This window comes from Pseudomonas sp. W5-01 (genome assembly GCF_046540435.1).
Classification (GTDB): domain Bacteria; phylum Pseudomonadota; class Gammaproteobacteria; order Pseudomonadales; family Pseudomonadaceae; genus Aquipseudomonas; species Aquipseudomonas graminis_B.
On the sequence record NZ_JAXCIP010000004.1, the window covers coordinates 518132 to 575802 of the forward strand.

At 60.0% G+C, this 57671-nt stretch carries 50 protein-coding genes; 25 read left to right on the plus strand and 25 right to left on the minus strand.

What is annotated here, in order from left to right:
* Positions 1-8 precede the first annotated feature (8 nt).
* A complete protein-coding gene (locus SLW75_RS15845; RefSeq protein WP_410934893.1) occupies positions 9-986 on the plus strand; it encodes a hypothetical protein in 978 nt (325 codons plus the stop codon).
* Between the two features lie 42 nt (positions 987-1028).
* On the opposite strand, the gene SLW75_RS15850 is transcribed toward SLW75_RS15845, so the two are convergent.
* The gene (locus tag SLW75_RS15850) at positions 1029-1961 is read right to left on the minus strand and encodes a glutathione S-transferase family protein (protein ID WP_410934894.1); all 933 of its coding nucleotides are present in this window, start codon (positions 1959-1961) and stop codon (positions 1029-1031) included.
* Between the two features lie 190 nt (positions 1962-2151).
* Here SLW75_RS15850 and SLW75_RS15855 point away from each other — a divergent pair, with 190 nt between their 5' ends.
* Positions 2152-3117, plus strand: a complete 966-nt coding sequence (locus SLW75_RS15855; protein WP_065991982.1) for a hypothetical protein — start codon at positions 2152-2154, stop codon at positions 3115-3117.
* On the opposite strand, the gene SLW75_RS15860 is transcribed toward SLW75_RS15855, so the two are convergent.
* The 7 genes from SLW75_RS15860 to SLW75_RS15890 all read right to left on the minus strand — a co-directional run bounded on the left by SLW75_RS15860 (position 3104) and on the right by SLW75_RS15890 (position 9753).
* Positions 3104-3433: a GIY-YIG nuclease family protein gene (locus SLW75_RS15860; RefSeq protein ID WP_065991980.1), complete on the minus strand. Its 330-nt coding sequence runs from the start codon at positions 3431-3433 to the stop codon at positions 3104-3106. The two genes, SLW75_RS15855 and SLW75_RS15860, sit on opposite strands and share 14 nt — an antisense overlap.
* A gap of 46 nt (positions 3434-3479) precedes the next feature.
* Positions 3480-3965 carry a nuclear transport factor 2 family protein gene (locus SLW75_RS15865; protein WP_410934895.1) on the minus strand — a complete coding sequence of 162 codons (486 nt, stop codon included), beginning with the start codon at positions 3963-3965 and terminating at the stop codon, positions 3480-3482.
* A gap of 89 nt (positions 3966-4054) precedes the next feature.
* On the minus strand, positions 4055-5362 hold the full coding sequence (locus SLW75_RS15870) for a CynX/NimT family MFS transporter (protein WP_410934896.1): 1308 nt from the start codon (positions 5360-5362) through the stop codon (positions 4055-4057).
* Between the two features lie 229 nt (positions 5363-5591).
* On the minus strand, positions 5592-6356 hold the full coding sequence (locus tag SLW75_RS15875; RefSeq protein ID WP_037014923.1) for an amino acid ABC transporter ATP-binding protein: 765 nt from the start codon (positions 6354-6356) through the stop codon (positions 5592-5594).
* A gap of 10 nt (positions 6357-6366) precedes the next feature.
* Positions 6367-7464, minus strand: a complete 1098-nt coding sequence (locus tag SLW75_RS15880; protein WP_192132659.1) for an amino acid ABC transporter permease — start codon at positions 7462-7464, stop codon at positions 6367-6369.
* A 10-nt stretch (positions 7465-7474) separates the two neighbouring features.
* A complete protein-coding gene (locus tag SLW75_RS15885) occupies positions 7475-8656 on the minus strand; it encodes an amino acid ABC transporter permease (protein WP_410934897.1) in 1182 nt (393 codons plus the stop codon).
* A gap of 65 nt (positions 8657-8721) precedes the next feature.
* A complete protein-coding gene (locus SLW75_RS15890) occupies positions 8722-9753 on the minus strand; it encodes an amino acid ABC transporter substrate-binding protein (protein WP_065991973.1) in 1032 nt (343 codons plus the stop codon).
* 489 nt (positions 9754-10242) lie between these two features.
* Here SLW75_RS15890 and SLW75_RS15895 point away from each other — a divergent pair, with 489 nt between their 5' ends.
* Positions 10243-10899, plus strand: coding sequence for an alpha/beta hydrolase (locus SLW75_RS15895; RefSeq protein ID WP_410934898.1), 657 nt, complete (start codon positions 10243-10245; stop codon positions 10897-10899).
* Between the two features lie 114 nt (positions 10900-11013).
* The gene (rhlB, locus tag SLW75_RS15900; RefSeq protein ID WP_410934899.1) at positions 11014-12468 is read left to right on the plus strand and encodes an ATP-dependent RNA helicase RhlB; all 1455 of its coding nucleotides are present in this window, start codon (positions 11014-11016) and stop codon (positions 12466-12468) included.
* Between the two features lie 58 nt (positions 12469-12526).
* On the opposite strand, the gene SLW75_RS15905 is transcribed toward rhlB, so the two are convergent.
* From SLW75_RS15905 to SLW75_RS15940, 8 genes are all read right to left on the minus strand, one after another.
* Positions 12527-13186 (minus strand): DUF799 domain-containing protein, encoded by a 660-nt coding sequence (locus SLW75_RS15905; RefSeq protein WP_065991957.1) that lies wholly within the window; start codon positions 13184-13186, stop codon positions 12527-12529.
* A complete protein-coding gene (locus SLW75_RS15910) occupies positions 13183-13554 on the minus strand; it encodes a DUF4810 domain-containing protein (RefSeq protein ID WP_410928428.1) in 372 nt (123 codons plus the stop codon). The genes SLW75_RS15905 and SLW75_RS15910 overlap by 4 nt, the downstream gene beginning before the upstream one ends.
* 23 nt (positions 13555-13577) lie before the next feature.
* Entirely contained in the window at positions 13578-14228 is a 651-nt protein-coding gene (locus SLW75_RS15915; RefSeq protein WP_410934962.1) for a CsgG/HfaB family protein, read from the minus strand.
* Between the two features lie 307 nt (positions 14229-14535).
* Positions 14536-14985: a molybdopterin synthase catalytic subunit MoaE gene (gene moaE, locus SLW75_RS15920; RefSeq protein ID WP_065991953.1), complete on the minus strand. Its 450-nt coding sequence runs from the start codon at positions 14983-14985 to the stop codon at positions 14536-14538.
* 1 nt (position 14986) lies between these two features.
* On the minus strand, positions 14987-15238 hold the full coding sequence (locus tag SLW75_RS15925) for a MoaD/ThiS family protein (RefSeq protein ID WP_166650494.1): 252 nt from the start codon (positions 15236-15238) through the stop codon (positions 14987-14989).
* The gene (gene moaC, locus SLW75_RS15930; protein WP_065991948.1) at positions 15235-15720 is read right to left on the minus strand and encodes a cyclic pyranopterin monophosphate synthase MoaC; all 486 of its coding nucleotides are present in this window, start codon (positions 15718-15720) and stop codon (positions 15235-15237) included. The genes SLW75_RS15925 and moaC overlap by 4 nt, the downstream gene beginning before the upstream one ends.
* Before the next feature lie 155 nt (positions 15721-15875).
* Complete coding sequence (locus SLW75_RS15935; RefSeq protein WP_192132648.1) at positions 15876-17270, minus strand: PhoH family protein; 1395 nt, start codon at positions 17268-17270, stop codon at positions 15876-15878.
* Between the two features lie 315 nt (positions 17271-17585).
* Complete coding sequence (locus SLW75_RS15940) at positions 17586-18839, minus strand: polysaccharide deacetylase family protein (protein WP_083233238.1); 1254 nt, start codon at positions 18837-18839, stop codon at positions 17586-17588.
* Positions 18840-19022: 183 nt separating this feature from the next.
* Between SLW75_RS15940 and yaaA the strand changes: the two genes are divergently transcribed.
* The 14 genes from yaaA (at position 19023) to SLW75_RS16010 (ending at position 38073) form a co-directional block, all read left to right on the plus strand.
* Complete coding sequence (gene yaaA, locus SLW75_RS15945) at positions 19023-19802, plus strand: peroxide stress protein YaaA (protein WP_065991940.1); 780 nt, start codon at positions 19023-19025, stop codon at positions 19800-19802.
* A gap of 997 nt (positions 19803-20799) precedes the next feature.
* Entirely contained in the window at positions 20800-22116 is a 1317-nt protein-coding gene (locus SLW75_RS15950; protein ID WP_065991938.1) for a nucleotide sugar dehydrogenase, read from the plus strand.
* A gap of 129 nt (positions 22117-22245) precedes the next feature.
* Positions 22246-23727: a mannuronan synthase gene (gene alg8, locus SLW75_RS15955; protein ID WP_065991936.1), complete on the plus strand. Its 1482-nt coding sequence runs from the start codon at positions 22246-22248 to the stop codon at positions 23725-23727.
* A gap of 53 nt (positions 23728-23780) precedes the next feature.
* Positions 23781-24953, plus strand: a complete 1173-nt coding sequence (locus SLW75_RS15960; RefSeq protein ID WP_065991934.1) for an alginate biosynthesis protein Alg44 — start codon at positions 23781-23783, stop codon at positions 24951-24953.
* A 2-nt stretch (positions 24954-24955) separates the two neighbouring features.
* Positions 24956-26368 (plus strand): alginate biosynthesis TPR repeat lipoprotein AlgK, encoded by a 1413-nt coding sequence (algK, locus tag SLW75_RS15965; RefSeq protein ID WP_065991932.1) that lies wholly within the window; start codon positions 24956-24958, stop codon positions 26366-26368.
* On the plus strand, positions 26365-27870 hold the full coding sequence (locus tag SLW75_RS15970) for an alginate export family protein (RefSeq protein WP_065991930.1): 1506 nt from the start codon (positions 26365-26367) through the stop codon (positions 27868-27870). Before algK ends, SLW75_RS15970 begins: the two co-directional genes overlap by 4 nt.
* 27 nt (positions 27871-27897) lie before the next feature.
* The gene (gene algG, locus SLW75_RS15975) at positions 27898-29547 is read left to right on the plus strand and encodes a mannuronan 5-epimerase AlgG (protein ID WP_083233237.1); all 1650 of its coding nucleotides are present in this window, start codon (positions 27898-27900) and stop codon (positions 29545-29547) included.
* A gap of 13 nt (positions 29548-29560) precedes the next feature.
* Positions 29561-31000, plus strand: a complete 1440-nt coding sequence (locus SLW75_RS15980; protein ID WP_065991928.1) for an alginate O-acetyltransferase — start codon at positions 29561-29563, stop codon at positions 30998-31000.
* 7 nt (positions 31001-31007) lie between these two features.
* Positions 31008-32144: a mannuronate-specific alginate lyase gene (locus SLW75_RS15985; RefSeq protein WP_065991927.1), complete on the plus strand. Its 1137-nt coding sequence runs from the start codon at positions 31008-31010 to the stop codon at positions 32142-32144.
* A 185-nt stretch (positions 32145-32329) separates the two neighbouring features.
* Positions 32330-33892 (plus strand): MBOAT family O-acyltransferase, encoded by a 1563-nt coding sequence (locus tag SLW75_RS15990; protein ID WP_410934900.1) that lies wholly within the window; start codon positions 32330-32332, stop codon positions 33890-33892.
* Between the two features lie 10 nt (positions 33893-33902).
* Complete coding sequence (locus tag SLW75_RS15995) at positions 33903-35078, plus strand: alginate O-acetyltransferase (protein ID WP_065991925.1); 1176 nt, start codon at positions 33903-33905, stop codon at positions 35076-35078.
* Between the two features lie 33 nt (positions 35079-35111).
* Entirely contained in the window at positions 35112-35768 is a 657-nt protein-coding gene (locus tag SLW75_RS16000) for an alginate O-acetyltransferase AlgF (protein WP_065993158.1), read from the plus strand.
* 205 nt (positions 35769-35973) lie between these two features.
* The gene (locus SLW75_RS16005) at positions 35974-37428 is read left to right on the plus strand and encodes a mannose-1-phosphate guanylyltransferase/mannose-6-phosphate isomerase (protein ID WP_065991920.1); all 1455 of its coding nucleotides are present in this window, start codon (positions 35974-35976) and stop codon (positions 37426-37428) included.
* Between the two features lie 252 nt (positions 37429-37680).
* Entirely contained in the window at positions 37681-38073 is a 393-nt protein-coding gene (locus tag SLW75_RS16010; RefSeq protein ID WP_410934901.1) for a hypothetical protein, read from the plus strand.
* A 466-nt stretch (positions 38074-38539) separates the two neighbouring features.
* Here SLW75_RS16010 and SLW75_RS16015 read toward each other — a convergent pair whose 3' ends face one another.
* A complete protein-coding gene (locus tag SLW75_RS16015; protein ID WP_410934902.1) occupies positions 38540-41212 on the minus strand; it encodes an RHS repeat domain-containing protein in 2673 nt (890 codons plus the stop codon).
* 286 nt (positions 41213-41498) lie between these two features.
* On the opposite strand from SLW75_RS16015, the gene SLW75_RS16020 reads away from it, so the two are divergent.
* Together SLW75_RS16020 and SLW75_RS16025 are read left to right on the plus strand one after the other, a co-directional pair.
* A complete protein-coding gene (locus SLW75_RS16020) occupies positions 41499-41963 on the plus strand; it encodes a multidrug transporter (protein WP_065991909.1) in 465 nt (154 codons plus the stop codon).
* Between the two features lie 33 nt (positions 41964-41996).
* Complete coding sequence (locus SLW75_RS16025) at positions 41997-42821, plus strand: SDR family oxidoreductase (RefSeq protein ID WP_410934903.1); 825 nt, start codon at positions 41997-41999, stop codon at positions 42819-42821.
* A gap of 196 nt (positions 42822-43017) precedes the next feature.
* Here SLW75_RS16025 and SLW75_RS16030 read toward each other — a convergent pair whose 3' ends face one another.
* Genes SLW75_RS16030 through SLW75_RS16045 form a run of 4 tightly spaced genes read right to left on the minus strand, consistent with a single transcriptional unit; the run spans position 43018 to position 47828 of the window.
* Entirely contained in the window at positions 43018-43890 is an 873-nt protein-coding gene (locus tag SLW75_RS16030; RefSeq protein ID WP_410928421.1) for an efflux RND transporter periplasmic adaptor subunit, read from the minus strand.
* A gap of 15 nt (positions 43891-43905) precedes the next feature.
* Positions 43906-44106 (minus strand): DUF1656 domain-containing protein, encoded by a 201-nt coding sequence (locus tag SLW75_RS16035; RefSeq protein ID WP_065991906.1) that lies wholly within the window; start codon positions 44104-44106, stop codon positions 43906-43908.
* Positions 44096-46294, minus strand: coding sequence for an FUSC family protein (locus tag SLW75_RS16040; protein ID WP_410934904.1), 2199 nt, complete (start codon positions 46292-46294; stop codon positions 44096-44098). Before SLW75_RS16040 ends, SLW75_RS16035 begins: the two co-directional genes overlap by 11 nt.
* Positions 46295-46316: 22 nt before the next feature.
* On the minus strand, positions 46317-47828 hold the full coding sequence (locus SLW75_RS16045; protein WP_410934905.1) for an efflux transporter outer membrane subunit: 1512 nt from the start codon (positions 47826-47828) through the stop codon (positions 46317-46319).
* Positions 47829-48009: 181 nt separating this feature from the next.
* On the opposite strand from SLW75_RS16045, the gene SLW75_RS16050 reads away from it, so the two are divergent.
* The gene (locus tag SLW75_RS16050) at positions 48010-48957 is read left to right on the plus strand and encodes a LysR family transcriptional regulator (protein ID WP_133772022.1); all 948 of its coding nucleotides are present in this window, start codon (positions 48010-48012) and stop codon (positions 48955-48957) included.
* A gap of 105 nt (positions 48958-49062) precedes the next feature.
* Entirely contained in the window at positions 49063-50037 is a 975-nt protein-coding gene (locus SLW75_RS16055; protein ID WP_410928418.1) for a 2-hydroxyacid dehydrogenase, read from the plus strand.
* Positions 50038-50097: 60 nt separating this feature from the next.
* On the opposite strand, the gene SLW75_RS16060 is transcribed toward SLW75_RS16055, so the two are convergent.
* On the minus strand, positions 50098-50997 hold the full coding sequence (locus tag SLW75_RS16060; RefSeq protein ID WP_065991895.1) for a DMT family transporter: 900 nt from the start codon (positions 50995-50997) through the stop codon (positions 50098-50100).
* A gap of 133 nt (positions 50998-51130) precedes the next feature.
* On the opposite strand from SLW75_RS16060, the gene SLW75_RS16065 reads away from it, so the two are divergent.
* The gene (locus SLW75_RS16065) at positions 51131-52009 is read left to right on the plus strand and encodes a helix-turn-helix domain-containing protein (protein ID WP_410934906.1); all 879 of its coding nucleotides are present in this window, start codon (positions 51131-51133) and stop codon (positions 52007-52009) included.
* Here SLW75_RS16065 and SLW75_RS16070 read toward each other — a convergent pair.
* From SLW75_RS16070 to SLW75_RS16080, 3 genes are read right to left on the minus strand one after another with little or no spacing between them, the layout of a single operon-like run.
* On the minus strand, positions 52006-54387 hold the full coding sequence (locus SLW75_RS16070; protein ID WP_410934907.1) for a TonB-dependent siderophore receptor: 2382 nt from the start codon (positions 54385-54387) through the stop codon (positions 52006-52008). The genes SLW75_RS16065 and SLW75_RS16070 overlap by 4 nt on opposite strands.
* A 48-nt stretch (positions 54388-54435) precedes the next feature.
* On the minus strand, positions 54436-55419 hold the full coding sequence (locus tag SLW75_RS16075; RefSeq protein ID WP_410934908.1) for a FecR family protein: 984 nt from the start codon (positions 55417-55419) through the stop codon (positions 54436-54438).
* Positions 55416-56021: an RNA polymerase sigma factor gene (locus SLW75_RS16080; protein WP_410934909.1), complete on the minus strand. Its 606-nt coding sequence runs from the start codon at positions 56019-56021 to the stop codon at positions 55416-55418. The genes SLW75_RS16075 and SLW75_RS16080 overlap by 4 nt, the downstream gene beginning before the upstream one ends.
* Before the next feature lie 293 nt (positions 56022-56314).
* On the opposite strand from SLW75_RS16080, the gene SLW75_RS16085 reads away from it, so the two are divergent.
* Together SLW75_RS16085 and SLW75_RS16090 are read left to right on the plus strand one after the other, a co-directional pair.
* On the plus strand, positions 56315-56737 hold the full coding sequence (locus SLW75_RS16085; RefSeq protein ID WP_065991892.1) for an HPF/RaiA family ribosome-associated protein: 423 nt from the start codon (positions 56315-56317) through the stop codon (positions 56735-56737).
* A 540-nt stretch (positions 56738-57277) separates the two neighbouring features.
* Positions 57278-57607: a DUF3509 domain-containing protein gene (locus SLW75_RS16090; RefSeq protein ID WP_410934910.1), complete on the plus strand. Its 330-nt coding sequence runs from the start codon at positions 57278-57280 to the stop codon at positions 57605-57607.
* Positions 57608-57671: the final 64 nt, after the last annotated feature.

A 57671-nucleotide genomic window follows, 5' to 3' on the forward strand; every position in this document is an offset into this window, starting at 1 on the left:
TTCCGGCCATGATCCGTCAATTAACAAGTCGCTATATGTTAATGCTCACGCTGATACTGAGCGCTTGCTCCAATCAGCCCCTTCCCCCGATGGAGCCACCACCGCCTGCGCCATCAACAACACAGGCGCCGGCCTATGCTCCCCGCGCACAGTTGCAGAAACCCGAGCAAGTTCTCGCCGACGTCAATAAAAACTACAAAGAAACCATCACGGATTGCCGTGAGTACGGTACCAACAAACCACGCGGTCATTATTATTGCAGCGGCGTAACGTTGCGGACCGTGGACGACGGTAATTTCAATCCCTGGATGTACAGCTCAAACGCCCTGGCGATAGGCGCGACTTCTTATTCATGGCTACGCAGAGGCGTGATTCAGACCCGGTTGTACCATCCTGCAGGGTTTATCCTGCGCAACCGCATTGATGCCATTGCATACGGTCTGCCGGGGCTGGAATCCGGCTTTATCTGTCTGTATCCCTATGACGCGTCGACGTCGACCGCCAACGGCCATAAGGGCTGCGGCTACCGGGGCAAGCAGTACCCGCCCAGCGCACCAGCGAAGCCTGACGATGATAATTCTGCTTACGCGTGGGGTTCTTGCGAAGGGATGAACATCACCACCGCAACCCAATGGGATCAACATTTTCAAAGCGTTGGCCTGCAGACATACAGGCAGTGTTCCTGGAACATCGACAGTCAGCACGGCTGGAACAACATGATTGCCTCCAGAGACGACTTCCCTCAGCTCCAGTCGATCTGGAACGAAATACTGCTCAACAATTTAGGCGATGGCGGGCAGATGCCAAAGTACATCGCCGCCTATTTTTATGACGTGAGCAAGGCGGGAGGGCTGGCCGCCGCCCGAAACTTTCAGGTGAAGATGAATAACGCCGGCTACAACGTGCCAATCCTGCGGCTGAACTTCGCCAATGCCGGCGGGGATATCTTCAGCTACAGCGCTGCGGACCAGGCCGTTGCGCAGTAGCTGAAACACCCCGGCTCATGAATGACGAGCCGGGATCTGTTTTCAGGCGGCTTTGATTTGAAAACCAACGCGCGGGAAGTGCACATGCACGGTACCCGCGCGTTCGTCTTCACGACGCAGGATGATCTCTTCGCGCCCGCTGAACACCAACTCTCCCGCCACCGCGTCAACGCCGTAATCCACGGCAGACACGGTGACCTGCTGGCCGACGGTAAAACCGTTGGGATCGGTGAACGCTTCGTTGGGCACCGGCGCCGGGGTCGCCCCGCGCGCGATTTCAACGGCATCGCTAGAACTCAACTCGCTCGGTGCACCATGGCCGAATCCAATAACGCGCTCGTACCAGCCCAACACCGCCGGATAGGCGTCCACGAGCGGGGATGTGACAGGCGTTTGCTTCAGGAACCACAGGGTGTGGGCCACCGAGAAATCGGCAATCGAGGGCGCGCCCAAGAGGAAATCACCGTTGCGCTCCAGCTGGGTTTCCAGACGCGCCATCAGCGTCGGCCATTGATGCTGCGCCACTTCCAGCGGCACGCGATTGGCGCTGCCGCCATCGAACAGCGTGGCGCGGTCGGCAACGAATGCCTTCACGGCCTCAGGCGGGACTTTGGCGAAACGCACAGCGAGGGAGGCCGGTTGAAACACCAGGCTGACAGCGTGCAGGAACAGCACCGAATCCGCCCAGGCCGCGAGGCTGGCCGCCGTGAACTCCTGACCTTCGGGATAAAAGGTCGGCGAAGACTTTTCCTGCTCAAGCCGGCGCGCGATCAACGCGGTGTCGCAGTAGATATCGGCGCCCACTTGCAGAACCGGGGTTTTGCGATAGCCGCCGGTGAGGGGCATGAGGTCGGGCTTTGGCATGATCGACGGGATGTTGACCGAGCGCCATGACAGGCCTTTGAAACCCAGCATCAACCGGGCTTTTTCGGCGAACAGGGACGTCGGGTAATGGTGCAGGATAAGTTCTGACATTGCGCTCGAGGCCTCTTCTAGGGAGCGCTGAGCCTAATGCCTCTATGCGGGTGCGTCGAGTGACGACACTGCCAATTTAGACACTCGCGATAACCGTAGTCAGCGTTATCGCAAGATGATCCAAGGAACTACTCACCGATAGGACTGGAGACGCCTAGGCTTTGGTTATCACCATGGAAGGAATAACCAAATGAAAATCCTCATAACAGCCCTGATCGTCAGCTCACTGGTTACAGGCTGCCAATCCGCCACTCCGCAAAGCCCTGCACGCCTTGAGACGCACGCGTCTTATGCGGCGCAAGGAAAACAATCGTCTGAGGCTTTGGTGGCCTCTCTTAACCGCCAGTACAACGACATCAACGAGGACTGCAGAGAAATCGGCACCGATCTTCGTCGTGGTCATTACTACTGCAGTGGATTAATCGTAAGGGGGACTACAGACGGCGACTACTTGCCCTGGACACATAGTCCGAATTCGATGAATCGAGGCGCGACGTCGTTTTCCTGGATACGCCGGGACGCCCACCCTAAGTGGTCCGTGATGCGTCAAGCTGGCTTCATACTGCGCAACGCGGTAGAAGGTCATCGTCTGGGCTTGCCAGGTTACGACGCTGGCTTCATCTGCCTGTTTCCAAAAGACGCAGGTACCGGACAGAATGTGAGGCACAATGGGTGTGTACCGAGGGAACCGGGGAATGGGGTGCATCGCGTCTATCCGCAGCCTAAGGCGACCCATAAGAATAGTGAATACGCGTGGGGCTCATGCGAAAGCTTCGGCATTACTACGCTAGAAGGATGGATTGCCTATACCGGCGACATGCAGTTCTCCAGTTCGACGCAGTGTTCCTGGAATGCAGATAGCCAGAAAGGATGGCGTAACTCGATCGCCATGCAGGAACACTACCCTTTATGGGATATTGCCTGGAATGAACTACTGATGGCCACCGTGGATGATGGGTATGGCCTGAAAGACCTGATCTCTGCGGTTTTCGTCGACTCAGTCGACTCAGCTCATTACGATAGCGGCATCGAAACGGCGCGAAACTTTCAGCGAAAGCTTGTTGCCAACGGTAGCTATGCGCCGATCGTGCGCATGGACCTTAGCTCAGAGCAGCCATTTTCGTACCATCAAGAAGATCAAGTCATTGCGCGGTGAAGGATGGCTGACCGCCGCTTGGCCCACTGCAGACCAGTATTTCCTTGGCGCTTTTACGCAGCTTTTTGATCAGGCGCTCCTGCCGCAACGCGTCGCCTTTGTCGCGACAGGCCTCGACGTAAACCAGCGCCACCGCCGGGCTGGAGCTGAAGAAACGCGCGCCTTTGCCGCTCTGATGTTGAGCGAATCGGCGCTGCGGGTCATTGCTGATACCGCAGTACAAAGAACCGTTGGCCGCGCGCACCAAGTACACGAACCAGGATTTGACCGGCACGGCTTCGGGCACAGGTGCGGTGGCGATTTCGGCGTCAGACATGCAGGACCGTGGCGCATTAGCGAGGGGAGCGGATTTTAACAAAGCGTCAGCGACTGTCCTGAAAAGCCTTCAGCCCTTTCTGGCCCTGTGCACGGATGGCGTTTTGCACAAACGGCGCCCAGCCCAGCAATGCACCTCGCGTACCGAGGGCCTGACGCGCCCAGCGCCACAGATCGAACTGATCGTGGTGTTCGCAGATCTTGCCGTCGCGAAAAACAAACCGCGCCTGGATGTCGTTGACCACCGTGCGACCGGTCTGGCTGAACAGGTAGGTCGCGACCCAGTGGGCAGCGCCGGTTGTGGCATCGGCACGGACGTGATCGAACACCACCGAAAAGTCACGGGCGCGGGAAGTCAGCATGCGCCACATGTCACAGGCATCCCGCCCCCGCAGCTCGCCAAACACCGGGTCGGAAAACACCACGTCTTCGCTGTAGCACGCGGCCATCGTCTCGGCGTCCAGAAGACTGAACGCTTCGTAGAAGCGCGTGATCAGCGCACTGTTGTGTTCGCTGGTAAAGGTCTCGCTCATGGGAACGCCGTCCGTGGAAATTGAATGCCTGCACGATAAGCGGCCGCAGCGCGTTTTGCCACGGGCATTCGCAGGGGAAATGCCGACCCTCAGACTTTCTCGCTGGTGACGCCCACGTACAGGGCGCGCCCCGCGCCAAGGCCAGCGATGATCGCGGCGATGCCGATGATGCCGAAGATCCAGCCCACCGAGTCCCAGTTGCCGGTCCAGTCATGCACGACGCCCACCGCGAAAGGCCCGAGCGACGCCAGGGTGTAGCCGAAGCCCTGGGCCATGCTCGACAGGTTCGCGGCGACGTGGGAGTCGCGCGAACGCAACACGATCAGGGTCAGCGCCAGGCTGAACGTCCCGCCCTGGCCCAGCCCAAGCACGATGGCCCAGGCCCACAATTGCTCAAGCGGTGCATACAGACAGCCGAACAGACCCGCCAGGGTCAGCAGCATCACCAGCACAATCGCGACCCGCTGATCCTTGCCTCGCGTTGCGAGCCATGGCGCGGTCAGCGAGCTGACCAGTTGCACCATGATCGAACCGGACAACAGCAGCCCGGCTTCAGTGGCAGTCAGTCCGCGCCCGATGAGGATCGACGGCAGCCAGCCAAACACGATGTAGGCCAGCGACGATTGCAGCCCCATATAAAGGGTGACTTGCCAGGCCAGAGGATCGCGGCGCAAACCGCGCACCCGGTAGGCCACCTGATGCTGACCATGACGCTGACGCGTTTGCGGCCACCAGAAGATCGCGGCGAGAATCGCCGGGACGATCCAGAAGCCCAGGCCAAGCGTCCAGTCGCTGCCGTTGCCGTTACCCAGCGCCTCGCTCAACGGAACCGTTGAACCCGCCGCAACGGCAGCGCCCAGGCACAGCGCCATGGTGTACACGCCCGTCATGGCGCCGGCCTGTTTGGCGAAGTCGCGTTTGACGATGCCGGGCAGCAATACCCCGATGATACCAATGCTGGCCCCGGCCATGATGCTGCCCGCAAACAGACCGAACTCGCCGAGCGAGCTGCGCAGAACGATCCCGCACGCCAGGGTCAGCAGAATGCCGAGTACCACGCGCTCGCTGCCGAACCGTCGCGCAAGAATCGGCGCAAGCGGTGCAAACAGGCCCAGACACAACACCGGCAGCGTGGTCAGCAAGCCGGCCGTGGCCGCAGAAAGCCCCAGGCTTCGTGACACTTCGCTCAATAATGGCGCCATGCTCGACAACGCCGGACGCAGGTTCAGCGCCACCAGCACCAGCCCCAACAGCAGGAACCACGGGCGCTTCAGGACGGGGTGTAGCTGCTGAACTTGCTCGTCATCGGCTTCTGCATCAATCAGCAGCTGGTCGATGTCGTGAGGGGTCGAAGCATTGGAACGGGAACTGCTCGCCGTCGGCGCCTTGGTCGTCATGGGATTCTCGTGGGGGGCAGGAGGATGTAACAGCGCATTGCGCAAAGCAGTAATCCTGTTGGAGATCGGCAGAGAACACAAGTTTTACGGGGATTGGGTACAGTTTTGCGGTGTCGTAAGCCCACGCGCCTCAAACATGATGACGCCGCTGATCTATCTGCCAGCAATCTCCCACAAAGTAAAAAACCCGGGCACTTGGGCCCGGGCTCTTTGTGTAGCGGCGACTGACTCAGTGCAGAATCTGACTCAGGAACAGGCGCGTACGATCACTCTGCGGATTATCGAAGAAGTCGTTTGGCGCGGCTTGTTCGACGATTTCGCCTTTGTCCATGAAGATCACGCGGTTGGCCACGGTGCGGGCGAAGCCCATTTCGTGGGTCACGCAGAGCATGGTCATGCCCTCTTCCGCCAGGCCGACCATGGTGTCGAGCACTTCTTTCACCATCTCCGGGTCGAGGGCCGAAGTCGGCTCGTCGAACAGCATGATCTTCGGCTTCATGCATAGCGCGCGGGCGATCGCCACACGCTGTTGCTGACCGCCGGAGAGCTGACCCGGGTATTTGTGGGCCTGCTCCGGAATACGCACGCGCTCCAGATAATGCATGGCGATTTCTTCGGCCTTGCGCTTGGGCATCTTGCGCACCCACATCGGCGCCAGCGTGCAGTTCTGCAGGATGGTCAGGTGCGGGAACAGGTTGAAGTGCTGGAACACCATGCCGACTTCGCGACGAATCGTCTCGATCTGCTTCAAGTCCGAGGTCAACTCGGTGCCATCGACCACGATGCGACCCTGCTGGTGTTCTTCCAGACGATTGAGGCAGCGAATGGTCGTCGACTTGCCCGAACCCGACGGACCGCACAACACGATGCGCTCGCCCTGACGCACGTTCAGGTTGATGTCTTTCAACACGTGGAACTGGCCGTACCACTTGTGCACGCCTTCCATCCGGATCATGCCTTCGGCGCCCAGAGGCTTACTGATAGCTTCACTCATCACAAAACTCCTAACGCTTGTGGCCTGTGTCCAACTTACGCTCCAAATGCATGGAGTAGCGGGACATGCCGAAACAGAAGATCCAGAACACCAGGGCCGCGAACACGTAACCCTCGGTCGCCATGCCAAGCCACTTGGGGTCGGCGGCAGCTTGTTTGACGCTGTTGAGCAGGTCGAACAGGCCGATGATGATCACAAGGCTCGTGTCCTTGAACAACGCGATCACGGTGTTGACCAAACCGGGAATGACCAGCTTCAGGGCCTGCGGCAGAATCACCAGCCCCATGCGCCGCCAGTAACCGAGACCCATTGCCGCAGCCGCTTCGTACTGACCTTTCGGAATGGCCTGCATGCCGCCTCGAACCACCTCGGCCACGTACGCCGACTGGAACAGGATCACGCCGATCAGTGCGCGCAGCAGTTTGTCGAAGTTCATGCCTTCAGGCAGGAACAACGGCAGCATCACCGACGACATGAACAGCACAGTGATCAGTGGAACGCCTCGCCAGAACTCGATGAACGTCACGCACATCACGCGGATGGCCGGCATTTCGGAGCGACGCCCCAAGGCCAGCACCACACCCAGCGGCAACGCGCCGGCGATACCCACCGTGGCGATCACCAGGGTCAGCATCAAGCCGCCCCACTGGCTGGTGGCGACCTGATCCAGGCCGAACACGCCGCCATGCAGCAGAAAGTAGGCAATGATCGGGTAGATGAACAGAAACGACAGGCCGTAGATCGCCTTGCGCGGCATCACTTTGATGAACAGCGGCGCCACGCCGATGATCGCCAGCCAGACGGTCAGATCAACCCTCCAGCGCAGTGCCTGCGGGTAGTAGCCGTACATGAACTGGCCGAAGCGCTGTTCGATGAACACCCAGCAGGCGCCGGCCTTGGTGCAGTCGGCGCGCGTGGTGCCGACCCAGTTGGCATCGAAGATGGCCCAGCTCAGCAGCGGTGGAACAACCAGCCAGATCAGGTAGATCGCGAACAGGGTCAACAGCGTGTTGATCCAGCTCGAGAACAGGTTCTGGCGCATCCATGCCACCGGGCCGAAGACTTTGCTGGGCGGTGGCATGTCGGGTTTGAAAGTATGGGATGTCATGCGCGTTTCCTCACCGCTCGATCAGCGCAATGCGCTTGTTGTACCAGTTCATCAGCAGGGAAATGCTGATACTGATCGCCAGGTACACGCTCATGGTGATGGCAATGACTTCGATGGCCTGACCGGTCTGGTTGAGCACGGTACCGGCGAACAGCGAAACCATTTCCGGGTAACCGATACCGGCGGCCAGCGACGAGTTCTTCGCCAGGTTCAGGTATTGGCTGGTCAATGGCGGGATGATCACCCGCAGCGCCTGGGGGATGATGACCTTGCGCAGCGTCGGGCCTGGACGCAGGCCCAGCGAACGTGCCGCTTCGGTCTGGCCATGGCTCACGGACTTGATGCCCGAACGCACGATTTCGGCGATGAATGCCGCCGTGTAAACCGTCAGGGCCAGCGTCAGCGCCAGCAGTTCAGGGATCAACACCCAGCCGCCCACGAAGTTGAAGCCCTTCAGCTCGGGCAGTTCCCAATGCACCGGTGCACCGAAGATCAGCGCGCAGAGCGCAGGAATCACGATGAACAGCCCAAGGCCCGCCCAGAACTTGTGAAACGGCACGCCCGTGGCTTCGAAGCGCTTGTTCGCCCAGCGCGTCATGAACACGATGGCGACAATGGCCAGTACCACGCTGATCACGAACGGCCACGCCGCATCGGTGGCAATCGCGGCCGGCATGTTCAGGCCACGGCTGCTGACGAAGAACGAACCGAGAAACCCGTGGGCCGCTCGCGGACCCGGCAGGGTCAGGAACACCGCGAAGTACCAGAACAGGATCTGCAGCAGCGGCGGAATGTTACGGAAGACTTCAACGTAAACCGTTGCCAGTTTGTTGATGATCCAGTTGTTGGACAAACGCGCGACGCCGACGATGAAGCCCAGCAGGGTCGCGAGGATCACGCCGATGAACGTCACCAGCAGCGTGTTGAGCAAACCGATCAGGAAAACCCGCGCGTAGGTGTCCGACTCCGTAAACGGAATCAGGTGCTGCGCGATGCCGAAGCCGGCACTGTTTTCAAGGAAACCAAAACCTGAGGTGATACCCCGGTGTTGCAGGTTGGTCTGGGTGTTATCGAACAGATACCAACCCATCGCGACTACGGCGACAACCGTAATTATCTGAAATAGCCACGCACGCACTTTAGGGTCGCTGAGGCTGAGCCTCTGCTTGGGTGCGCTGATTTGATTTTGCATGGAGTGCCCCGGAAGAAATGCAACAAAGCGCCCGGCCGCGATTCACGCAGCCGGGCGCAGGTCAATCAACGCACTGGTGGTGCGTACTGAATGCCGCCAGCGTTCCACAGAGCGTTCTGACCGCGAGCGATCTCCAGAGGAGTGCCTGCGCCCAGGTTCTTCTCGAACATTTCGCCGTAGTTACCGACTTGCTTGACGACCTGCACGACCCAGTCTTTCTTCAGCTTCAGCTGAGTACCGTAGTCGCCGTCGGCACCCAGCAAGCGGGCCACGTCAGGGTTCTTGGTCGACTTGGCTTCGGCTTCAACGTTTTTCGAGGTGACGCCTGCTTCTTCCGCGTTCAGCAGCGCGTAGCCGACCCAGCGAACGATGGTGCTGAAGTCTTCATCGCCACGGGCGACAACCGGGCCCAGCGGTTCTTTGGAGATGGTTTCAGGCAGAACGACGTAATCCTTCGGCGAGGCCAGCTTGGAGCGCTGTGCGTAGAGCTGGGATTTGTCGGAGGTCAGTACGTCGCAACGACCGGATTCCAGCGACTTGGCACTTTCGTCGGAGGTGTCGAACGTGATCGGGGTGTACTTGAGGTTGTTGGCGCGGAAGTAGTCCGACACGTTCAGCTCAGTGGTGGTACCGGCCTGAATACAGATCGTCGCGCCGTCCAGTTCCTTGGCACTTTTCACGCCCAGCTTGCTGTTGGCCAGGAAGCCAACGCCGTCGTAATAAGTGACGAAGCCCGGGAACACCAGACCCATGCTCGCGTCGCGAGAGCTGGTCCAGGTGGTATTACGCGACAGAATGTCGATTTCGCCGGACTGCAGCGCAGTGAAACGCTCTTTGGCGTTCAGCTGGCTGAATTTGACCTTGGTCGCGTCGCCAAACACTGCGGCAGCAACAGCGCGGCAGAAGTCGGCGTCGATGCCCTGGATCTTGCCGCTTGCGTCCGGAACCGAGAAGCCTGGCAGACCGTCACTGACGCCGCACTGAATAAAGCCCTTCTTCTGAATGGCGTCCAGCTTGGCACCCGCTTGAGCGAACCCGGTCAGACCGAGCGCTGCAGCGGCGGCCACTACAGCCAGGGTGGATTTCAACATCTTCATTCGAACCTCCAGTTTGCTCTTTGTTGTGTAGGAGCCTCAGCCCCGTCGCACCCTTGTGAGGCATTCATGACCCGTGCTGGCTTGTTTTTGGGTCATGCGACGTTGAACCCGTTTACCGCCACCGGCGCCAGGCATCTGGTCATCGCGTGTTCGGCATGTGGCGAGTCCAGCAGACTGAAGCCCCATGATGTCCTTGAACCCCGAGGTTCAAAGCGAATCGTGCCGGGAATCCTGTTCGATGATTCCTTGCTGCCTCTGACGCAACACTCGGCTGTCTGCTTGATAGCCTATTAGTGTTACCGCCCGAGGTGAGCGCCTTCACTCCGCGGGTTGTGTAGCAAAGCCCGTACCACCATGCTGGCAATGTCGAATTAGCGACAGGTCAAGATCAAAACTTGTAACCTTGCGACATCTTTCAAACGCCGCCAACAGCCCGACGCACCGCCTTAAAGCGCTGCGCCGACGGCATCGCACACTAATGGAGCACACATGTCTGAACCGTTGATCCTCGAACCGGAATTGGCAGTCGATGCCTGCGTGATCTGGCTGCACGGCCTGGGGGCTGATCGCTACGATTTCCTGCCGGTGGCAGAGATGCTGCAGAAGACGCTGAAGACCACGCGCTTCGTTCTGCCGCAGGCACCGACCCGGGCCGTGACCATCAACGGTGGCTACGCAATGCCCAGCTGGTATGACATCAAGGCCATGAGCCCGGCCCGCGCCATCGACATCGGCGAGCTGGAAGGCTCGGCGCAAGACGTCATCAAGCTGATCGAACAGCAGCGCGACAGCGGCATCGACCCGGCCCGAACTTTCCTGGCCGGGTTTTCCCAAGGCGGCGCCGTGGTGTTGCACACCGCCTTCCTTCGCTGGGAAGGCCCCCTTGGCGGCGTGCTCGCGCTGTCCACGTACGCACCGACGTTCAGCGACGAAATGAGCCTGTCCGCCAGCCAGCAACGCATTCCGGCCTATTGCTTGCACGGCAGCAATGACCCGGTGGTTCTGCATGCCATGGGCCGCGCGGCTTACGAATATCTGGAAGCGCAGGGCGTCACCGTGACATGGCAGGAATACCCAATGGAGCACGAAGTGTTACCGCAGGAAATTTCCGACATAGGTGTCTGGCTCGCGGATAAGCTTCGCTAGTCCACTCATTTGATCCTTCCAATTGCGCTGCGGATTTGCTAGGACACTACGCTGCGCCGGGTTCTTGCTTTACACTCCCCGGCGTACATTCCTAAATCAATCGATGAGATCACCGTGCTCAAAGCACTTAAAAAGATGTTCGGAAAAAGCGAGGCTGAGCCGCTCGCGCCGGCTGCTCCCCTCCCCGTCCCCCAGCGCCAGACCGAAACTGTCTCGCGGGAACCGTCAGCAGCAGAAGTGCACGTGCCAACGCCCGAGCCTTTGGCAGCCGCCGCACCGGCCGCCAGAGCTGAACGCCCGCGCCGCGAACGTGCGCCCAAGCCAGTCGTGATTCCCTGGAACCTCGAAGACTTCGCCGTCGAGCCCCTGGAAGGCAAAACCCGTTTCCATGATTTCCCGCTCGCCCCCGAACTGATGCACGCCATCCAAGACCTGGGTTTCCCGTACTGCACGCCGATCCAGGCGGGCGTTCTGGGTTACACCCTCAAAGGCCGCGATGCCATCGGCCGCGCCCAGACCGGCACCGGCAAGACCGCCGCGTTCCTGATTTCCATCATCACGCAGCTGACCCAGACACCTCCGCCGAAAGAGCGCTACATGGGTGAACCCCGCGCGCTGATCATTGCGCCGACTCGCGAGCTGGTGGTGCAGATCGCCAAGGACGCCGAGGCGCTGACCAAATACACCGACCTCAACGTGATGACGTTTGTGGGCGGCATGGATTTCGACAAGCAGCTCAAACACCTCGAAGCGCGCCACTGCGACATTCTGGTCGCCACGCCAGGCCGTCTGCTGGACTTCGCCCAGCGCGGCGAAGTGCACCTGGACATGGTTGAAGTCATGGTGCTGGACGAAGCCGACCGCATGCTCGACATGGGCTTCATCCCTCAAGTGCGCTCGATCATTCGCCAGACCCCGCACAAGGGCGAGCGTCAGACGCTGCTGTTCTCTGCCACTTTCACCGACGACGTGATGAACCTGGCCAAGCAGTGGACGACAGAACCGGCGATCGTCGAGATCGAGTCGCTGAACGTCGCCAGCGATACCGTCGAGCAACACATTTATGCCGTCGCCGGCGCCGACAAATACAAGCTGCTGTTCAACCTGATCAACGACCACGGTTGGGAGCGGGTGATGGTCTTCGCCAACCGTAAGGATGAAGTGCGGCGTATCGAGGAGCGCCTCGTGCGTGACGGCATCAATGCCGCGCAGCTCTCAGGCGACGTGCCCCAGCACAAGCGCATCAAAACGCTGGAAGGTTTCCGGGAAGGCAAGATTCGCGTGCTGGTGGCCACTGACGTCGCGGGTCGAGGGATTCACATCGACGGCATCAGCCACGTGATCAACTTCACCCTGCCGGAAGTACCGGACGACTACGTACACCGCATCGGCCGGACCGGTCGTGCGGGTGCAGATGGCGTGTCGATCAGCTTCGCCGGTGAAGACGATTCGTATCAGCTGCCGTCGATCGAAGAAAAGCTGGGCCGCAAGATCAGCTGCGAAACGCCACCGACCGTGTTGCTGCGGCCAGTCGTGCGCGTGCAGCGGGCGGTTCCTGCGGCGGAGTAAGCCGCAAAAAAAAGCGCAACCCTGGAAGGGGTTGCGCTTTTTTTGTGCCTGATCGGTGTCAGTCAGTGCCGTAACGAGGCGAACGCGGGCCATATAACAGACCTGCTGGCTTGCCGGCCGAGAGCAAACGCTGGCTGGCGATACCGGCGATAGGATGGCCTGCATCGGTTGAGCTATTGATGATCTGCTTGACCGCCGCAGTGATCAGCATGCCAACCAACCCGCCGCCGCTATTGTTGCCGCCTTCATCACTGGACGCACTGGCAGTGCCGGTCCACAGCGTCGTTCCGCTGCGCAGGTCGACCAGCTTGGCGGTGGCCGCCACGATCGTTTGACTGCTGATGACCATGTAACTGGTGCCGTACTGCGTCACCTTGACGTACATCGCCGCATCCGCACCGAAGATTTCCCGCAGTTTGGCCGGGGATGTTTCCTGAATCTCGTTTGCACTGGTCAGGCCGTTCTGCTTGAACGTCTCGTCGACCAGTGCCACTGGCAAGACGTAATAGCCGGCCTCCGCGAGCGGGAACGTGACTTGGGACAGCAGGCTGTATGTCGCCTTGACGTCGGGTGACTCGTTAACCGGTGGCAGCACCAGGATCGAGCGGGGTTTGCTTTCCTTGAAGGCCGAATAATCGACGGTCTTCGGCGCTACGCAGCCGCCCAGCAGGGTGGCTGCAAGCAGGCTGGCGGCCAGCGTCAGATAACGTGCGCTCATTTGGAGGCGACTCCTGTCTTGACGTTTCTAAGCAGAAAATCCATGTAGGTCGCCGACTCGGGGAACAGCCCCTTCTCGGTCCGAAACTCCTGCACCATCTGATCATCCTTGCCCAGACTGCCGTACAACATGCCCAACTGAGCGTGGTAGCCCGGTGGCGGATTGCCGTTGGTGGAACGTATCTTCTGCAGGTCTTCCTCCAGCTTGGCGACTTGGGCCTCTTTGGATTCACCCTTGAAGTATTCGTAGACCTCGGGCTGATAGCTGCCCCACTGGTACAGGGTCTTGGGTTGTTGAGCGCAGCCGGCAAGCCACAGGCTTGCTGCCGCCATCGCGATCAACCGGAACTGACGGGTACTGTTTTGCATGTGAAACGAACTCCCTGTAGTGATCAGTTGGCAACCGGCTCCCAGCCACCGGCATCAATCGCCCGCACCATGTTGTTGACGGCTTCGCGCATGGCCAGATCCAGCACCTTGCCGTTGAGCGTCGAGTCATAGCTGGCAGTCCCGCCGAAACCGATGACCTCGCGGTTGGACAACTGATACTCGCCCGCGCCCTGAGTGGAATACACCACCTCGGACGTGCTGATGTTGACGATATTCAAGGCGACCTTGGCGTAGGCGATCTGGGACTTGCCACGACCCAGCAAACCAAACAGTTGCTGGTCTCCTACTTCTTTACGGCCAAACTCTGTGACGTCACCGGTCACCACATAATCAGCCCCACGGAGCCGCTGCGTTGTCTTTTTGATCGCCGCTTCCTGGCCGATCTCGGCCATGTTGTCGCGGTCCAGCACGTTGAAGCGATTGGTCTGCTGCATGTGGGTGATGAGAATGGTTTTGGCCTGTCCGCCAAGGCGGTCAACGCCGTCGGAAAAGATCCCGCGCATGTAGCTTGAACGGTTATCGAACTTGCCCACCGCGATCGGCGTACGTACGCCGGCGTAGGGAGTGTTGTAGCTCTCGACCTTTTCCACCGGCATCGCCCGCGAGCTCTCCGTGGCACAACCACTGACTACAACCAGCGTTGCCGCTGCCATCCCTGAAACGAACACCTGCTGCAATCGGTTCACACCCACACTCCGTATTTTCAGATTCATGTCCTTCCGTTGGCCTCAACTGCGCCTGCACAGGCACGGTTGATCGCCCGCAAGGTGCGGTGATTTGGGGCAAACGGAGGGGTTTTGACGAGATTGACGCGCAGGAACCGGAATACGGTTCCTGATAGACGAGCTCATTCCCTGAGGGATATCATAGTGATATCAATCCGGCCGCAATGCTAAGACGCCAGCTTACTGGCGTCAACCACTCTAAACAGCGCCTGTTTAACGGGCCTCTCAAACCGGCTTATTTCCAGCGATCCGCGGCCTTGTGGTCACTGTCGCGGCCCTCCACCCAACGGGCCCCTTCTGACGTGTTTTCCTTCTTCCAGAACGGCGCTCGGGTCTTCAGGTAGTCCATGACGAAGTCGCAGGCTTCGAATGCCGCCTGGCGATGGGCGCTGGCGGCTGCGACGAACACGATAGGCTCGCCCGGTTTCAATTCGCCCACCCGGTGAATCACTTCCAGCTTGAGCAGCGGCCAGCGCTGCTGCGCTTCATCGACGATCTTGAGCAGCGCTTTCTCGGTCATGCCGGGGTAGTGTTCAAGGAACATCCCTGCCACTTCAAGGCCGTCGTTGAAGTCGCGGACGTAGCCGACAAAGCTGACCACCGCACCCACGCCGACGTTGGCGTCGTGCATGGCATTCACTTCCGCGCCGGGATCGAACGCTGCGGCTTGCACTCGCACGCCCATATCAGCCTCCGGTGACGGTCGGGAAGAACGCCACCTCGTCGCCCGGCTCAACAGGCGTGTCCAGGGAGCACAGCTCCTGATTACGGGCGCACATGATGCCTTTCTCGCTGAGCACCTCCCACACACCACCGCGCTCGAGCAAATGCTGGCGCACGGCGTCGACGGTGGCGAACGCACCTTCGAGCGTCTCACTCTCGGTGCCGAGGGTTTCGCGAAAACGCGCGAAGAACTGGACTTGCACGTGAATGGTCATTGGGCGTTCACCTGCTCGTCGGCGATGAAGTGCCCGCTTTTGCCACCGAGTTTTTCGAGCAGTCGCACGTGCTCGATGGTCATGCCTCGGTCCACGGCCTTGCACATGTCGTAGATGGTCAGGGCGGCGATGCTGGCGGCGGTCAGCGCTTCCATTTCCACGCCGGTCTGGCCGGAGAGTTTGCAGCGGGCAAGGATATGCACGGTGTCAGGGCTTTCGGCGGTGAGTTCGACCTTCACGCCCGTAAGCATCAACGGGTGGCAGAGGGGAATGAGATCGCTGGTTTTCTTCGCGGCCTGAATGCCGGCGATGCGTGCGACGGCAAATACGTCACCTTTGGGGTGCCCGCCTTCGACGATCATTTGCAGGGTTTCGGGCAGCATGCGCACGCGCGCTTCGGCCACGGCTTCACGGAACGTCACGTCTTTTTCAGTGACGTCGACCATGTGGGCGCGACCTTGGGAATCGAGATGAGTGAGCACGGGATGACTCCTGAACAGGAGCGGGGATTGTAGGGAGTTAGGGCTAGAAGCCACAAGCTGCAAGCTGCAAGCTGCAAGCTGCAAGCTGCAAGCTAACGACCTTAAGCGGACGTCGGCTTGCAGCTTGAGGCTAGAAGCTTGAAGCTGATGTCACGTTACAAATGGCTCTCCGCGTATTCAGCCAGGATCGAGCGTGGAACACCTTGCAGACTGATGTGCACGCCGTTGGGGAAGTCCTTGAAACGCTCCGTCAGGTAGGTCAGCCCCGAACTGGTGGCCGACAGATAAGGGGTGTCGATCTGCGCCAGGTTGCCCAGGCAGACCACCTTTGAACCGGCGCCGGCACGGGTGATGATGGTTTTCATCTGGTGCGGCGTGAGGTTCTGGCATTCATCGATCAGGATCAGGCTCTGCTGGAAGCTTCGGCCACGAATGTAGTTGAGGGATTTGAACTGCAGCGGCACCTTGCTCAGGATGTAATCGACGCTGCCATGGGTGTTTTCATCGTCCATGTGCAACGCTTCCAGGTTGTCGGTGATCGCGCCAAGCCATGGCTCCATCTTTTCTGCTTCGGTGCCGGGCAGAAAACCGATCTCCTGGTCCAGCCCCTGCACGCTGCGGGTGGCGATGATGCGGCGATAACGCTTGCTGACCATGGTCTGCTCGATGGCAGCGGCCAGGGCGAGAATGGTCTTGCCCGAACCGGCCGCGCCGGACAGGTTGACCAGATGAATGTCCGGATCCAGCAGCGCGAACAGCGCCAGGCCCTGATAGATGTCGCGCGGCTTCAGCCCCCACGCCTCCTGGTGCAGCAGCGGCTCTTGATGCATGTCCAGCAACAGCAACTCATCAGGCTTGACGCCTTTGACCCAACCGACGAAGCCTTGCTCATCGATGATGAATTCGTTGATGTGCACAGACGGAAGCTGCTCGATCATCTGCACTTTGTGCCAGGTACGGCCGTGATCCTGGCGGGTATCGACCTTGCTCACCCGGTCCCAGAAAGAGCCGGTCATGGTGTGGTAGCCGCGGGACAGCATCGACACGTCGTCGACCAGTTGGTCGGTGCTGTAATCCTCGGCCTCGATGCCGCAGGCACGTGCCTTGAGGCGCATGTTGATGTCTTTGGTGACCAATACGATGCGCGTGTCCTTTTTCCGCGCATGCAGGTCAATCAACTGATTGATGATGATATTGTCGTTGAGGTTGTCGGGCAGCACCCGGTTGGGCTCTTGCCGCTTGTTCATGAGGATGGACAGATAGCCTTTGAAAACACCTGTACCGCGATCGATCGGTACGCCTTTTTCGACCTCCTCCGGGGTCGCTTCGCCGAGTGTCTTGTCAATCAAACGGATCGCCTGCCGACATTCGGCAGCCACCGAGTGCTTGCCCGCCTTGAGCTTGTCCAGTTCTTCGAGGACCGTCATGGGGAGTGCAACGTGGTGTTCTTCGAAATTCAGAAGCGCGTTTGGATCATGGATCAATACGTTGGTATCGAGCACGTAAAGGATTGGCTGGTTAGAGGAAGGGGTGCGTCCGTGGTCATCCATACTCGCTCACCTTTGTAGTAGCCGGGTGGCGCAACACACAGCGATGTTGCGTCACGAAAAGGCCGCCGAGGCTTTCCCCTTGAGGCAGGAGAAAATTGCGCAAAGTGGGGTCTGGAATGACGCCACCTGTGTTGCAGGGTTCGGCGGTCTGTTGTCGTAATACCGCAAAACCGATGACATAAAAACGCGTTTCAGCGCTTTTTGAAGTTTATTTTTCAGGGGGCGAATTAGGCCTTGGCGGATGGGGCAACCGCGTTTAAAGTCGGAAGTCCGGTCTGGGATAAATCCTCAGAAATTTCCGACATCTCCCCCTCTCTATTCCTTTTCTTTCGCGGCCGGCGCCGTCTGATCTGTCGCTGCTCCCGGCTGCTCGGCGGGCTCTTCTGCGGCGTCATCGTCTGGCGTGTCATCTTCCTCATCCGGCACATCTTCTTCGTCCGCCAACTGCTGCGGATAAATATGGCAATCCTCCCAGATCACACCGCTTTGCGCGGTATTGGCCATCAGCCATGGGACCGCCTGTTGCGGCTTGTCCGTGCTGTCATGAAACACCACATTGCCGCGCCGCCACAGCAGCATCAGCGTCAGCACCCGGTTGGCAGCCTGCTCGGCGCTGATGCGTCCGGTGCTGTCCTGGGAATCGATGTTCCACAGCGACACCCGCAGCTGCTGATCGCGGAAGAACGGCGCGCTGTCGGCACGACGATGCCCGTAAGGCGGACGGAACAGCGGCACGAAATTGTCCGGCAACACCTGCTGAATCAGCGCGGCCGTGCGCTGGATGGAGTCTTGCCAGTCGCGCCAATGGGCATGGGACCTGAACTCCCAGCCTTGCAGGCCGACGCATTGCTGCCGGTAGACGTTTTGCAGCGCTGGCGCTGAAGTGCTGTCGAGACGACTTTGCAGGCTTTTGCCCAGGACGAAGAACGTCGCGGTGATCTTCTGTTGGCGCATGAAGTCAGCCAGCCAGTCCGTGGCCCCATCAGCAACCGTCGGACCGCTCTCGAAATTGAGCAGGAAGGTCCGGTCCGGCATTTCTTCGCCGCTGAGTTCGTCGGAGTTATAGCGCTCGATCTCGCTGCTGGTCTGCGGGAACAGGGCGGCCATGCGCAACAGTTCGTTGAGATAACGCTGGCTGAAGGCATCGGCCGGCGCCGCCCACTGCGCATAGAAGGAATCATCGGCCACTTTGTATTCGGCGGCGCGCTGACGCAGCATCGGCACGTCGTCGACCAGCACGCAGAACGAGGCGTCGGCTTCACAGGTTTTTTCAGCGAATGTCCAGTTCTCGAACAGGCGCGTCCACAACCGTGTGCGGATCAGGTTCACCGTCGGCAGGTTGATCTGGCGCAGCCCCAGGCGCGCACTCAGCTGGGCATCGCTGAGCTTTTCGCTTTCCAGCAACTGATGGGCGAAGCTGAGAATCTGGGCGCGAGAAGCGACGTCGAACAGCTGCGGCGTTTCCAGAGCCTCCGGCCAGACTGCGCGATCCAGCATCGCGATATCCCCCGTGGCCGCCTGTGCGTTGAGCCCCAGCAAACAGGCTCCGATCAATAACAGCATGCGCAAAACGACGTGCTCCCAATCCTTGATAAAGAGGCCGAAAACCGGCGAGGCACTATAGCGGATTTGCCCAGGGCCAGATGGCCGGATTCGGGCACGGCTTCCGTAGGATTGCGCCTATCGACACCATAGCTGGAGTGAACCTCACGCAACCCCTAGAATCGCCCGACGATTAAAGGAGACCTGCCCATGCTGATGGTGATTTCCCCAGCCAAAACCCTCGATTTCGAAACGCCGCCTACCACCAAGCGCCATACCCTGCCGCAATTTCTGGATCATTCTCAGGAGCTCATCAGCCAGCTGCGCGACCTGACCCCCGCGCAGATCGGCGAGCTGATGCACCTGTCCGACAAGCTCTCGGGCCTCAATGCCGCCCGCTTCGGCAGCTGGGATCCGGCGTTCACCCCCAAAAACGCCAAACAGGCACTGCTGGCATTCAAGGGCGATGTGTATACAGGGCTCGACGCCGACACACTGAGCGGACCCGATCTGACTTACGCCCAGAAGCACCTGCGCATGTTGTCCGGGCTCTATGGATTGCTGCGCCCCCTGGACCTGATGCAACCGTATCGGCTGGAAATGGGCACAAAACTGGCGAACGCCAGGGGCAAGGATCTTTATGCATTCTGGGGCGACCGCATCAGCGAGTGGCTGAACGATGCGCTGAAAGAACAAGGCGACGACGTGCTGCTTAACCTCGCGTCGAACGAGTACTTTTCGGCGGTCAAGCGGCCGGCACTTAATGCCCGCGTGATCGAAACCGAGTTCCGCGACCAGAAAAACGGCCAGTACAAGATCATCAGCTTCTATGCCAAGAAAGCACGGGGCATGATGACCCGCTTCGTCATTTCCGAGCGCATCAGCAAGCCCAAAGACCTGGCCCAGTTCGATGCCCACGGCTATCGATACAGCAAAGAACTGTCCTCCCCGGACAAGCTCATTTTCCTGCGCGATGAGCAAGATGCCTGATTGGCACCTGCCCTTTCCTGCGACCAAATGCCTGCCCGTCTTCAACCAATGACGGGCATCGCGACGCCATTTCATCCCTACTTCAGTGCACTGCTCAGCGCACATTTCTCGTGATTTTAGTGCGAGCAGGCAAACACCATCATTCGAATGCGTCTGTCCATCCAACCGAAAGCAAACAAAAACAGTGACTCTGTTCGCAAATTCCCACACTTACTTAGTTCATAAGCTACAGTTTGCACGGACGAACGGTAGTGCTGACAGCTAATTGGCGCCAACTAACAGTCGAAAACTAACGGCTGTTTTTTTTCTCAAAAAATTAACAACTTTTTTTGCAGATTTCGGCCCGTGAATTTGAACTAGTGACACCCCACCCTGCAGGCCGGCCAAAGCCTTATAAACTAAGGCTCAAACCTTGATCGCCAGCCCGCTGGATCCCGCCAGAAAGCACCGAGTGTTACGAAAAATCTCAAAAAGAGGACGAGCGGCCCGGAACTTATGGGGATTGCCCACGCTCCTACATCCCGTAACAATTCTCGTCCCCCATGTAGGACATCTCTTACATGGCACATGGACAGATCTGGAAGTTGCTTCTCAACGAAGTTAGACCCATGGGTCAAGTGGTACGTACAAGGAGTCACGCACCAAACTAGTTGAAGTGAATTGAGCTAGCACCATTCGGGTGCCCGCAGTCGTGAATCGGGGCAGATTCATCGGGAGACGGCCAAAAGCCTTGTCCTTGATCGCCTGAGCACGACGCGCAAATCATCCGCCGGAGTGCCTGCCACATCCCAGATCGGGAACCTATATAAATATGTATGGGCTACTCGACACTTTTGATCTGTAACATTCGGGTTTACCTTTCATCCAGGTAACTCACCCTTAATTCTGCCTGTGCTTGTCACGCGACATTCATTTGCCGTGCGTACGAGTGCGCGAAAAGTTGTAAGACAGTTTTTATATTCGGCCAACTAATGGCGTAAACATTGAGGAGATTACTATGCGTATCAGCATCTTTGGTTTGGGCTATGTCGGTGCAGTCTGCGCAGGCTGCCTCTCGGCGCGTGGTCATGATGTTGTTGGCGTGGACATCTCCGCTGCCAAGATCGATCTGATCAACAAAGGCAAGTCGCCAATCGTTGAGCCAGGTCTGGGCGAGTTGCTGGAAACCGGCATCAAGACCGGCAAACTGCGTGGCACCACCGACTTCTCCGAAGCGATCCGCGACACTGACCTGTCGATGATCTGCGTTGGCACGCCAAGCAAGAAGAACGGCGATCTGGAGCTGGACTTCATTGAATCGGTCTGCCGCGAAATCGGCTTCGTACTGCGTGACAAGAGCACCCGTCACACCATCGTCGTGCGCAGCACCGTTCTGCCAGGCACCGTCGCAAACGTTGTCATCCCGATCCTCGAAGACTGCTCGGGCAAGAAAGCCGGCGTTGACTTCGGTGTCGCGGTCAACCCTGAATTCCTGCGTGAAAGCACCGCGATCGCTGACTACGACCATCCTCCGATGACCGTTATCGGCGAATTCGACAAGGCGTCCGGTGACGTTCTGCAATCCCTGTACGAAGAACTCGACGCACCGATTATCCGCAAGGACATCGCCGTTGCCGAAATGATCAAGTACACCTGCAACGTATGGCACGCGACCAAGGTCACTTTCGCCAACGAAATCGGCAACATCGCCAAGGCAGTCGGCGTCGACGGCCGCGAAGTGATGGACGTGGTCTGCCAGGACAAGGCTCTGAACCTGTCGCAGTACTACATGCGCCCAGGCTTCGCTTTCGGCGGTTCCTGCCTGCCGAAGGACGTCCGCGCCCTGACCTACCGCGCCAGCACTCTGGACGTTGAAGCACCTCTGCTCAACTCCCTGATGCGCAGCAACGTTTCCCAGGTTCAGAACGCTTTCGACATCGTTGCTGCCAGCGACACTCGCAAAGTTGCCCTGCTGGGTCTGAGCTTCAAGGCCGGTACCGATGACCTGCGCGAAAGCCCACTGGTCGAGCTGGCAGAAATGCTGATCGGTAAAGGCTACGACCTGAGCATCTTCGACAGCAACGTCGAATACGCTCGCGTTCACGGCGCCAACAAGGACTACATCGAGTCCAAGATCCCGCACGTTTCGTCCCTGCTGAACTCGGACTTCGACGCGGTCATCAACAACTCCGACGTGATCATCCTGGGTAACCGCGACGAGCGCTTCCGTGCACTCGCCAACAACGCGCCAGCCGGCAAGCGTGTGATTGACCTGGTGGGCTTCATGAAAGGCACCACCACCGAAAACGGTCAAATCGAAGGTATCTGCTGGTAACACACAGCGAGCTGCAAGCCACGAGCTGCAAGTTTCAGGCTTCATCCCTCCCGTCCCGGGCGTCAGCGCCTGCGACGGGAGGTTTGAAGCTTGCGGCTTGAGGTTGCAACTGACTTAGGGATACACACTATGCAAAGGCTGAAGCACGGCTTCCTCCAGGCCGCAGGTTGGCTGTTTTATCTAACTTTGCTGGCTGCCATTGCCATGGCGCTGCCTGCATCGCTGTTTGACTCGCACTCCAAAGATTTCATTTTCCTGATCGGTATCGTCGGCATCTGGCGCTACTCGATGGGCGCAACGCACTTCGTGCGCGGCATGATCTTCCTGTACATCGTCTACCCGCACCTGCGCCGCAAAGTGCGCAAGCTGGGCAAGGCAGCCGATCCGTCCCACGTGTTCCTGATGGTCACCAGCTTTCGTATCGATGCGCTGACCACCGCTCAGGTATACAGCTCGGTGATTCGCGAAGCCATCAACTGCGGCTTCCCGACCACCATCGTGTGCTCCCTGGTGGAAATGTCCGACGAGCTGCTGGTCAAGGCACTGTGGGCCAAGTACAACCCGCCGGAGCACGTCAAGCTCGACTTCGTGCGCATCGCCGGTACCGGCAAGCGTGATGGTCTGGCGTTCGGTTTCCGCGCCATCTCCCGCCACATGCCGGACGACCGCTCCGTGGTTGCGGTGATCGACGGCGACACCGTTCTCGCTGAAGGCGTGGTGCAGAAAACAGTTCCGTGGTTCCAGCTGTTCGGCAACGTCGGCGGCCTGACCACCAACGAATTCTGTGAAGTACGCGGCGGCTACATCATGAGCGAGTGGCACAAGCTGCGTTTCGCTCAGCGTCACATCAACATGTGCTCGATGGCGCTGTCCAAGCGCGTGCTGACCATGACCGGCCGTATGTCGGTGTTCCGCGCCACCGTGGTGACGGACCCGATGTTCATCGCTGACGTGGAAAGCGATTCGCTGCAGCACTGGCGTCTGGGCCGCTTCAAGTTCCTGACCGGCGACGACAAGTCCAGCTGGTTCAGCCTGATGCGCCTGGGCTACGACACGTTCTACGTGCCGGATGCCGCCATCAACACCGTTGAACACCCGCCGGAAAAGAGCTTCCTGAAAGCCAGCCGCAAGCTGATGTATCGCTGGTACGGCAACAACCTTCGGCAGAACTCCCGTGCGCTGGGTCTGGGCTTCGGTCGTCTTGGGGTCTTCACCAGCATCGTGCTGTTCGACCAGCGCGTATCGATGTGGACATCGATCCTCGGCCTGACCGTTGCCATGCTGGCAAGCCTCAAGTTCGGCATCGAATACCTGCTGGCGTACCTGCTGTGGATCGGTATCACCCGTCTTATCCTGACCCTGCTGCTGTCGTGCAGCGGGCACAAGATCGGGCCGGCGTATCCGATGATTCTCTATTACAACCAGATCGTCGGCGCACTGATGAAGATTTACGTCTTCTTCCGTCTCGACCGACAGTCCTGGACCCGACAGGACACAAAACTGAGCCGCGACATGGCCAGCTTCCAGGGTTGGTTCAACACCTGGTCGTCGCGGACCATGACTTTCTCGGCTGGCAGCATCTTCGTTGCCGTGCTGCTGACAATGGTCTGACCGGGCCTTTGACCGAAACAATGGATCAACTCGATTAATCAGGAATTACCACCATGAATACAGCCGTGAATGCCAATGTCGTACATGAATCCGAAGCCCAGCGTCAGCACGCACGGGTCAAGATCCCGGCCAAACTGCGACTGCTCAATGGTCAGCCGAACGCCCCGCTGGTGCGTGTCGAAGACCTTTCCGCAGGCGGTCTGAGCTTTGTCGCTCCTGCCAACCTGCGTCCAGGCGTCGGTGAAGTCATCAAGGGTCGTCTGCAGTTCCTGATCGACAACCTCGGTCTGGCAATGGACGTTGACCTGCAAGTGCGCACCATCGATTCGAGCACCGGCCGTGTCGGCTGCCAGTTCCAGAATCTGGAATCCCAGGACATCTCGACGCTGCGTCACCTGATCACTTCGCACCTGTCGGGCGACCTCATCAGCATGGGCGAAGTGCTGGCTACCCTGCAGCGCGACAACTTCACCAAGGCCCGCAAATCCAAAGACGGCGGCAGCGGCCTGAGCGCCTTCGGTCGCCTGCGCGCCGTGACCTTCAGCGTCGGTATCTTCGCTGTCGGTTTGATTGCGTTCGGCTTCGTCGCGAAATCGGTCTACGGCATGTACTTCGTCAGCCACTCCACCTCGGGCCTGGTCAGCGTCCCTAGCCTGGATGTCACCATGCCTCGTGAAGGCACCGTGACCAGCCTGGTAACGCCAAACGGCAACGTCGCCAAAGGCGCTCCGCTGGCGACTTTCAACACCAGCATGCTGGACATGTTGAAAGGCAACCTGGACCCGGACGAAATGCAGCCGGCCAAAATCGAAGAGCTGTTTGGTCGTCAACTGGCCGGCACCATGACCAGCCCGTGCGATTGCGTCGTGGCCAAGCAACTGGTCGCCGACGGTCAGTACGCAAGCAAAGGTCAGGTCATCTTCCAGATGGTCCCGCGCAACGTTGCCGCCAATGTCGATGCTCGCTTCACCTACCGTCAGTTCGCCGATGTACAGCCGGGCGCTCGCGTGACCTTCCAGGTTGCCGGCGAAGACGGCGACCACAGCGGCAAGATCGTCAGCGCCACGGCTCTGAGCCCTGCTGACCTGTCTTCCGACATCCGCGTTCAGATCCAGCCTGACGAAGCCATCAACAGCAGCCTGGCAGGTCGTCCGGTTGAAGTGGTAAGCACCCGCGGCCCGTCGCTGAACTGGTTGATCGATAAAGCCACGGCGGCAGGTTTCTAAACATGGCTAGCCCACTACGAAGCTTGTCAGCCCCTACAGTGTTGAGCCTGGCGATCGCTATCGGTTTGGGCGGCTGTGCCGGCCTGCCCGATCAGCGCCTGGCCAACGAAGCCCTGAAACGCGGCGACACCGCGATGGCGGAGCAAAACTATCGGCAACTGGCGGACCTGGGCTATAGCGATGCGCAGGTCGGCCTTGCGGACATCCAGGTGGGTACTCGCGACCCCGAGCTGATCAAGCAGGCCGAGGCGACGTATCGCGCTGCTGCCGCCACTTCGCCTCGGGCGCAATCGCGTCTGGGCAAGTTGCTGGCGGTCAAGCCGAACTCCACCGAAGCCGAGCAACGTGAAGCCGAAGGTCTGTTGAAGAAGGCCTTCGCCAATGGCGAAGCCGGCACGCTGATCCCGCTGGCGATGCTCTATCTGCAGTACCCGCACACGTTCCCGAACGTGAATGCGCAGCAGAAGATCAACGAATGGCGCGCGACCGGTTACCCGGAAGCGGGTCTGGCCCAGGTGCTGCTGTATCGCACCCAGGGCACCTACGACCAGCATCTGGCTGAAGTCGAAAGCATCTGCAAGCAAGCGTTGCGCACCACTGACGTTTGCTACACCGAGCTGGCGACGGTCTACCAGAAGCGCGGCGAAGCCGACAAACAGGCGGCGCTGATCGAGCAGATGCAAAGCGGCTACGCGATGGGCAGCGTGCCTGCCATGCGGGTCGACAGCGTCGCTCGCGTGCTGGCGGATTCGACCCTTGGCAAGCCGGACGAAAAGACCGCGCAGTCGCTGCTGGAGAAAGTTGCCCCTGGTTACCCCGCTTCCTGGGTCAGCCTGGCGCAATTGCTGTACGACTTCCCCGAGCTGGGTGACGTCAACAAGATGATGGAATACCTGGACAACGGCCGTGCTGCGGATCAACCCCGCGCCGAACTGCTGCTGGGCAAGCTGTATTACGAAGGCAAGCTGGTCTTGCCGGATGCGAAGAAAGCCGAAGAGCACCTGACCAAGGCGGCTGCGACGCAAATCTCCGCGCATTACTACCTGGGTCAGCTGTATCGCCGGGGCTATCTGGGCCATCCAGACCCGCAGAAAGCGGTCGACCAGTTGCTGACCTCCGCACGCGGCGGCCAGAACAGCGCCGACTTCGCCCTCGCGCAGTTGTTCTCGCAAGGCAAAGGTATCAAGCCTGATCCGGTCAACGCATGGGTCTTCGGCCAGCTCGCACTGGCCCAGGGCACACCGCAAGCGACGGATCTTGCGCAACAACTGAACGAACAATTGCCGCCTGAGAAGCGCGCCCAGGCGCAGAGTCTTCTCCAGCGAGAACAGCAGGTCCGCGGCACAACCGCGCAAAACGCGTTGGCCTTGCAGACACTGCAAGAAGAAAAAGACGGCGGGGACGCACCTCTATGAAGCTTAAGTTGAACCCTCTGATGGCGGCCGGATTCGGCCTGGGCTTCTCCCTGATCTGGGCCACGCCGACACTGGCCGCCCTGACCGACACTCAGAATTTCGGCATCGAAGTCAAAGCGACCGGCCAGATGGAAGACGACCGTGACCTCGGCACCCGCAGCGGTGGCGACGTCAATGGTGTCGGTCTGGATCTGCGTCCGTGGGCGTATGGCGAGTGGGGCAACTGGAGCGGTTACGCGATGGGCCAGGTCGTCACCGCGACCGACACCATCCAGACCGACCCGCTGGACCAGCAGGTCACCGACGCAAACGGCCAAAGCGCCCAGCGCTCGCGCAGCACGTCGAACAGCCGCAAAGTCGATGACAGCTACGCGGCCCTGCGTGAGTTCTGGATCGGCTACAGCGGTTTCACGCCCTACCCCGGCGAGATCCTGAAAGTCGGCCGTCAGCGTCTGCGCAATGACGATGGTCAGTGGCACGACACCAACATCGAAGCGGTGAACTGGACCTTCGACACCACCCTGCTCAAGGCGGAAGTGGGCGCCGCCCAGCGCTTCAGCGAATACCGCACCGACCTGACCGAACTGTCGGCACAGGACAAGGATCGCTCGCACCTTTATGGCGACGTGGAATACCAGTGGACGCCGGGCCAGTGGGCAGGCGTTCGTGCGCACCACAGTCATGACGGCGGCAGCCTGAAACAACAGGGCTCGGCCATCGACGACCTGGACAAGACTTCGCGTGGCGACCTGACCTGGCTGGGTCTGCAGGCCAACAGCGATGCGTACAACTACCGCAACCTGAACACCGTCAACTATTGGGGCAGCCTGACCTGGCTGACCGGCGATCGTGACCGCATCGGCACCACCTATGACGCCATTGGCGATCAGTACGTGGCCGGTGAGAAGAACAGCGAAAACGTCAACGGCTGGGCGACCGACCTGGGCCTGCGTTTCCGTCTGGATCCGATGTGGCAAGTGGGCGGCGCCTACTCCCGTGCCAGCAAGAACTACGAGCAGAACGGTCTGGAAAGCAACCGCTCGAACTGGACCGGTACCCGCTCGCGCGTGCATCGCTTCGGTGAAGCGTTCCAGGGCGAAATGGCCAACGTAGAGTCCGGCTCGCTGTTCGCTTCGTGGCAGATGCAGGACGAGTACGACGCCTCGCTGATCTACCACAAGTTCCGTCGTGTCGACGGCCATTCGGGCATAGGCGGCGCGGGTATCAACCCGGCTCAGGAAAATGTCGACTCCGATGGCGTCAGCACATTCGCCTCGCTGCCGCTTGAAGACGGCCGCAAGGACCTGGGCCAGGAAATGGACCTCGTCGTCACCAAGTACTTCAAGCAAGGCCTGCTGCCTGCTGCGGTGAGCCAGTCGTTCGACGAACCGTCGGCGCTGATTCGTCTGCGTGCAGGCGTGTTCAAACCGGGCGATGCGTATCACAGCGGTGTAGATGATTACATGCACCGCGCCATCGTCGACGTCATCTGGCGCTTCTGATGCAAGCCGCGATAGGAGTGCAATGAGATGAACAGTCAATCAAGCAGATTGCGTCACCGGGCATGGCCGCATGCCCTGCTGGAAAGCTCTGTGCTGAAATGCGCAGTGTTGAGCAGCGTCATGCTGCTCTCCAGCACTGCGGCCATGGCCAACAACCCGTTGCCGGTTCCTGCCCCTGCGGCGCATCCGGCGGATGACAAGGAAGTGGTGGTCAAGGGCCTGCATCAGGCCAAGACCTACACCATCAGCAGCCCGCCCATCGAACCGCTGTTGATGGACAAGCCCAAGCTGCCTGACCTCTCGGGTTACACCGAGCAGGCCATGCAGAAGAAGATCGTGCGCAGCAAGCCGGGCAAGGTCGCGATCAAACGCATGATGCAGGAAGACTCGCTGAAGGAATTCATCGGCGGTGACAACAAGATGGCCGAATGGGTAGCCCGTCAGCACGGCATTCCCCAGGCCATCTTCATCGAAGACGGCTACATGACGTTGCAGGACCTCGCGAAAAAGGTGCCTAAACAGTACCTGAGCGAGACCTCGCCGGGCGTGTTCCTGGCTCGTCTGCCGATCGTCGTGGGCAAGAACGGCATCCTCGAAGTCGACAAGAAAACCACCGAACTGCGCCTGTCTCAGGACGCCGGTGCGTTTCTGGTCAACGACAACCTGCTGTTCATGTCGGACACCAAACTGACCGGCTGGAGCGAGAAATCCAACGGCCCGTCGACGTTCAAGGCGCCGAAGGAATTCCGTCCGTTCCTGCTGTCCTGGGGTGGTACGCAGACCTACATGTTCAACACCAAAGTGGCGAGCCTGGGTTACAACAACAGCAAGTCGTACGGGATCAGTATTTCGCAGTACACGCCGAACATGAAGGCTCAGATGAACCGCGCCGAGCCAACCGGCTGGATCGTCAACTCTGAATTCTCGGACATGTGGTACGGCTTCTACTGCTATGAAACCCGTGACTTCGTGGTCAAGGGCAGCACCTACCACGACAACATCATCTACGGCATCGACCCCCATGACCGTTCCCACGGTCTGATCATTGCCGAAAACACGGTGTACGGGACCAAGAAAAAGCACGGGATCATCGTCTCCCGTGAGGTGAACGACAGCTTCATCATCAACAACAAAAGCTACGACAACCACCTGTCCGGCATCGTCCTTGACCGTAACAGCGTGAACAACCTGGTGGCGTACAACGAGATCTACCGCAACCACACCGACGGCATCACCTTGTATGAGAGTGCCGACAACCTGCTGTGGGGTAACCGTGTGTTCGCCAACAAGCGTCACGGCATCCGGGTTCGCAACAGCACCAACATCAAGCTGTACGAAAACCTGGCCATCGGTAACGGTTTGATGGGCGTTTACGGCCACATCAAGGACCTGTCTGACACTGACCGCGACATCAAACTCGATCCATTCGATGCCGAAGTCTCGCTGATCATGGTCGGCGGCGAACTGACCTCCAACGGTTCAGGCCCCCTGTCCATCGACTCGCCTCTGAGCGTCGAGCTGTACAAGGTGTCGATGCTTGCACCGACCAAAGCCAGCGGGATCAGCTTCAACGGTGTACTGGGCGATCGTCAGGACGAAATCCTCGATCTGCTGGTGCGCCAACAGAAAGCCGTGTTGATCGACCCGGTCGAAAGCCAGAAACAACTCCGGGACTGAGGAAGATATTTCTATGCACGCACATTTGATCAAACTGCTCAGCCTCTCGGGCCTGACCGCTGCACTGTTCGCCGCCAGCAATGGCGCGTATGCAGCGGACACCACAGCCCCGACCTTCACTGCCGAGCCTTGCTGCAGTCTGTGCCCAGAAGCGCATGACGAAAAAAACTACGTCAGCCGCTATCAGCAGAACTTCACCACGCTGGTTCAGGCCCAGGGCGACTGGCTGTTCCGGACCCGTGAAGACCTGCGCACCGAATTCGATACCACGCCTGAAGGCTATCGCCGCATGCAAATGCTGCACGACGCCTTCAAGAGCAAGGGTGTAGAGCTGGTGGTCGTGTACCAACCCACCCGCGGGCTGGTTGATCGCAACAAGCTGTTCCCGGCCGAACGCGACAAGTTCGACTACAACACCGCACTGCGCAATTACCAGGCCATGCTCGGTCGTTTCGCAAAAATGGGCTACACCGTGCCGGACCTGTCGCCGTTGACCAACGAGCAACAGGCCCACGATTTCTACTTCCGCGGTGACCAGCACTGGACGCCGTACGGCGCTCAGCGCACGGCTAAAATCGTCGCTGATTCCGTGAAGAAGATGCAGGCCTTTGCCGGCGTTCCGCGCCGTGAATTCGAGACCCATTTGTCAGGTCGCATGGGCAAGAAGGGCACTCTTCACAATATGGCCGGTCAATTGTGCGGCACGAGCTATGCCATCCAGTACATGGACCAGTTTGAGACGGAACCCAAAGGCGAAGCAGCCGACGGCGACCTGTTTGGTGACTCCGGCAACCCGGAAATCACCCTGGTCGGTACCAGTCACAGCGGCAAGAACTACAACTTTGCCGGCTTTTTGCAGGAATACATCGGTGCTGATGTGCTGAACGTCGCCTTCCCGGGCGGCGGCCTTGAAGGTTCGATGCTGCAGTACCTGGGCAGCGAAGACTTCCAGAAACACCCACCGAAGATTCTCATCTGGGAATTCTCGCCGCTTTATCGCCTCGACCAGGAGACCATCTATCGCCAGATGATGTCGCTGCTGGACAACGGCTGTGAAGGCAAGCCGGCAATCATGAGCACTAGCACCACCCTCAAACCAGGGATCAACGAGTTGCTGGTCAACGGCAAAAACGGCATCAAGGATGTGCGCAACGGCAGTAATCAGATCGACATCAAGTTCGCCGACAACTCGGTGAAAACCCTTCAGGCGCGCCTCTGGTACATGAACGGTCGCCACGAAGACTTGAAGATCGAGAAACCTGAAACATCTGAAACCGACGGGCGCTTCTCCTTCGAACTGCGCGATGACAAAGACTGGGCTGACCAGCAATTGCTCGCACTGGAAGTGCAGGGTCCGGAAGCGGGCACTGCGCCACAGCAGGTCGAAGCGAAAGTATGCAAACGCAACGTGTTCCCGAATGTCGCGCATCAAACCGCGCAAGCCGGGTTATGAGGCTCCTATGCACACTCCAAAACTGATGCTCCCTACCCTTCTGTCGCTGGCGATGATGTCCTCGGCACTGTTCGCCACCGGCGCCAGCGCTGCGTCGACACTCGTGCCGCCGCAGGGTTACTACGAAGGTGTCGAGAAATTCAAGACAGGCCAGGGCAAGTTCAGCTGTGACTCGATCCCGCAGCCTTACACCGGTCCGCTGCAGTTTCGCAGCAAATACGAAGGCTCGGACAAGGCCCGCGCAACGTTGAACATGGTTTCGGACCAGGCGTTCCGTGATGCGACCAAAGACATCACCACCATGGAGCGCGCCACCAGCAAGGTGGTGATGCAGTACATGCGTGACGGTCGCCCGGAACAGCTCGATTGCGCGCTGAACATGCTGACCACCTGGGCCAAGGCCGATGCGCTGGAGTCCACCGACTTCAACCACACCGGCAAGTCGATGCGCAAATGGGCACTGGGCAGCATGTCGTCCGCTTATCTGCGCCTGAAGTTCTCCGAGTCGCACCCTCTGGCTACCCGCCAGCAGGAGACGCAGGTCATCGAAGCCTGGTTCAGCAAACTGGCGGATCACGTGGTCAGCGACTGGAACAATCTGCCGCTTGAGAAGACCAATAACCACTCGTACTGGGCCGCCTGGGCCGTGATGTCCACGGCAGTGGCGACCAATCGCCAGGACCTGTTCGATTGGGCCGTGAAGGAATTCAAGATCGGCGCCAACCAGATCGACCCGCAAGGTTTCCTGCCGAACGAGCTCAAGCGCAAGCAACGCGCGCTGGCCTACCACAACTATGCGCTTCCGCCGTTGGCGATGATCGCGAGTTTCGCCCAAGCCAACGGTGTCGATCTGCGTCAGGAAAACAACGGTGCGCTCAAGCGTCTGGGTGATCGCGTCCTGGCTGGCGTGAAGAACTCAGGCAGCGAATTCGCAGCACGTGACGGCGAAAAGCAGGACATGACGGACCTGAAAACCGACATGAAATTCGCCTGGCTGGAACCGTATTGCTCGCTGTATGACTGCGGCCCGGATGTGCTTGAACAGAAACACAAGATGCAACCGTTCAAGAACTTCCGCCTCGGCGGCGACCTGACCCGCACTTATGACCCGACGCATGACAAGGGTGATAAGGGCGGCTCGTAAGCGCAGCGGGATGTGGGGGCGAGTTCGCTCGCGAAGGGGCCATGAGCGGCACCCGTTTATTCGCGAGCAAGCTCGCTCCCACAGGGTAGTTCCGGGTTAACCCGAACATGTTTCGCCCCTCCATTTTTCGTGGGGGGTTTGGGGGGGCTTCGGCCCTTGATGTTGGACAAATGGAGAGGTAAAGGATGGTTTTCTCATCCAACGTGTTCCTGTTCCTGTTCTTGCCGGTGTTTCTCGGCTTGTACTACCTGAGCGGGCAACGCTATCGCAACCTGCTGCTGCTGGTCGCCAGCTACGTGTTCTACGCGTGGTGGCGAGTGGACTTCCTGGCACTGTTCGCAGGTGTGACGCTGTGGAACTACTGGATCGGCCTGCGCGTAGGCGCTGCCGGGGTCAGAACCAAACCGGCACAGCGCTGGCTGCTGCTCGGCGTGGTGGTCGACCTGGGCATCCTTGGTTACTTCAAGTACGCCAACTTCGGCGTGGACAGCATCAACGCGATGATGACGTCGATCGGTCTTGAGCCGTTCATCCTCACCCATGTGTTGCTGCCGATCGGTATCTCGTTCTACATTTTCGAGTCCATCAGCTACATCATCGACGTCTACCGTGGGGACACCCCGGCGACGCGCAACCTCATCGACTTCGCAGCATTTGTGGCGATTTTCCCGCACCTGATCGCAGGACCGGTGCTGCGTTTCCGCGACCTGGTGGACCAGTTCAACAACCGCACGCACACCCTCGACAAGTTCTCCGAAGGCTGCACGCGGTTCATGCAGGGTTTCATCAAGAAGGTCTTTATTGCAGACACGCTGGCGGTGGTCGCCGACCATTGCTTTGCCCTGCAGAACCCGACCACGGGTGACGCCTGGCTCGGCGCGCTGGCGTACACCGCTCAGCTGTACTTCGACTTCTCCGGCTACAGCGACATGGCCATCGGCCTGGGCCTGATGATGGGTTTCCGCTTCATGGAAAACTTCAAACAGCCCTACATCAGTCAGTCGATCACCGAGTTCTGGCGTCGCTGGCACATCAGCCTGTCCACCTGGCTGCGTGACTATCTGTACATCACGCTGGGCGGCAACCGTGGCGGCAAAGTCGCGACCTACCGCAACCTGTTCCTGACCATGCTGCTGGGTGGTCTGTGGCACGGCGCCAACATCACTTACATCGTCTGGGGTGCCTGGCACGGTGTGTGGTTGGCGATTGAAAAAGCCATCGGCCTTAACACTGCGCCCCGCACGTTCAACGTTGTTCGCTGGGCCTTTACCTTCCTGCTGGTGGTCATGGGCTGGGTCATCTTCCGCTCGGAAAACCTGCACGTTGCCGCTCGCATGTACGGCGCCATGTTCAGCTTCAGCGATCTCGGTCTGTCGGAGCTCAACCGCGCCAGCCTCACCGGCCTGCAAGTAGCAACGCTGGTCGTGGCATACATCACCCTCGCATTCTTTGGCCTGCGTGATTTCTACCGCAACCGTGCGCCGGCCAAGCCGACCGACAAAGCCGTGCAGGCCGATGGCCCTGCCGCTGCCGAGCCTGGCCTGATCAAGGCCGTGCCGGGCGACAAGCCGGGCAGCATTCATCAACCGGGTTACATCGTCGGCACCGAAGCGCATGTTCAGCCTGCCTACTGGACCGCCGACTGGTCGCGCTATGCCATGCGCGCGCTGATCCTGCTGATGTTCGTTGCATCGATCCTGAAACTCTCGGCGGCCAGTTTCTCGCCGTTCCTTTACTTCCAGTTCTGAGGAGCCTGACATGACCCGTTCATTACGTTTCCTCTACATCTTCCTGTTCCTGGCGATTCTGCTGGTGCTGGGTCTGTGGTCGTTGCGCAGCTTCGTCGGCTTCTCGACGTCGAAGGAAACCACCGTGCTGAATGGTCACTGGACCAAGGCGGTGGAAACCCACTACGACGAAGCATTTCCGATCAAGCGTCTGGGCACCAACCTTTGGGCGGCGCTGGACTACAAGCTGTTCAACGAAGGTCGTCCGGGCGTGATCCTGGGCAAAGACCAGTGGCTGTACACCGACGAAGAGTTCGACGCCGTTGCCAACAGCGAGCAGAACGAAGCAGACAACCTGGCAATCATTCAGGGCGTGCGTGACACCCTGAAAAAGCAAGGCACGCAACTGGTGCTGGCGATCATTCCGGCCAAGACCCGTCTATACCCGGAGCACGTCGGTGACAACAAACCGGCCACGCTGCACACCGATCTGTATCAGCAGTTCCACGCTCAAGTGAATCAGGCCGGCATCCTTGCCCCGGATCTGCTGACGCCGCTGCAAAGCGCCAAGGAGAAGGGCCAGGTGTTCCTGCGCACCGACACCCACTGGACGCCGATGGGCGCGGAAATCGTCGCCCAGCAGTTGGGTGACGTGATCAGCAAGCAAGTGCCGCTGAACGTTGAACCGCAGAACTTCGTCACCGAAGCCAAGACGACCGAACCCTACAAGGGCGATCTGACCAACTTCCTGCCGCTGGATCCGCTGTTCACCAACCTGCTGCCCAAGCCGGATGACCTGCAGCAGCGCAGCACCAACCCGGCTCAGGCTGGCGCCGAAAGCGATGACGCCCTGTTCGCGGACAATTCCGTTGCAGTGGGTCTGGTCGGCACCAGCTACAGCGCCAACCCCAACTGGAACTTTGCCGGTGCGCTTAAACAGGCCCTGCACGCAGACGTCGTGAATTACGCCGAAGACGGCCATGGCCCGATCCTGCCGATGCTCAAGTATCTGCAGACCGACGCCTTCAAGAGCAGCCCACCGCAGGTGCTGATCTGGGAATTTCCGGAACGCTACCTGCCCGCTCACAACGACCTGACCGAGTTCGACCCACAGTGGATCGCTGAACTCAAAAAGGCCCGTGACCCCCAACAGAATCTGGCGGACAACGCCAACAACTCCAAGTCGCCCACCCGGGCGCAAAACTGAGAGGACTCTTTGACTATGACTTCGCAGAACCCGATGCCAGTTCGTTCGAGCAAAACCAACCTGCTGAAAACCTGCGTGCTGGCCGCGAGCCTGGGCTTCGTCTCCCTTTCCGCCTTCGCCGGTGGCGATGCCGCCCTGTATGGCCCGACCGCTCCGAAAGGCTCGACCTTCGTGCGTGTTTACAACGCCAGCAGCAGCGAAATCTCGGCCAGCGTCGGCAACACCAGCCTCAACGAAATCGGCCCATTGGCCAGCAGTGACTTCGGCTTCATGCCACAGGGCGACTACACCGCCAAAGTCGGCAGCCAGTCCCTGCCGGTGAAACTGGCCAGCGATCACTACTACACCATCGTCAACAACACCTCGGGCGCACCTCAGCTGGTTGAAGAGCCTCCGTTCAAGAACAAGCAGAAGTCCCTGGTTCGCGTACAGAACCTGAGCGACAAGGCGCTGACCCTGAAAACCGCTGATGGCAAGACCGACGTGGTCAAGGCTGTGTCTGCCAAGGGCACCGGCGAGCGTGAAATCAACCCGGTCAAAGTCAGCTTCGCGCTGTTTGACGGCGACAAGAAAGTGGCTGACCTGAAGCCGGTTGCACTGGAGCGCGGTGAAGCCGCCGTTCTGTACGTGACCGGTAGCGGCAGCAGCCTGTCGCCAGTCTGGGTCAAGCGCCCGACCGGCACTCAGTAACAGATTTGAACCTGGCCGAGAGGCCGCAGGCAGCGCGCGGGGTTACTCGCGCGCTGCCACGGATTTACGGGATTAAGCGTTCGGCGTCAGGCACTGCGGAGCAAGCAGACCGCCAAGAGGACGCCGGGCGATGCAAGACAAAAACCAGAAAGACCGAAAAGACCTACAGCCCATTCGAACGATTTTTGCTTAACGGAGAAACAAAATGATTCCAGTGATCTTGTCAGGTGGTAGCGGTTCCCGACTCTGGCCTCTTTCGCGTAAACAGTTTCCTAAACAGTTCCTGGCGCTGACCGGCGAACACACCCTGTTCCAGCAGACCGTCGAGCGCCTGCAATTCGACGGCATGCAGCACCCTGTCGTGGTCTGCAACAAGGACCACCGCTTTATCGTCACCGAGCAGCTAGGTGCGCTGGGTCTGGAAACTCAGGCCGTGATCATGGAACCGTTTGGCCGCAACACTGCGCCAGCCGTTGCCATCACCGCGATGATGCTCGCCAACGAAGGTCGCGACGAGTTGATGCTGGTGCTGCCAGCCGACCACGTGATCGACGATCAGAAAGCCCTGCAACGCGCACTGGCTTTGGCCACCGTCGCTGCAGAGCGCGGCGAAATGGTGCTGTTCGGTATCCCGGCGACCAAGCCTGAAACCGGCTACGGCTACATCAAGTCCACTGCCGATGCCTTGCTGCCGGAAGGCGTCAGCCGCGTTCAGCAGTTCGTCGAAAAGCCTGATGAGCAACGCGCTCAGGAATTCGTCCAGGCCGGCGGTTACTACTGGAACAGCGGCATGTTCCTGTTCCGTGCCAGCCGTTATCTGGAAGAGCTGAAAAAGCACGATCCGGACATCTACGACAACTGCCTGCTGACCCTCGAGCGCAGCAAGCAGGAAGGCGACAGCATCTCCCTGGACGAGGCGAGCTTCGCCTGCTGCCCGGACAACTCCATCGACTACGCCGTCATGGAAAAAACCCAGCGCGCGTGCGTCGTTCCGCTTGATGCAGGCTGGAGCGATGTCGGCTGCTGGTCGTCCCTGTGGGACGTGCACGCCAAAGACGAGAACGGCAACGTTGCCAAGGGCGACGTCGTTATCCAGGACAGCCGCAACTGCATGATTCAGGGCAACGGCAAACTGGTCACCGTGATCGGCCTGGACAATATCGTTGTCGTCGAAACCAAAGACGCCATGATGATCGTTCACAAAGACAAGGTTCAGGGCGTCAAGCAACTGGTCAACACGCTGAACGAGCAAGGCCGCAGCGAAACCCAGAACCACCTCGAAGTCTATCGCCCATGGGGCTCGTACGACTCCGTGGACATGGGCGGTCGTTTCCAGGTCAAGCGCATTTCCGTCAAGCCGGGCGCCAGCCTGTCGCTGCAGATGCACCACCACCGCGCTGAGCACTGGATCGTCGTATCGGGTACCGCTCAGGTCACCTGCGACGACAACGTGTTTCTGCTGACCGAGAACCAGTCGACCTACATCCCGATCGCCTCGGTTCACCGTCTGCGCAACCCGGGCAAAATCCCGTTGGAAATCATCGAAGTTCAATCGGGTAGCTACCTGGGCGAAGACGACATCGAGCGTTTCGAAGACGTCTACGGCCGCTCCACCCCAGGCATCGAAGCCGGCGTGAAGACCCAGACCATCGCCCGTTAATACCGCTTCACCCAGTAGTACTAGCCCCCGTCAATCCTCTGCGTATTCCCCATCCGCAGAGGGTTTTCGGGGGCTTTTTATTGTGCGCAAAAGGTGTATGGACCTTGGCTATTAAAGTGACCGGGTTTATCGCGAAGAGGACTGAGCACTGAGCACTGTCATAAGTGACAGTTATCACTGGAAGTTAAAACGCTTATTTTATCTGTGCCGTTAGTGGGCCTTTAGCACCACATAAATACATGGAGAAAAAAAATGATTCAGGCACAGAACCGCCCTATTCCGAACTTCGAAGGCGCTGATGATTTCAAAATCAAACGAAATCAGGCGGCAACGATTGTGTTGCCCAAATACCCATCGGATGTAATCGTTCCTCCCTTCCTCGGCATCGTGATATATCGCGAGAACAGCGATGGAACACTTGCAAACAATATGTACACAGAACCCTATCAGGCGCCCGTTCGCGATGAGGAGACTCGCTTTAATCTGACAGTGGAGGAAATGACGGCAATCACCGCCCCCGACATCGACGCCGGCCCCGACATCACGATCAAGTTCATAGTGCTGCAAGAAAATTATTCAGCCGAGTCAGGCGAGGGTGCGCATGGATACGGTGAAAAATCAGCACCGTACGAAGTTATCGACTAAATCAAACCCTTCAACGCTCAACGCCAGTCGAAATGAAGGCGCTACGTACTGAATTGCAGCCTTCGACGGCTCTGACGGGAGTTGGGCGTTTGCCCCATATTTGCCAGTGGACTCAGGATCTGAGGACGCGCCCCTGTGCGCGAATGCATTCTATCTGGTGATGGCATGCATCGGATGTCATGACGCTTTTCACGAACAGGCCCGCTCCGCCGTTTCAGTGCATCTCTTTAACCGTGTCAAGGCAACACCAGCAATTTGGTCTCCCCCCCCCTCTCGGTACGATGCCCGCATCTGCACTCGCGAGATCGACACGATGATTTTCGGCGCCGTACTCCTGTTCACCTGGCTGGTCCTGCTTCTGCGTTATCCCTCCAAAGCGTTGCCCCGTTTCCCTGCCAACTGCACACGAACATGCCTGAGCTGACCGGCCTCAGTCACGCCAAATGACTGAATGTTGGCCTATTTGTCAGACCTGCCTGCGCAACCATCTTTCAGGAAATCGGGTGGCGTTGACCAACGCGGGAAAAGTGTCTGCATTCATCCGTAACAGCGAGGATCTCACGCTCCCATTCCCCACAAAGGTGGCCTTGCGTTGATGCCGGTTAGCCGCGTCATCTGTTAAACCTTGCATGCTGGTCTCGTATACAGGAGCACTGCCATGCTTCTCGTAAGGACCTGATCTGACAACTCGCGACAAGGACCTTCTTATTTGTCTGCTCCAGCCTCCGACAGCCTCAGGGGTAGCATCGGCCTCGAGTCTCGGCTGCTCGTAATAATGGCTATCAACGGTGAAATTGACTGCATGAGAAGTTTCATGGATCAACGTCCAGGCAACATTGAGCACATGATCCTGCTCAAGATGGGTGCGTGAAACTCCGAAGCTCTTGACCACATCTTCGAACTCTCCCGCCAGTAAAGTACGTCCCTTAACCATGGATGGACCGTCAAAAAGCTCGATATCAAGGTCCGCGTGCGGCTTACCGAATGCCGTCAACATGTTCCTATAACTGTCGAGGCTTTCTACGACGCCCTCTATCGTTTCAGAGCGAATGGATGCCGGCAGTTCACCAAACGTCGCGTCGAAGGCCTTGACTACATCCCGGCGGGGTGACGCTTCGCGAAGTTGATCACGCGTTCCAGCCACCAGATAACTTGCAGCGTCCAGCGCCTGCCTCATCTTCGCCTGCTGTTGCGGGCTGAAATCCCCCATTCCTGCGGCTACCACCACGACCTGAGGAACATCGTAAGGGGCTGCGCCTTGGGAGTCGCGATAGCGGATCGGTGAGTTACTGCAAAAGCAAAACAGATTCACCCCGCCTTGTTCACCCGTCGGATCCGGATTGATCCAGCGCATCAGCCACGGTGCGTAATACCGCAGGCCATAGTAGTAAAGCCCGGTCGCATCCCGCTCTTTTCCTGAATAACGCACGGTTTTGTAGTGCGCTTCAATTTGGCATCGGCCTGCCCACCAGGCTGTGCCTCCAAAGGGGTAATAACTTTCCTGACTGATCAATCGGCATTGCTGATCCAGCTCCATCAGGCTTGACCCCAAATGATCACTCAGCGTGTAGCGCGTCTGATCGTTGTCTATCGTCTCCGGTTTGCCCTCTACCCAATGCAGAACCCGCACCGCGTTGCGTCCGCCGGGAGCGGTGATGACGTGCAGCGTTTCGCCAGTCGCGCTATTGGCGCGGATTTCCAGGCCCGGCAGATAGCGTACGTCGTTCACATGGACGACATTTTTAGCCTGAACCGTCCGAATCTTGCGCACACGCAGGCCGGTTGCGTCATAGACGTAAACCTCACTGTCATCCACTCCCGAAGGCCTGGCCACCAGGGTTACCCTGCGCAACTGGTTACGCGGGCTCCACTCAATGTTTTGCCCGGGCGCCAGCCGCTGCAAATTACCGTTGGCATCGAATGCGGCAGCAATCTCGGCGTCAGTTGGCGGCGTGTCAGTCAGTTGAGCCAGAGACCGGTTGCTACCGTTGGCCACCGCCAGCCATTGCGAATGATCTTGCACGCCAACGTGACTGCGCTTGAGCAAATTGCCGCCCGCATCGTATTCGTAGTTCTGTCGGTAATTCGTCAGTCGGGAGGGGTCGATCGGCGATTGGAACACCGAGAGATCCGGGCCTCGATTGACCGACGCCAGCTCTCGACCGGTGGCCTCGATGAGCTGATACAGCGTGTCGTACGTGAATGTGCTGATGGACTTGGTGAGCTGATTGACGAAATGGCTTTGAGGGAGCGAAGCATCTGCAATGCTGATCACGTTGCCGACCGGATCGTAGGCGTAACGCAGATCCTGCCGTCTTTCTCCATCGGGAAGCGTCGACTGGACGTTCACCAGACGAGCGTCTTGTGTTGAATAAGCCGCAGAGGTGACGACGCCATTTCCGGCGGTTTCTGAAACCGCGCGATTGAAGGCGTCGTATTGAATATCGCCCACCAGCGTTTCCGCTGGCAGGCCGGCCAGCTGCAAGCGGGTTTGCTTGAGCAGCCCGGCGACGGTCTGGGCAAAAAACTGGGTGTTTCCAATGGCATCGCGCTGTTCGGACATTTCGCCTGTGGGAGCGAATCGCCAGGCCATCCGGGCGCCGTCTCCGGGTTCCAGAAGCTGGTCGCAAGCTTCGGCGGCGTCCGGCCAACTGGACATGTTCGGATCATTGAGAAAACGCCGCGCCTGCAAGAGCACATTCCGGTTTATATCGAACGACGTATTGCACAGCGAACCGGCCGGATCGTAATGCCTGACTATTTGATTGCATTGGTTGGCGTGATGCTCATCAGGCCCTCCATAGCTCAAGCGCTCGACGCAGGTTCGCGCCGTACCGTCCCGTGCGCCCTGTTCTTCAAACAAGGCAGTCGGCCGCAGCTGCTTGTCGTATTCGACCCGCTGAACCACTCCGCGTCCGTCCCAGCCCCCGTCACGCTGCCCGCCTTCCCCCACTGATTGAAGGCGCCACCCCGCATCGACGCTCTCATAAAGCAGCCGCTCCCCGCTGAGCGAGAAGACCACACTCACATTGCTCGTCGCGTCCGATGCCAGATCGGCGGCAGCCCATAGTCGTGGGTCCCAACGCGCCGTTTGCCTTCCTGCGGGGTCATAGGCAAGGCGGTCAACCCGCGCGGTCATGGGCGCATCCGTTTGAGCCACGTAGAAGGACACCGTACGAACAGGTAGCCTGCGCGGCTCTATTACCGTGAGTGTCGGAGTATGGGTATGTAGCGAGCAGGAGTGAGCCATGACCTGTGCAATCCGTTGCAGGAAATACCCTAAGACTAGTTTGGCTGCGGATTTCTGACTGACCGCCGGTCCGGCTGGACGGTTGCGCTGAGCGGTTCGGTTGAGCCCAATCCATTAGCCCAACCCCCTCCCCTTTCGGTACGATGCCCTCATCTGCAATCGCGAGATCGACACGATGATTTTCGGCGCCGTACTCCTGTTCACCTGGCTGGTCCTGCTTCTGCGCTATCCCTCCAAAGCGTTGCCTGTTTCCCTGGCTGCCGCAGTCGGGCTGGGCGTCGTGGCGGCGTTTGTGGTCTGGGAAGACAGCCGCGACGAACAGCGCCTTGAGCGCCTGCAATTGCGCGTGGACTATGCGCCGCAACAGTGTCCTACGGGGCGTCCGCTGCTGGTACTGATCGATAACGGCAACACCGTTTCGCTCAGCGAACTGCGCTGGAAAATCGCAGCCTACGCGCCGGGCGATACCGTCAACCTGGCCGAAGACACGTACACCGCGCCGCGTTATCGCGGGCCGGGCGATTTGTTGCCCGGCAGTCAGTGGCAGGATTGCTTGCCGATGCCGCCGCTGCGTCCGGGTTACCGGCCGCAGACCTTGGAGTTTCGTGCCGAACGCCTGCAAGGCACGTTCTCCGGCTGAGCGCCGCCCTTCTCTTTTTCCAAGGACTGAACCATGTCTGTGGTGTTGATCACCGGTTGTTCCAGCGGCATCGGCCGCGCCATGGCGAATACGTTCAAAGCGGCAGGGCATGATGTCTGGACAACCGCACGCAAGCCGGCCGACGTGCAGGCGCTGACCCTGGCAGGTTTTCGTGCCGTGGCCCTGGACGTCAATGACAGCGCTGCGATTGATCGACTGGTTTCCGAGCTGGATCAACACGGCAAAGGGCTCGACGTGCTGATCAACAACGCAGGCTACGGCGCCATTGGCCCGCTGCTGGATGGCGGGGTTGATGCTATGCGCAGGCAATTCGAGACCAACGTGTTTTCCGTGGTCGGCGTGACGCGCGCGCTGTTTCCAATGCTGCGCCGCAACAAGGGGTTGGTGGTGAATATCGGCAGCGTTTCGGGCGTGCTGGTCACCCCATTCGCGGGCGCGTACTGCGCGTCAAAAGCCGCCGTTCATGCCATGACTGAAGCACTGCGCATGGAACTGGCACCCTTCGGGATTCGGGTGATGGAAGTCCAGCCCGGCGCTATCGATACCCACTTCGCACAAAACGCCAGCCACGAGGCCGAGCAGGTGATTCACCAGGATTCGCCGTGGTGGCCGTGGCGTGAAGGCATCCGCGCCCGGGCCAATGCGTCACAGGGCAACCCGACACCCGCTGCCGACTTCGCCCGCGACGTGCTCGACGCCGTGCAACGCAGCCATCCACCGCGTCTATTGCGCTCCGGCAACGGCAGCCGCGCGTTGCCCCTGATGGAACGGCTGCTGCCCAAGGCCGTGCTGGAGTGGATTCTGAGCAAGCGCTTTAAGCTGGATAAAAAATACTGACTGCCACCGCCGGCTTCTGTAGGAGCGTGGCTTGTCCCGCGAACTGGCGCGAAGCGGAAGCAAGACCAAGCGCCCCGGTTATAACTGATGCACCGCAATCACTGTTATTACTGTCGCTGCGCAACAGATCGCGGGACAAGCCACGCTCCTACATCCTCCGGCGCGACACATCTGGCGTACCGCGCAGCTCAACGTGCTATCGCGTTGAATCTTGCGTTTCGGGATTCACAATCACCGTGCACGTAATCCCCGCCGCCAGCACCACCCCTTCCGGCACCTGATCCAGGTGAATGCGCACGGGCACGCGCTGCGCCAGTCGTACCCAGTTGAAGGTCGGGTTGACGTCGGCGATGAGCTCGCGGCTCTCCGGGTTGTCGCGGTCGTAGATGGCGCGGGCGATGCTTTCGACGTGGCCCTTCATCACCTCGCCGCTCATCAACTGCATGTCCGCCGGATCGCCAATCCTGACGTGGGGCAGCTTGGTCTCTTCGAAGAAGCCGTACACCCAGAACGAGTTCCTGTCGACGACGGCCATCTTCGCTTCGCCGATGCGCGCGTAGTCGCCGCGATGCACGTTGAGGTTGGTGACGTAGCCGTCCACCGCGGCCAGCACCTTGGTGCGTTGCAGGTTCAATTGCGCGGCTTCAAGCTGCGCGACCGCCAGTTGATAATCCGCTTGGGCGGAGGTGGCGACATTGACGGCGTCTTCTCGACTTTCGGCGGAGATCACCAGGGCGTCCATGTCCTTGCGTCGATTGGCGTTGACCTTGCGCATCTCCCAGGTCGCCTTGCGCGACGCCACCATGGCCTCGGCCTGCTTCACTGCCAGCTGATAATGCTCAGGGTCGATCTGCATCAACAGGTCGCCTTTTTTCACTGGCTGGTTGTCCTTCACCGGCACATCGATCACCACGCCGCTGACATCGGCGGCGACGTTGATCACGTCGGCGCGCACCCGGCCGTCGCGGGTCCACGGCGTGTCCATGTAGTGAATCCACAGCAGCCGGCCGATCCAGATGGCCAGGGCCAGAATCAACAAAGTCGCGATCAGACTGAAGAGCTTTTTCATCTCAACCAACGTGCCTCAACGGTAAACAGTGAGCGCCATGGCGCCGAAAATGCAGCTGAACAGGCTCAGACGCAGCAGCGCCGGATGCCAGAAGAAACGGTAGAGGTCGAGCCCGGACATGAAGCGGTCCAGCGCCCAGGAAAGCACCATGGCGACCAGAAACATGACGGTCACCGTCGGCATGTAAACGCCATGGAAGGCGAGTTCACGAGGCATTGAGTTGTCCTTGCGGCGAGGCCACAGACGCCGGCTCTGACGGAGCACCTGCCAGCGGCGATTGCGGGTCCAGCAGGCAGGTGCGGATGAAGTGCAGGTAGCTTTTCACCCGGCGCAACGCCGAGGTGTCGAAGTGCGGAGCAAAGGGCTCGTCGGTGTTCTGCACGCAGATGATGGCGTGATCGACGGCCGACAGGCTGCGCGCCAGATTGTGGGGATCGGGCTGGATGAACAGACGAATCAACGAGCGGCCCATGGCGCGAATCGCCTGCCGCCAGGGCTGCCATTCGGCGTAACTCGGGTGCACCGGCAGAATGTCCTGCTCGCGGCGCAACTCGATGATCGCGTGGCCGATCTCCAGCACCACGAACATCCAGCGCAGCAGGTTGCGTTGCACCTCGGGTTTACCGGCGGCCAGGCCGTAGGCCTGATGCATCAGATCGCGCGTACGGCTTTCGAAACTGGAACGAATCCCGCGCAGCGGCGCGCTGATGGCAAAGCTCACTTGTCGGCGCAGGTTGCCTTCCAGCCGCTGCCACAGCCAGCGACTGTTCGGCGGCAGAATGATCGCCCCCGCCGCCGCACACAACAGCATGCCGAGGACCATGGCGATGTAGTCATTGATGAACGCATAGGGGTTGTAGACCGTGAGGTTGTCCGGCGCCGAACCGATGCTGAAGAAAATCAGCAGCCCCAGCCCGTAGCCGACCCACTGCGGCCTCGTGGTCAGGAACGTGCCGAACACGAACACCGGCGCCAGCACCATGCACAACAGCGGAAAACCATCGATGCGCGGCAGCACGAAAAAGGTGATGAAAAACCCCAGCAGCGCACCCAGAAAGGTCCCGCACGCCATCTGAAACGACATGCGCCTCGGGTTCGATGTCGTCGCGGAAAGCGCCACCGTGGCGGCGGACACCAGGGTCATCGACGCGCCGCTCGGCCACGCCGTGGCCACCCAGTACACCGACATGACCGCGAGAATAAAGGTCGCGCGCACGCCGGAGGCCAGCGAAGACAGCCAACTGGTGGTGGACACGAAGGGCTCGACCCATTTCTCCCGCGCATGGCGGTGATCGGCCAAAGACGCATGGGTCTGGGCGTAGTCGTGCATGTCGTCGACGAAGCGATACAGCAACTCGTAAGCGGTATGGAAATCCAGCAGGTCGGCGTCGCTGGGCTCGGTCTTGACGAACTCGGCCCGCAGGCTGCGCACGTGGTCGGGCAGGTCGGCCTTGTACACGCTCAACCGATTGGCGAGCAGTGCGGCGTCGGCGTTGGTCAGCGCGCGCCCGGCGAAGGGCTCCAGCAATCCAGTCAGCGCATTCAGGCCAGGCTCGATGGCCTGAACAGCTGGCGTCACGCCCCGCCGACGGAGGCGTTCGAGCAACTGATGCAGGGCGTTGAAGCGCGTGGTGATGGTCATGAATTCGCTGTTCAGGCGATTCAATCGACCGTTGCGGCGGCGCATGTGCGGGTCTTCGAACACGGTGACCGCGCGCAGGCCTTCGAGCCCTACGGCATCGGCGATGAAGCGCACGTTACTGGCCTCGAACGACGCCGGATCGCTCTCGCCGCGCAGGCCGGTGATGACGAACTGAGCGAAGGTGCCAAAGCGCTGATACAAGGTGTTGCGCATCGCCGCGCCGGCGCTTTGCGGCAGGATCGCGGCGCTGACCAGTGTCGAGCAGACGATGCCGAGGGAGATTTCCAGCACCCGCCACATGGCGGCCATAAACGAGGTGTCCGGGTGAGCGAGCGCTGGCAGCCCGGTCATCGCGGCGGTGTAGCCGGCCAGCACAAAACCGTAGGCGCGGAAGTTGCGATAGCGTGCGGCGCCGGCGCAGCAGAAGCCGACCCAGATCGCCAGACTGCCGAGAAACAGCTCGCTGTTTTGCGCGAACAGCGCCATCAGCGTGACCATGACCACGGAGCCGGCGAGCGTGCCGAGCAAGCGGTAGAAACTCTTGGCGAACACCTGACCGCTCTGGGGCTGCATCACGATGAACACAGTGATCATGGCCGTGCGCGGCTGCGGCAGCTCCAGGCGCATGGCGATCCAGTAGGTCAGGAATGCCGCAGTCAGCACCTTGCTGATGTAGATCCACGTCACGCCATCGCTGCGCGCCCAATCGTTGAGGCCGCGACGCCACTCCAGTGATTTGAGCCAGTTAAAAGCGGCGTTCATCGCCAGGCCCTGCCGGAGCGTTTCATTGATCAAACACCGCCAGCGACGCCGGCGTTTTAGGCACGGCGGTTTTCTCCGGTGTGGGGGAATCATTGCCGGCCATCAACCCGCCGCCCAGCGCCACCACCAGCTCAGCATGCACCGTCATGCGCTCAGCCTGGACGTGTTGCTGCACCTGCTGTTGATGGAACAACAACGTCTGCGCGTTGAGCACATTGAGGTAATCGGTCAGGCCGCGTTTATAGGCAACCATCGCGATGTCGTAGGTTTTCTGCGCGGCGGCCACTGATTGATTGGCGAACTGCTGTTGCTTGTCCATCGACTCACGACGAATCAGTTGATCGGAGATGCTCTTCAGCGCCATCACCAGGGTCTGGTTGTACTGCGCGACAGCTTCGTCATAGCCCGCTGACGCCACGCCCAGCGCCGAACGCAAACGTCCGCCGTCGAAGATCGGCAAGGTGATCGCCGGCCCCACGCTGTAGTTGAATTTCTTGCCGGCGAGGAATGCCAGCATGCCGCCGCCAGTGGCCATGTAACCAAGGCTGCCCATCAGATCAACGTTCGGATAGAAGCCGGCATGGGCCACATCGATGCCTCGCGCCTGCGCCGCCACTCGCCAGCGGCTGGCGACCACATCCGGACGCTGCCCCAGCAATTCGGCGGGCAGCGCGGAGGGCAACGTCAACGCCGCGTTCAGTGACAGCGTCGGCCGCTGCAGACGTGCGCCCTCGCCCGGTCCTTTGCCCGCCAGCGCCGCGATCTGATTGCGGCTCAGGGCAATCGCCTCGTCCAGGGCGTCAATCTGACGATGGGTTTCGGGCAGCGGGGTTTGCGCCTGGCTGACTTCAAAATGGGTGCCGATGCCGCCGTTCAGACGACGCTGGGCCAGATCAACGATCTGCTGCTGTTGCGCGAGGGTCGCTTCGGCGATGTCGCGCTGGGCGTAGTTGAGCGACAGCTGGATGTAGGCGCGGACGATGTTGTCCTGCAATTCCAGCTGCGCCTGACGCTCCTGGGCCGCGCTCAGGTGCGCCATGTCCAGCGCCTGTTCGGAGTGATTGCTTTCCTGGCCCCACAGGTCAAGGGAATAACTCAGGCCCAGCGAAGCGTTGTTGTCCCACGTGCTGGTGTTCGACAGCTCACCCGGGCCGTAGAACTGATCCGTCGGCCAGTTGTGCCGTTTCAGGCTGCTGTCGCCGGAGACGTGCAGGGATTCCGCCGACTCCGCGATGCCCGCCATGGCCTTGGCCTGACGCACTCGCGCGGCAGCGATCGCCAGGCTGGGGCTGCCCATGGCGGCCAGTTCGATCCAGCGATTGAGTTGTTCGTCGCCATAGGCACGCCACCACTGACCGGCCGGCCAGTGGGCGTCTTTATCGGCCGCCTTGATGGCGTCGTCGGTGGCCAGCGCGTCGGGCGACAACGCTGTGCCTTGTGGGGCGATTCCGCCAGTTCCGATGCAGCCGCTGATGAGTAACGTTAAAGCGCACACACTGAGGGATTTGAGCCCTCTGACGAGACGACGCGGCACTGCTGCAATTACCTGAATGGAGGGGGAATCGATGATGCGGCGATTCTAGGGGGCGTCTAGCCCGGCGATAAGCCGGGACTTCTGCGAATCTTTGTTACGGAACCGGAGATAATCCTTTGGTATGGCTGACATGGATCAGTTACTTCATGTCACAATTTGCTATCTCATCTGAGAACGGCCAATGGACACTCTGCAAAACATGCGCGCCTTTACTTGCGTGGCGCAAGCGGGCAGCTTCACCGCTGCCGCCGCTCAACTGGACACTACCACCGCAAACGTTTCGCGCGCTGTCTCCAACCTCGAAGCCCACCTGCAGACCCGGCTCCTCAACCGCACCACGCGACGCATCGCCCTGACTGAAGCGGGCAAGCGTTACCTGCTGCGCTGCGAGCAGATTCTCGGTTACGTCGAAGAGGCGGAAGCCGAAGCCAGCGACGCCCATGCGCGTCCGGCCGGGCAGCTGAAAGTCCATTCGATGACCGGCGTGGGCCAGCATTACGTCATCGACGCGATTGCCCGCTACCGGCGCAATCACCCGGACGTCTCGTTCGACCTGACCATGACCAACCGCGTCCCGGACCTGCTCGAAGAGGGTTACGACGTGTCCATCGTGCTCGCCAGCGAGCTGCCGGACTCGGGCTTCGTCTCCCAGCGACTGGGCATCACCTACAGCATCGTTTGTGCCTCGCCCGCCTACATCAAGGCGTTCGGCATGGCCCACCGGCCGGCTGATTTGCTCAACCATGCTTGCCTGCGTCTGGTCAGCCCGGTGTTCCCCCTGGAAAAGTGGGCGTTCGACGGCCCCGAAGGCCAAGAAACCGTGACCATCGGCAACTCGCCGTTTCTGGTGAATTCGGCCGACGCCATGCAGGCGGCGATCAGCAGCGGCATGGGCATCGGGATTCTGCCGATCTACTCGGCCATCGAAGGATTGCGTAACGGCTCGCTGGTGCGGGTGTTGCCGCAGTACCGGTCCCACGAGCTGAACCTGTACGCGATCTACCCGTCGCGGCAGTACCTGGATGCGAAGATCAAAACCTGGGTCGAATACCTGCGCGGCTCGCTGCCGGAAATCATGGCCGCCCATGAAGCGGACCTGCAGACCCATGTATTGCCGGAGACGGTTTAACCCTCCGCCCCACCTGGCAACGTATCCATCCACCTCGCCAATCCCTCGGCAAGAATGTTAGCGTGCTACGCAATGCCCTTCTGAACTGCCGAGAGAAGCTATCCGATGAAAAAGACCGTCCTTGCCTTCAGCCGCGTGTCTCCGGAAATGGCCGAGCGCCTGCAGCAAGACTTCAACGTGATCATCCCCGACCCGAAAAAGGGTGATCTGAACGCGCAGTTCAACGAAGCCCTGCCCCACAGCCACGGCATGATCGGCGCTGGCCGCAAGCTGGGGCGCGAACAACTGGAGAATGCAAAGCAGCTGGAAGTGGTGTCGAGCATTTCGGTCGGTTACGACAACTACGACGTCGACTACCTCACCGAACGCGGCGTCATGCTGACCAACACCCCCGACGTGCTGACGGAAAGCACGGCAGATCTGGGCTTCTCGTTGATCATGGGCAGCGCCCGCCGCGTCGCCGAACTGGACGCCTACACCAAAGCCGGTCACTGGAAACGCAGCATCGAGGCGCCGCATTTTGGCACCGACGTCTACGGTAAGACGCTGGGCATTGTGGGCATGGGCAATATTGGCGCGGCAGTCGCACGGCGGGGTCGTCTGGGCTTCAACATGCCGATCCTGTACAGCGGCAACAGCCGCAAGACCGCCATCGAGCAGGAATTGGGCGCGCAATTCCGTACGCTGGATCAGTTGCTGGCCGAGTCGGATTTCGTCTGCCTGGTGGTGCCGCTCAGCGAAAAGACCCAGCACATGATCAGCACCCGTGAGCTGTCACTGATGAAGAAGAGCGCGATTCTGGTCAACATCGCGCGCGGCCCGATCGTCGACGAGCCGGCGCTGATCAAGGCGCTGCAGGACGGCACGATTCGCGGCGCCGGCCTGGATGTCTACGAGAAAGAGCCGTTGGCTGAATCGCCGCTGTTTGCGCTGAGCAATGCGGTAACGCTGCCTCACATCGGCTCGGCGACTGACGAAACCCGTCAGGCCATGGCCGACCGCGCCTACGCCAACCTGCGCGCCGCGCTGTTGGGCGAGAAGCCGCAGGACCTGGTGAATGCGCAGGTGTGGAAGGGCTGAGCTCACTGTGACGATCGTTCCCACGGTCCCAGTGGGAACAATCAAAGGTTTCAGCCCGCCTTAAGCCAGCTTCGCCCCCACAGGCACAATCACCCTGGGCTTCCTGAACACCAGCACGTTCCCCGCCATCACCAACACCAGCCCCATCAGCGCGGGGGCGGTCCATTGATAGCCTTCGGCGAACGCCGATACATTCAACGCCACCACCGGGAACAGCACCGTGCAATACGCCGCGCGCTCCGGGCCCATGCGGCCGACCAGGGTGAGATAGGCGGTAAAGCCAATCACCGATCCCGGCACCACCAGATACAACAGCGAGCCGATGTACCGCGCGTTCCACTCAAACCCGAACGGCGTGCCGCTCAGCAGGCAATACACGCACAGCATCGTCGCGCCATACAGCATGCCGTAGGCATTGGTGGTCAGCGGACGCAGGCCGGCCTTCTGTTGCAGGCTGGAGAGCATGTTTCCCGCAGAGAAACACAGCGTGCCGAGCAGGGTCAGCGCTAGACCGATCAAGGTCTCGCGGCTGGCGCTGTGCCCGGCCAATTCCGGCCAGAACAGGCACGCCAGCCCCATCAGCCCCAGCGTGCCGCCCAACACGACGTTGCGCGCGATTTGCTGCTTGAAGAAGATTCGGGCGTTGAGCGCGTTCCACAATGTCGCAGTGGAAAACACCACCGCCACCAGACCGGTCGGAATCCACTGGCTGGCGGTGTAGAAGCACATGAAATTTACGCAGAACAGGCACAGCCCCTGCGCCAGGCAGATGAGCTGCCCGCGGCGATTGACCTTCTGCAGTTTCCCGGTCCCTAGCAACAAGGCGAAGAGGATGAGCGCCGCGAGGCCAAAGCGGTAGACGATCGACACCGGGATGGCGACCTCGCCCAGTTGCAGTTTCAAGGCGATCCAGGTCGTGCCCCAGATTAAAACGGTCAGCAGATACAGCGTGATGTTCATGTCGAGCTCCCCAGTGAGGCCTCAGTCTGGCGGCGCGGGTCTGCCCTCACTTGCAGAAACTTGCGCATTTGATCGTCACCCCGCTGGCAGGGGGCAGCGCTCGGAGTAGGATGCGAGGCGCAGAGGAGTCCCCATGTCGTCACTCGAAACCATCCAGGTCTTTCAATCCCTGAACAGCTCGCCCCACGCGCAGCTGGAGAAGTGCGCGCCTCTGGGCGACGGGGTGATGGCGGCGCTGTGGAACAACCGTCATGACGCGCAGAACTACCATGCGCCGACGCACCACACGCTGTCGTGCTACATCGACGGCGGCACGGGAACATTCCGCCGCGATCAGCCGGGCAAGAAAGGCGCTCCGGACAAGATCTGCACGCTGCCCGCCGGCCATCAGTCCTCCTGGGTGGTGAACGGTGAAATCCGTCTGGCGCATTTGTATATCAGCCCCGAACAGTTCGCCCTCAACTGCGTCACGCTGCTGGATCGCGAGCCACGCCAGTTGGCGTTGCAGGAGCACACGTTTCTGGATGATCCGCTGCAGGCCGAGCGTTTTCATCGCCTGATCCGCATGGATTGGCGAGAGCCCGGCGAGCGCATGCTCACCAGCAGCCTGGCCCATGAGCTGCTCGACCACATGGTTCTGCGCCAGGTCGGGCTGCGTGAAGGGTTGCGCTTGAAAGGCGGGCTGGCGCCGCACCTGCGACGGCATTTGGTGGAGTTCATTGAGCTGAACATGGCCGAGCCGTTAAGCCTCGGGCAATTGGCGGGCATGTGCGCGTTGTCGGAATACCACTTCGCGCGGATGTTCCGCGAAAGCTTCGGCCTGCCGCCCCATCAATACCTGCTCGCCCGACGCCTCAACCGAGCCCGCGAACTGCTGCGCTCGACCCGCAAGCCGTTAGGCGAGATCGCCCTGGAATGCGGCTTCGCGAGTGCCAGCCACTTCAGCAACCGGTTCAAACAGTCAGTCGGCGCGACGGCGGGCGAATACCGGGCTGCGTTTGAGTCGCGTTAAAACTCCAGCGTCGTCGCGATCACCACCTGCCGTGAATCCCCCAGGGACACGAAATAACGGCTCACCGCCGAGCTGTAGTAGGTGCGATCAAAGAGGTTTTTCACGTTCAGCTGAAACTTCACTTTCTGCCCGTCCAGACGGGTTTCGTAAGTCACGAACGCATCGGCGACGGTGTAGCCGGGCAGATCAAAATCATTGTCCGGATTGCCCGGGCGTTCGCCGACGTAGTGGGCGCCCGCTCCCGTCCGCAGCCGATCTGCGCCCAGCACCGCGCCAAAGTCATACACCGCCGAAACCGAGCCGCTGTGCCGGGGTACGTTCTGTAAGCGGTTGCCTTGCAGGGTCGGGTCTTCAACCACCCAGGCGTTGGTGAAGGCGTAACCGCCAATCAGGCTCCAGCGTTCTGAAAGCTGCCCGCTAACGTCCAGCTCCAGGCCCCGCGAGCGCACTTGACCCGCCGTGGTGTACACCGTGTCTGCCGTCAGTGAGTCAAAATTCGCCACCAGCACGTTGCGCTTTCTGATGTCGAACAGCGCCAGCGTCGCACTGACGCCATCTGAGGAATCCCACTTGGCACCCAGCTCCCACGCTTTCGATTCTTCGGGCAGCGTCGCCGAATCCAGCACGGTGCCCCCCGCCAGCGCAGCGATGCTGGAGTTGGGCTTGAACGCCTCGGTGTAACTGCCATACAACGAAAGCTCATCGCTGTAGCGGTAAACGAGGCCCGCTCGGGGAATCCACTTTTGCCCGTTCAAATCGGTATTGCGCGTGAACGGCGAGCCTTTGCCAGCCTGCTGATCGAACACTTGATAACGCGCGCCCGCGACGAAAATCCAGCGATCGGTGAGGTGCACGGAGTCCTGAGCAAACACCGAGTCGCTGCGCAGGATATCGAGCTGATGGCTGTCCGCCGCACTGACCTGAGTGCCCTCCGCTTCCTGGCCATACACCGGATTCACGTAGCTGAACGTGCTCTGGCTTTTCTGGCGGATCAGCTCACCGCGCGCGACTTTGCGGTATTCGTCGTCGACGCCCATCAGCACCTCGTGCCGCAACCCCGCCAGCGAGGTGTCGCCGCTCAACGTGAGCGTGGTGAAGCGATCGGTGCTCAGGGCGTTGCCGGTCCCGTCGATGGAGCGGGTCAGCGTGCCGGTGGCCGGATCGACGGCGGTCACGCGCACCTGACTGGCGTCGTAGGTCTCGCGGTTGTAGCTGTAACCGAGGTGGCCTCTCCAGGTGTCGTCGAAGGTGTGATCGACCTCGAATCGATACAGGTCCGAGCGCCCTTCCATTGTGTTGAAGGGCTCGTCCAGACGCCGGGTCGCGGGGATGTTCAACGGACGGTTTGTGCGAGGATCGATTGCCGTGCCGCGATCAAACGGTGAGAGAAATTCCCGGTGTTCGTAGGACGCCAGCACCTCGGTGTCATCGCCATACCAGGCGAGCGATGGCGCGATCAGCGATTCACGGTGTACGCCGTAATTGCGCCAGTAATCTTCGTCTTCGTGGTCAACGATCAAGCGGTATGCCAGCCCGGTGGACGCCCCTTCAGCGCCATCAATCGCGCCGGTGCTATCGAACGTTCCGCCGCTGCCGTTTTTGCCTGCGCCGTAGCTTGAACCCCGTGCCGTCAGCGAGTTGGCCGACTGTAGCTGCGGACGCTTGCTGACCACATTGATCACCCCGCCCGGGTCCTGAATGCCATACAACAGCGACGCCGGGCCCTTGAGAACTTCGACGCGCTCGGCGGTGACATTGAGGTTGCGGCCCTGCACCACCGGCATCCCGTCGCGCATGATCGAACCGTCGCGATTCTCGCCAAAACCCCGCTTCATCAGCGTGTCCTGTGTGCTGCCGAGGGTGTTGCCCTGGGTTACGCCACTCACGTTGGCCAGCACATCGTCGAGATTGCGCGGCGCCTGATCCCTCAACACCTGCGCCGGAACAACGCTGACCGCCTGCGGGGTTTCAAGGCGCGGTGTCGCGCTGCGCATCACCGATGTCACTGCAGGCGGCTGATAGCTGTAAACGGCACTGAGAGTGGAGTCGATCTGCGTCGCGCCAAGGGTGACCGCACCCTCGACGGGGCGGGATTGCAGCGTGAAGGTGTCGTCTGTGGCACGGCGGAATGTGAGGCCAGACGTGCCCAGCAGAATGCGTAACGCCTGTTCCGCACTGAACGAGCCCATCAATGCCGGGGCATCCACCGCGTACGGCACGTCCTGGGTGTAAATAACCCCCTGCCCTGTGACTCGACTGAAATCCCTGAGCGACTGGGACAGCGGTTTGGCCGGAATCGAAAAGTCGTAGGCCGGCGCGGCTGCCTGAGCGCAGGCGCTCCAGACCGCTATCACCGAAAAGCCAAACCCACTTCTCACATCGATCACCCCGTTTGAATGCGATACACCTCAACAACTCGCCTGCGATCAACGGATCACAATGACCCGCCCGAGCGCTTCGTATTGCTCAAAACCAACCACGGATTTCAACGCCGCCAGCACGGCCTGCGGATCGCGGCTCGGGAAGCTGCCGCTGATGGTCTTCGCGGCCAGTTGGTCGTTGAGCAAAATGATCCGGCCCGGGTAATAACGGTTCAGGTCGCTGATCACATCAGCGAGGGGGGCGCGGGCGTAATTGAGCCAGCCCTGACGCCAGGCCAACTGGCTTTCGCTGTCGACAGACTGCGGAGCGCCGGTTCGCTCACGGTCATAACGGACCCGCTGACCTGCCGTCAGGATCTGCTGCGGGGCATCGGCGGCCGCTTTGACCCCAACACGTCCCGACAGCACAGTGACTTGCGCACCAGGCGGCTGCAGCCGTACTTCGAATTGCGTGCCCAGCACCCGGGTTTCGCCGCGTCCGCCATCGACCACAAACGGCTCGCCAGTGTGAGTAACTTGAAAGAATGCGGCGCCACGGCGCAACTCGACGTGCCGCTCTCCGTCGCCAAAATGCACGGCGATTGCGCTGTCGGCGTCCATCGTTACCTGCGACCCGTCTGACAGGATCAACGTCCGGACCTGCCCCGGCGCCGACACATAATCGGCATTCAAGTCCTCTGCCCAGCGCTGGGGATTCCAGCCCAGCCCCGCGCTGATCATCAGCACCAGACACGCCGCCATCGCCAGCGCCGCTCCCCTGCGCGGCAGCCTGCGCGGCTTGGGTGCGTTCATTTTCCGCAGCAAGGCATTGAGTGCGGCGGCGTCTTCGCTGGCCAGTGTGGCGGCAGGCTCTTCGCTCAGTTCCCACACGACCTGAGCCTGGGCGTACGCTTCGGCATGAGCGGGATCAGCGTGCAGCCAGCGGCTGAAGCGCGCCTGATCGGCAATCGTCGGCTGGTTGTGCAACACACTGAGCCAATTCAGGGCCATGGTATGGGGATCGGCAGTCGGATCAGGAACGGTATTCATCGGCGTATGCCCCCGGGTTTCCCGGCAAGCGGCGCAACCCGAGTGACGTCCTGATTGATGCTCGCCTTGCAGACCTGCAGGGCGCGCATCATGTGTTTCTCCACGGCACTCTGCGAAAGGCCCATGGCCCTGGCGATTTCGGCGTACTTGCGCCCGTGGATTCGGTTGAGCAGGAAAATCTGCCGGGTTTTCTCCGGCAATCCGCGCAACGCCGTCTCGATGTGGCGCAGATCGTTGCTTGCTTCCAGCGCCGCTTGGGGTTCGTCAGTCTCGGCCCAGTGCGATTCCGGCAGCCGCTCATCGCTGAGCCGGGCGCGGGTGCTTTCATTGCGCAGATGGTCAATGGCGATATTGCCAGCACAGCGCAGCAGGTAGGTGTTGAGCTCCTCGACCTGCACCAGCGGACGCCGCCAGAACCTGAGAAACAAGTCCTGCACCAGATCCGCCGCCGTCGCCCGGCAACCCACCCTACGGCTGACCAGCGCCTCCATTTGCGGACGCTGGGACAGAAACACCTCCAGAAACCGCGCGCGTGCAGCCTTCGGAGCCTCGTGGTCGAGGTCCTGGCACGCTGAGTTCAAGGAAGGAGGCGGATCGATCATGATTCAGGCACGGGCTGGGGGAGGATGCGAGGCGCGATATTAATGATAAATATTCTCATGCGCAAAAGATGTCCGACGAATCTCGCAACAAATCTGCAGCGGCCGAAGGTTGCCCCCAAAAAGGCGCGGCCCAGCAAAACTGGACTTGCCGGTCGAGTTCCCCCTTTCGCGAAATATATTCTCGGTTCCAAGGGGTTGAATTGTTCGGGGATCGGCGCCAACACTGTGAATGAGGGCAGACGAAAAACACCTCGTCCAGACTCTCCCGAGCAAGCCAAAGTAAGGGAAGAACTATGCAAATCCAGGTCAACAGCGATAACCACATCGAAAACAGCGTCCGTCTGGAGGAGTGGGTACGAACCACGGTTGAAACTACGCTCGAACGATACGAAGAGGATCTGACCCGCGTTGAGGTCCACATCAACGACGAAAACGGCGACAAGCCAGGCCCGCATGACATCCGCTGCCAGATGGAAGCCCGGCCAAAAGGACACCAACCCATTTCTGTGACCCACAAGGCCGATTCGATCGATCAGGCAGTGGATGGCGCAGCGGTCAAACTGGACCACGCCCTGGAACATCTTTTCGGAAAACTGCGCGGCAACAAACGCGGCGCGGCTCCGGTGATTGAAAGCGATCTGGATGACGAGCCGGTCAGTGCTGACGCGTTGCTCGAAGAAGAATTTCTCGAGAAGGACGAAGCGTTGCACGGCTGATGCAGCAGCTATGAAACACTGAGCGACTGAAAGAGGGGCGAGCCTGGAAACGGGCCCGCCCTTTTTTTTGCGCCGTCATTAGGCAACCAGCGCTTGAATGGTGAGCCGCGCTAAACGGGTGGCCGATTCAAGTGGCCGACCTTTCGCACACAAAGAACGCATGAGGCGCGCAAATGGTGCCGAGCGGGAATGGGCCAAGCCCTTGGCCAGTACAAGACGGACGCTGAAACCATGACCTGCTTCTCGTTTCCGGGCCCTTGGGTCCAGCGATCGGGACCATTTACACCTTTCGTCCGTTGTGGCCCAAACCCTGCAAGCTTTGTATCGTCGAGCTTACACCTCACCTGCACGCCGCAGGCCTGCTGGCCTCGGACGCAGTGACTCGCTCAATACGACGACGTTTCAACGGACCACTGATGGAAATCACCGCGATTTCAGCGAGCGCGGCCAGGGCAGGAATCATTAACCGTTGATCGGCTTCGAGAACTAAAGGGATTCACCCCCAGTCAATTCATGCAGATCGTTAACAGGTAACAGGCCATGGATAACCCTTTTCAACTGATCACCGACGCCTTCCATCCCGACTACCGGGTCAACCTGAGTATCCAGGGCCTCGACGGGACCCTCATGCTGACGCTGTCGAATGAGTCAGGTGTGGTCGCCAAACGGCTGATCAGTGCCGAGCAACGCAACTCGCCCAAGCGGCTGCGCCGTTTGATCGAAAGCATCCAGTTCGGCATCGCCATCGAACAAGGCCATAGCGCCATCAAGATCCTGGCGGCCATGACGGATGGCGACCTCAAACAACTCTCGCCTCCGCCTACCCGAACCCGCTTCCTCGGCCGTCCGCAGTTGACTGCCGGCCTCTGATTTTTTGATGCGCAGGGCATGAGGCGATAGTGATTGCCTCTCCAGCGCAGTCTTTTCGCGGCAT

What these genes read in the sequence shown, in the direction of transcription:
- SLW75_RS15890 (WP_065991973.1), bottom strand. Translation starts at nt 9,753, where the DNA reads ATGAAGATGTTGAAATCCACCCTGGCTGTAGTGGCCGCCGCTGCAGCG.
- SLW75_RS16080 (WP_410934909.1), bottom strand. Translation starts at nt 56,021, where the DNA reads ATGATCGATCCGCCTCCTTCCTTGAACTCAGCGTGCCAGGACCTCGAC.
- SLW75_RS16065 (WP_410934906.1), top strand. Translation starts at nt 51,131, where the DNA reads ATGTCGTCACTCGAAACCATCCAGGTCTTTCAATCCCTGAACAGCTCG.
- SLW75_RS15870 (WP_410934896.1), bottom strand. Translation starts at nt 5,362, where the DNA reads ATGACGACCAAGGCGCCGACGGCGAGCAGTTCCCGTTCCAATGCTTCG.
- SLW75_RS15865 (WP_410934895.1), bottom strand. Translation starts at nt 3,965, where the DNA reads ATGAGCGAGACCTTTACCAGCGAACACAACAGTGCGCTGATCACGCGC.
- SLW75_RS16040 (WP_410934904.1), bottom strand. Translation starts at nt 46,294, where the DNA reads ATGAACGCCGCTTTTAACTGGCTCAAATCACTGGAGTGGCGTCGCGGC.
- SLW75_RS16025 (WP_410934903.1), top strand. Translation starts at nt 41,997, where the DNA reads ATGTCTGTGGTGTTGATCACCGGTTGTTCCAGCGGCATCGGCCGCGCC.
- SLW75_RS15880 (WP_192132659.1), bottom strand. Translation starts at nt 7,464, where the DNA reads ATGACATCCCATACTTTCAAACCCGACATGCCACCGCCCAGCAAAGTC.
- SLW75_RS15915 (WP_410934962.1), bottom strand. Translation starts at nt 14,228, where the DNA reads ATGGCAGCGGCAACGCTGGTTGTAGTCAGTGGTTGTGCCACGGAGAGC.
- SLW75_RS16005 (WP_065991920.1), top strand. Translation starts at nt 35,974, where the DNA reads ATGATTCCAGTGATCTTGTCAGGTGGTAGCGGTTCCCGACTCTGGCCT.
- SLW75_RS15980 (WP_065991928.1), top strand. Translation starts at nt 29,561, where the DNA reads ATGCACGCACATTTGATCAAACTGCTCAGCCTCTCGGGCCTGACCGCT.
- SLW75_RS16055 (WP_410928418.1), top strand. Translation starts at nt 49,063, where the DNA reads ATGAAAAAGACCGTCCTTGCCTTCAGCCGCGTGTCTCCGGAAATGGCC.
- SLW75_RS15950 (WP_065991938.1), top strand. Translation starts at nt 20,800, where the DNA reads ATGCGTATCAGCATCTTTGGTTTGGGCTATGTCGGTGCAGTCTGCGCA.
- SLW75_RS15995 (WP_065991925.1), top strand. Translation starts at nt 33,903, where the DNA reads ATGACCCGTTCATTACGTTTCCTCTACATCTTCCTGTTCCTGGCGATT.
- SLW75_RS15985 (WP_065991927.1), top strand. Translation starts at nt 31,008, where the DNA reads ATGCACACTCCAAAACTGATGCTCCCTACCCTTCTGTCGCTGGCGATG.
- yaaA (WP_065991940.1), top strand. Translation starts at nt 19,023, where the DNA reads ATGCTGATGGTGATTTCCCCAGCCAAAACCCTCGATTTCGAAACGCCG.
- SLW75_RS16020 (WP_065991909.1), top strand. Translation starts at nt 41,499, where the DNA reads ATGATTTTCGGCGCCGTACTCCTGTTCACCTGGCTGGTCCTGCTTCTG.
- SLW75_RS15895 (WP_410934898.1), top strand. Translation starts at nt 10,243, where the DNA reads ATGTCTGAACCGTTGATCCTCGAACCGGAATTGGCAGTCGATGCCTGC.
- SLW75_RS15875 (WP_037014923.1), bottom strand. Translation starts at nt 6,356, where the DNA reads ATGAGTGAAGCTATCAGTAAGCCTCTGGGCGCCGAAGGCATGATCCGG.
- SLW75_RS15910 (WP_410928428.1), bottom strand. Translation starts at nt 13,554, where the DNA reads ATGCAAAACAGTACCCGTCAGTTCCGGTTGATCGCGATGGCGGCAGCA.
- SLW75_RS15850 (WP_410934894.1), bottom strand. Translation starts at nt 1,961, where the DNA reads ATGTCAGAACTTATCCTGCACCATTACCCGACGTCCCTGTTCGCCGAA.
- alg8 (WP_065991936.1), top strand. Translation starts at nt 22,246, where the DNA reads ATGCAAAGGCTGAAGCACGGCTTCCTCCAGGCCGCAGGTTGGCTGTTT.
- SLW75_RS15990 (WP_410934900.1), top strand. Translation starts at nt 32,330, where the DNA reads ATGGTTTTCTCATCCAACGTGTTCCTGTTCCTGTTCTTGCCGGTGTTT.
- SLW75_RS16000 (WP_065993158.1), top strand. Translation starts at nt 35,112, where the DNA reads ATGCCAGTTCGTTCGAGCAAAACCAACCTGCTGAAAACCTGCGTGCTG.
- SLW75_RS16030 (WP_410928421.1), bottom strand. Translation starts at nt 43,890, where the DNA reads ATGAAAAAGCTCTTCAGTCTGATCGCGACTTTGTTGATTCTGGCCCTG.
- SLW75_RS16060 (WP_065991895.1), bottom strand. Translation starts at nt 50,997, where the DNA reads ATGAACATCACGCTGTATCTGCTGACCGTTTTAATCTGGGGCACGACC.
- algG (WP_083233237.1), top strand. Translation starts at nt 27,898, where the DNA reads ATGAACAGTCAATCAAGCAGATTGCGTCACCGGGCATGGCCGCATGCC.
- SLW75_RS15845 (WP_410934893.1), top strand. Translation starts at nt 9, where the DNA reads ATGATCCGTCAATTAACAAGTCGCTATATGTTAATGCTCACGCTGATA.
- SLW75_RS16010 (WP_410934901.1), top strand. Translation starts at nt 37,681, where the DNA reads ATGATTCAGGCACAGAACCGCCCTATTCCGAACTTCGAAGGCGCTGAT.
- SLW75_RS16035 (WP_065991906.1), bottom strand. Translation starts at nt 44,106, where the DNA reads ATGCCTCGTGAACTCGCCTTCCATGGCGTTTACATGCCGACGGTGACC.
- SLW75_RS15925 (WP_166650494.1), bottom strand. Translation starts at nt 15,238, where the DNA reads ATGACCATTCACGTGCAAGTCCAGTTCTTCGCGCGTTTTCGCGAAACC.
- SLW75_RS15960 (WP_065991934.1), top strand. Translation starts at nt 23,781, where the DNA reads ATGAATACAGCCGTGAATGCCAATGTCGTACATGAATCCGAAGCCCAG.
- algK (WP_065991932.1), top strand. Translation starts at nt 24,956, where the DNA reads ATGGCTAGCCCACTACGAAGCTTGTCAGCCCCTACAGTGTTGAGCCTG.
- SLW75_RS15855 (WP_065991982.1), top strand. Translation starts at nt 2,152, where the DNA reads ATGAAAATCCTCATAACAGCCCTGATCGTCAGCTCACTGGTTACAGGC.
- SLW75_RS15935 (WP_192132648.1), bottom strand. Translation starts at nt 17,270, where the DNA reads ATGGATGACCACGGACGCACCCCTTCCTCTAACCAGCCAATCCTTTAC.
- SLW75_RS15905 (WP_065991957.1), bottom strand. Translation starts at nt 13,186, where the DNA reads ATGAGCGCACGTTATCTGACGCTGGCCGCCAGCCTGCTTGCAGCCACC.
- SLW75_RS15885 (WP_410934897.1), bottom strand. Translation starts at nt 8,656, where the DNA reads ATGCAAAATCAAATCAGCGCACCCAAGCAGAGGCTCAGCCTCAGCGAC.
- SLW75_RS16075 (WP_410934908.1), bottom strand. Translation starts at nt 55,419, where the DNA reads ATGAATACCGTTCCTGATCCGACTGCCGATCCCCATACCATGGCCCTG.
- SLW75_RS16050 (WP_133772022.1), top strand. Translation starts at nt 48,010, where the DNA reads ATGGACACTCTGCAAAACATGCGCGCCTTTACTTGCGTGGCGCAAGCG.
- SLW75_RS16085 (WP_065991892.1), top strand. Translation starts at nt 56,315, where the DNA reads ATGCAAATCCAGGTCAACAGCGATAACCACATCGAAAACAGCGTCCGT.
- SLW75_RS16090 (WP_410934910.1), top strand. Translation starts at nt 57,278, where the DNA reads ATGGATAACCCTTTTCAACTGATCACCGACGCCTTCCATCCCGACTAC.
- SLW75_RS15860 (WP_065991980.1), bottom strand. Translation starts at nt 3,433, where the DNA reads ATGTCTGACGCCGAAATCGCCACCGCACCTGTGCCCGAAGCCGTGCCG.
- moaE (WP_065991953.1), bottom strand. Translation starts at nt 14,985, where the DNA reads ATGGGCGTGCGAGTGCAAGCCGCAGCGTTCGATCCCGGCGCGGAAGTG.
- SLW75_RS16015 (WP_410934902.1), bottom strand. Translation starts at nt 41,212, where the DNA reads ATGACCGCGCGGGTTGACCGCCTTGCCTATGACCCCGCAGGAAGGCAA.
- SLW75_RS15970 (WP_065991930.1), top strand. Translation starts at nt 26,365, where the DNA reads ATGAAGCTTAAGTTGAACCCTCTGATGGCGGCCGGATTCGGCCTGGGC.